Origin of the sequence: Exiguobacterium oxidotolerans JCM 12280 (genome assembly GCF_000702625.1) — a bacterium.
GTDB classification, from domain to species: domain Bacteria; phylum Bacillota; class Bacilli; order Exiguobacteriales; family Exiguobacteriaceae; genus Exiguobacterium_A; species Exiguobacterium_A oxidotolerans.
Window position 1 is genome coordinate 3,026,693 of the sequence record NZ_JNIS01000001.1, and the last position, 51,992, is coordinate 3,078,684.

Genomic DNA, 51,992 nt, shown 5'->3' on the forward strand with positions numbered 1-51,992 from the left:
CAACACACGACGGGCGCGATGGTACTCGAACGGCAAGTAGGAGCAATCGAACATCATCTGCTGGCACCGGACAGTATCGTCCCGTCGAAGCGGTTAGCGGGAGGAATGGAAGCACTCGTGACAGCCATTGCGGCCAAACTTCCGGCGGCATCACTGCGCTTACAGACACGCGTCACGAAACTTGAGCGGACGGAACAACAAGTAATCGTTACGTCAATCAAAGACGGGCGAACGACTTCAGAAACGTATGACAGTGTCGTGATTGCCCTTCCACCCCGACTTGTCGAGCGAGTCGTAATCGAACCGCCGTTTTCCGAGACGACTCGGGAAAAACTGCAAACGACCCCGACCTGGATGGCCGGACAAGCAAAAGCACTTGTCGTCTATGACACGCCGTTTTGGCGCGAAGCGGGGCAGTCCGGTTTCGGGATGAGCTGGGTCGGCGCCCTGCAGGAGATTCATGATGCGTCACCGCAGAGCGGACCGGGTGCCTTGTTCGGTTTCCTACGGTTGACGGCAGAAGAACGTCAGTCACTCGGACCGGAAGTGGTCAAAGCCCGTATCCTCGAGCAACTTATCACGATGTACGGTGAAGCAGCCCGGCATCCGCGGGAAGTGCTGTATTATGACTGGGCACAAGACCCCGATACGGCGACGCCTGCAGATGCCCGCCCGTTAACAGAATTTCCGCAGTATCGGCCAATCGCAGTTGACGCAAACTGGCAAGGACGACTTTATCTTGCCGGGACGGAAACGGATATTGCGTTTGGCGGCCATATCGAAGGGGCGCTCCGGTCGGCGAAGCGGGTCGTCGCCGAATGGACGATGCGGCATGGGTGATTGGTGACACGCACAATATTTATCATGAACGTCCTCGATGACCGGGGGCGTTTTTAACTGATTTTAAAAGTCGAAGCAGTCATTTGTTCCACCTGTGGTAACTTTCGGAGATCGGGATGGAAGAACCAAACACATGCAATCAACGAAATACCGAGTCCAGCAAACATGAAAATGAAGTGGGGTTCGACAAAGGTCGCTATATACCCACCTAGTAATGAACCGATCGGCATCGCGGCAATTCCTAAGCTATACGCGACTGAATTTACGCGCCCAAGTATTTGGTTCGGGATGATGGTTTGCGTGACACCGGCAAACAAAACATTTACGGCACCGATTGGAATCCAGGCGATACCGAATAAAATCGGTGTAGCCAGTGGACTTGAGAGCCACCCGGCAAATACCCAGCAGATGGATCCGACTAAAAAGCAAACGCTTGTGGCGATGCCGACGCGCAGTTTTCCGAGGGTCGAACCGAGGAGTGCACCGAGCAACGAACCCGCTGACATAGCGGCTAACAGAATACCGTATGTTTGTACACCGCCGATTTGATCCGCGAAGACAGGAAGGACGGCAACCGTCATCCCAATCGCAAAATTTGCGACAGACGAACCAATCAGAAAGACCCAAAGTAATGACGTGAAGACGACAGCGAAGCCGTCTTTTAAATCATCGATATAGTCGATGAAGGTAAGTTTTAAGGAGTGTTGCGTTTTTGGTGTTGGCGTTTTTACAAAATCCATGTTGAGGAATGAGAAAAACATCGCGGCGAGTGCGAATGTCACTGAATCGACGAAAAACATCGTGATGGCACCAAAGAAGGCAATTGCTAATCCTGCCAATGAATTGAAGACAAGATCAACGCCTTGATAAGCAAATGCAAAAAGTGAATTTCCTTGCAGCAGTTCTTTTTCTTTTAGAAACAAGGGGAGGGCTTTAGTTTGCGTCGGATAGGCAAATTCTTCGACACAGGCGAGGAGTGGCATGACGGATAAAATTAAAGCAATACTTAAAAAATCGAGCAGGTAAGCAAGTGGAATGAGCAAAATCAAAAACGACTGCACAGTTTGGGTGACGATTAACGTCGTTTTGATTCTCCAGCGGTCGACCAGCGGACCCGCAAGAAATTGCAGGGCTTTTGGTGATAAGATCAGAAACCCGGCGAGCCCTGTATAAAATGCACTCTGTCCAATGTCATGGACAAGCCACATCGCGGCGATGTAATAAAGACTGTCTCCGATATTCGTCACGAGTCGGCCGGCCAATAAAAACATGAAATTACGGTTTTTCAAAAGTTCAATCATGGTAAAACCTCCAGATTATTTATTATTTTGACCGGTCAATTTAATTTGACAATGAAAGATAAAGAAAAAGGCTATACGTTCAAGCCTTGTTTTCGTCATCCTCATGTTCAATCGTTTCCATGATGAGTTCATCCACTTCAAACGCCATCGTAGAAAAGAAATAAAGTTTTTGAGCGGTTTCTTCACTCGGTTTTTTTGAGAGGTGTCTAAGCTCCTCCATCAATTCAAAATATTTTTTCATCCAATCGTTAAACTGTTCCTCCGTTGCAGAGATTTGCCACATTGAACCGACGTGATTCCAGTCAGCAGGCGATTCACTGGCTCGTTGAGGGGTGAATGCATGCTCGGGCGCAGATAAAATAACTTGTTTTGTTTTTTCAGCCATCTGAAAAAGCAGTTGCCGATTGGATTCATTGACGTCTTCCATATGTGGCAAGAGCTCAAGTGATGGGGTGAACCCCCGTGCCACCGATTGATAAAACTTTTGGATGATTCCGCCTTTTTCTTCCGTTTTGACTAACGTGATCAAGTGATTCTTTTCGAGCTCCTTTAAATGATAGTGAACTTTAGGACGCGATAAGTTAAGTTTTTCAGACAACATTTGACCCGTGAGTGGTTTTTCGATCAACCGCATCATGATTTCAGCTCGGATCGGGACACTCAGCGCCTTTAATTGGCTTAAAGTGGTTAGTGTTAAAATGGATTTCATGAAAAGACTCCTTTTTATTTGACCGGTCTAATTTATTTGACAATAGAATAACATAAATTTACTTTTAACAGTTACTATTTTTTGCAAGGCATGACATTCTCTTGGATGAGGTATTGCCTGACAGATTGGAAAATCGAATGCAGGATGTGTTTTAACTAATTATTGAAAAGGTATAAGGGCACATAGAATATTTTAGTGAGACAGGTAAGGAAAGGGTGACTGTATGACGTATCAAATTTTGATTCTACTACTTATCGGCTACGTAATTTACACAATCGATTTAAAACAAAAAATGATTCCTGTTCCGATGGTGCTCGTTGTGATTGGACTGGGCCTTTCATTTATCCCGTACTTTTCTTCGCTCCATTTATCGAAGGAAATCGTATTTGAAGTGTTTTTACCAGCGCTCCTGTTTACGGCAGCGTATCAGTTTCCAATTAAACAGTTGAAAAATAATTGGGGTATCATTACGGCGTTCAGCACGATCGGGTTGATTGTGACGGCCTTATTGCTTGGTGTTTCAATTTACTGGATCTCGAATCTGTTCATTTCACTTTCGCTGACGGCTTCGCTGCTCCTTGCCGCCATCTTGATTCCGACCGATCCGGTCTCGGTAACGTCCATCATCAAAAAAAGTACAGGGGACGAACAAGTTGCCGATATCGTGGAAGGAGAATCGATGGTCAATGACGGGACGAGTATCGTTTTGTTTACGATATTATTATCGATGTTTCAAACGGGGGAACGTTTTAATTTCACGACCTTCATCGAACAATTTATGCTTGTTTCGTTTGGCGGAATTCTGATCGGTTTACTGCTCGGATGGATTTTAAGTAAAATCATTCACTTGACGAAGCAAAAAGAATATCAAGTGATGTTGAGTATCGTCATGTCGTACGGTGGATTTTATCTTGCAGAAGCGCTAGGTGTCTCAGGTGTTCTCACCACCGTCATTTTGGGGATTTTCTTGTCTTACGAAATTGAGAAAGCGGATGAGGAGAAGGGGATTAAAGCATCATTGGATGGATTTTGGAACATCATCAAACCAACATTTTTATCGATTTTGTTCTTACTCATTGGGATTCAAGCAGCTGGATACTTAGTTTTTTCACAATGGGGACTGGCGTTGATCATTTTTGGTCTCACCTTGTTGGCACGGTTCATCATGGTCGGTGGCTTCATTTATGCCGTACCGCCCTGGAAAGGTGAATTTCGCGACGACTTTTCGACGATCTCAATCATTACGGCAGCGGGGATTAAAGGTTCGATGTCTGTCGCGTTGTTACTGTGGCTCGAAAAAACGGTGTCAGCGCAATATGATGTGTTGATTTCCTTATCGTTTGCTGTAATCGTCCTGTCGTTGATTGTCCAGAGTATCGGCATTTATCCGCTGACGATTTTTTTAAGTAAACGGCATAAACGATGATTAAATAGAAAATCAAAAAGCAGACACTGTCCAAAAAGTACTTGGATCATGTCTGCTTTTTTGCGTTTACAGATACAACCCGTTCGCCTGAACATTGCAAGTGTTCATAAAGACAAGAAAAACGGATGGTCTCAAGCTGTTACAAATCGGAAATCATCAAATCTGCAATCATGTAGTTTTCTCTAACATGACCAGTCATTCAGCCGAATACAACAACCGATCCGTCTTGACATCATAAATCCGGTAAGAAATCTCAAATTCATGATCTTTTGTCGTTGTCACGTGACAGGTATACGGGACATCCGGTCCGTACGCACCGAGGTCTGCCCGATCCAAGAAACTGAAAGAGTCGCCTGTTTCATCGTAATAAAGATCAATCGTCCGCGGGCTAGATTGATCATCGTATTCCACCGTACACATTCCTTTAATTGTCGCATAGTCATGAGAAACGACATACTTGAGACTCGGAGCCGTATACCAAATTAGTCCCACACCGAATAAACACAGTAAAACGAGTCGGAAAAACAGGGAAAATTCGATACCGGTATCCTCACGAAACCAGAAATATAACAGTACACTTAGCACCACACAGACGATACCGCCCGCAAGTAAAGCATAATAAAAAATTACTTCTTCATTCATGTTCCGATTCCCTTCATAAATACAAGCCGTTCGCCTGAACGACGAATTGCGAGTGCTCGTAATGATAGGTGATGACGGAATAATCGAACGGACGACCGTTCGTCAAGTGGAAGATCGTCTCGACCGTCAATGCCGGATCACCGGCTTCAAGTTCCAAATGTTCCGCAATCGTCTCCGGCAATTTACCGACGTGCATGTACATGTCGGAAAAGCCGATGTTCAGTCCGAGTGCCGTCTCGAGGTACTCGAAGATCGATTGTTCGACGATTTCCCGGTTCAAGTAAGGCACGATTGCTTGCCGGTAATAGGATTCCTCAAGGCACATGATGTTGCCGTCGATATAGCGGATCCGTTTCACGAAATAAACCATGTCGCCTGGTGCAGTACCGAGATTTTCAGCAATCGCTTCCGGACACGCAATCAACTCAAACGACAAGACGTTCGACTGGATGTCGTGCGCGACCAGATTTTGTTTAAACCCTTGCGTCGAAAACAGTTCGATGTAGCCTTTTCGGTTCGTCTTCCGGACGAAAATCCCGCTGCCGCGGACTTGAAAGATGATCCCTTTACGCTCCAGCAATTCGAGCGCTTTTGTCATCGTCGTTTTACTGACCTCAAATTGGCGGATCAGTTGATCGAGGACCGGTAATTTATCGCCTTGCTGTAACGTGTGCTGTTCGATGTAGGCTTCGATTTCTGTCGCCGTCTGTTGATATTTCAGCATGGTTCACCCTCATTTACGTAAAAAATTGTTATATCACAACTATATCATAATGAAAGGTCAATACTTGCGAACACGTTTTATTAAATTAAATATGTATTGATTAATTGTACATGTACAATTACAATGAAAGTGCATGAAAGGGTTATCATAAAAAGGAGGTTCTTACATGAGTAAAGTGCGGGATTATGAAAAACTTGCCCGGTCGATCTTAGATGCGGTCGGAGGGGAAGACAATATCATCAGTGCAGCGCGGTGCGCGACGCGGTTACGACTCGTCTTGAAGCGGTCGGACACGGCGGCAAAGGAGCAAGTGGCAGCACTGCCGGGCGTCATCACGGTCGTCGAATCCGGAGGGCAGTTCCAGGTCGTCATCGGACAGCATGTCGGTGAGGTTTATGAAGCGTTCTCGAAACTGGTCCAGCTCGATGATGCACCTGAAGACACACAAGCGAACAAAGGTACAATCTTGAACCGGATCATCGCGACAATGTCAGCCGTCTTCGCCCCATTCGTCTATATCCTGGCAGCAGCGGGAATTCTGCAAGGTGCACTCATCCTGATTTCTTTACTGTTTAAGGACTTCGCTTCAACGGGAACCAATGAAGTGTTCAGCTTTATCTCTTGGGCACCGTTTACGTTTTTACCGATTTTCATCGCCATCACGGCAGCGAATCATTTTAAAGTCAATCCCTTCATCGCCGTCGCCTGTAGCGCGGCACTCGTCAGTCCATCGTGGGCTGATATGGCAGCGCGTGTTGTCGCCGGCGAGTCGATTTCTTTCATCGGCATCGCGTTATCCGGAACGACCTACACGTCATCGGTCTTACCACCGTTGTTTCTCGTCTGGATTTTATCGTATCTCGAACGGTTCCTGAACCGGACGATCAATGATGTCATCAAACCGCTGTTCGTCCCGTTCTTCAGTATGATCATCATGGTCCCATTGACGATTTTGCTGATTGGTCCGATTACGACACTCGGAGCAGAAGGAATTGCCAACGGGTATAACTACCTCGCCGACCACGTGCCGGCACTCGCCGGACTTTTGATTGGTGGTTTTTGGCAAGTCATCGTCATCTTCGGCGTTCACTGGGGCGTCACGCCGATGGTCCTTGCGAACTTCGAACAGTATGGACGCGACTCGTTCCAAGCCTATCAGACGATCGCCGTCATCGCTCAGGTCGGTGCTGTCCTAGGCGTCATCTTAAAAACACGCAACCAGGAAACAAAAAAAGTCGGGGTCTCGGCCGGTCTGACGGGGATTTTCGGAATCACGGAACCGGCGATTTACGGGGTGACGTTACGTTTTAAGAAACCGTTCATCTACGGTTGTATCTCGGGCGCGGTCGGAGCCGTCGTCGCCAGTTTCTTTAAACCGTATTATTTTGCCTACGCCGGTCTACCGGGACCATTAACACTCGTCAACGGCATCAGTTCCGATTACCCGTCGTCGATCATCGGTCTTTTGATTGGTGCCGCAATCGCCCTCGTCTTACCGGTCGTCTTGATCCAAGTGCTCGGGTTTGGTGAAGATACGGTGGCGACGGCAACTCCAACAGGACAAGCAGCACCGGTTGTCCATGAACAAGAAGTCAGTGTGACACTGACGAACGAAGAAACGATTGTATCGCCGTTGTCAGGTCAAGTCGTCCGCCTGACGGACGTCCCGGACGAAGTGTTTGCCTCCGGTGCGATGGGTGACGGTTTTGCAGTCGTACCGTCCACGCCGCATGTCGATGCGCCGTTTAACGGAACGGTCGTCATGGTCGCGCCGACGAAACATGCGATCGGACTCCGGTCGACGAGTGGAGTCGAAATCTTAATCCATGTCGGACTGGATACCGTCAATTTGGGCGGAACACCGTTTAACGTCCTCGTTGCTGAAGGCGACACCGTTGAAGTCGGACAACGATTGCTTGAGTTTGACGTGACGATGATTGAAGCACGTGGACTCAAAACGATTACACCGGTCATCGTCACCAATGCGTCTGCTTATGCCAAACTGATCATCGAACAGACTGAAACGATTGCGGCGAACGAACCAATCGTGACCGTCGTTAAATAAAAGGAGGAAATCAAGATGAAAACATTACCACACGACTTTTTATGGGGCGGCGCACTGGCTGCCCATCAATTTGAAGGTGGCTGGAACGCCGGCGGCAAAGGACCGAGTGTCGTCGATGTCATGACAGCAGGCGCGCATGGCGTCGCCCGCCGAATTACCGATACGATTGAAGAGGGGACGTTTTACCCGAACCATGAGGCGATCGATTTTTATCACCGCTATCAAGAAGACATTGCGCTATTCGCCGAGATGGGATTGAAGTGTCTCCGGACATCGATCGGTTGGAGCCGGATTTTCCCGAACGGGGACGAAACGGAACCGAACGAAGCGGGACTGCAGTTTTATGATGATGTCTTTGACGAATTGATTAAGCACGGCATCGAGCCGATCATCACGTTATCGCACTTTGAAATGCCGCTCCACCTCGCGCGCGAATACGGCGGGTTCCGTAACCGGAAAGTCGCCGACTTCTTCGAACGGTTTGCCGAAGTCTGCTTCACACGCTACAAAGATAAAGTCACGTACTGGATGACGTTCAATGAAATCAACAACAAGATGGATGTTGAGAATCCGTTGTTCCTTTGGACGAACTCCGGTGTCAAAGTCGAACCGGGCGAAAACGCGATGGAAGTCATGTACCAGACTGGTCACCATGAGTTGATCGCCAGTGCCCTCGCTGTCGCGAAAGGGAAAGCGATCAATCCCGACTTCCAGATCGGAGCGATGATTTCCCACGTCCCGATCTATCCGTACTCATCGCATCCGGAAGACGTCATGCTGGCGGAAAAATCGATGCGCCAACGTTACTTCTTCCCGGACGTCCAAGCCCGCGGCTATTATCCGAACTACGCCTTAAAAGAGTTCGAACGCGAAGGCTATCAGATTCCAATCCTCGCCGGCGATGACGAGATTCTGAAAAACGGAACAGTCGATTACATCGGCTTCAGCTATTACATGTCGACGACCGTCAAGCACGATGCGACGGTCAACAATACGGGTAACATCGTCAACGGCGGTCTCGCGAACGGCGTCGAGAATCCGTACATCCAGTCGAGTGACTGGGGCTGGGCGATTGATCCGGTCGGACTCCGTTACGTGCTGAACCGGTTATATGACCGCTACCAGCTCCCGCTCTTCATCGTCGAAAACGGCTTTGGGGCCGTCGATACGATTGAGGACGGCAAGATCCACGATGAAGCCCGGATTGATTATCTGAAGACGCACATCGAAGCGTTGACGGAAGCAGTCACGGAGGACGGCGTCGAACTGATGGGCTACACACCGTGGGGCATCATCGACATCGTCTCGTTCACGACGGGTGAGATGAAGAAACGCTACGGAATGATTTATGTCGACCGCGATAATGAAAGCAACGGCTCGATGGAACGGATGAAAAAAGATTCGTTCGACTGGTATAAACAGGTCATTGCGACGAATGGACAGGAGTTGTCGTACGACAAAGCGACACAACAGTAAACCGATAAGCCTCCACCTATACCGGGTGGAGGTTGTTTGTTGTCTGTCAAATCACGCTTGCTTGAAATATGAAAACAAGCGATGATGAGAATGTATATATTATCCAAAAGTGACGAGGGACGTTTAAGGGGATGAATGAATGATTGGTGTCAGTATTGCGACGATATGGGAGTTCGAAGCGACGCTCGCGTATTTCGATGTAGATGAGTCAGAATGTATTTCCTACCCATACGGCGAATATTTTTTCCGGACGATTGCCGGAAAACGTGTGTTGTTTTACAGTACCGGTGTCCGGAAAGTAAACGGGGTCGGGGCCAATCAGTACATGATGGCGCAGTTCCCGCTTACGAAAATCATCGTTGCCGGGACCTGTGCCGGCATCGACGAGTCGTTTGCCGTACTCGACATCATCGTGCCAAACCGGGCGGTCCAATATGATTGTACGGTGAAAGAAGTCGAGCCGTTGATCAAGCCGTCCTTCATCGTTGAAATCGACGTTGCGGCTTACCAGACAGATTGTCACACCGGAACGATCGGTACGGCAGACCGGGCCGTCGTGATGTGGCGTGATTATCTGGAACTGAAAGACAATGCCATCACGGTCGCCGATACAGAAGCCGGCGCAATCGCCTATATCTGCCAGAAAAACGGAATTGAATGTATCATCATTAAAGGCATCTCCGATTTTCCGACGGACGAGACAGGCATTGATCCGGTCCAGTCGAACGAAGAACAAATCAACGTCTACATAGCGAATACGCCAAAAGTGATGCACAAAATATTCAGTGACTATCTGACACGATTCATTTAGAACATCAGGAGGGGCAACGCATGAAAACATTAGTGGTTGGTTGTCTGCTGACCGTCAACGCTAAAAGCTTAATGACAAAAAAGACGCAGTCTCGGATGAAATCCCGTAACTGCGTCTTACGTATGCGTGCATCGGCTGCTAATTTTGTTCAGACTCTTGTTTTTCTGACTGAGCCGCTTTGAAGTTCCGATAAATCGTATAACCGACAGTGACAGGAAGAATGGCAATTCCATAACCAAGCGGCAAGTCTAAAAAATAATACCAGAAAATCGTAAAAACGATCATGATTAGAAGTAGGCGGATACTTGATATGTGGTATGTACTCACTTAAAACGTTCCTTTCTTTCAAAGTATTGTTATGTTTTTAGAAAGGCGTTTGGTTGATCGACATAAAGTTGGACCAGTCCGCAACTCGGACAAACGGCAGCTTTCGCTTCGGCAGATGCCTTACTGAAAAAACGACCCGGTTTTTTAATCTTTAAGCCATACATCGCACCTTTGACGTGGACTTCACAGTCTTCGACCAGTTGGGTGTCGCATTGGGTACAGATTCGGTTCATGGAACGATTCCTCCTCTCCCGGTGTGAATCTTTTTTTGTAGAAGTTCCGACTCGTTAATGGGTCATATGTTTCAAAATTTCAATTCTTGATTTGAGTCGTAATGACATGGCGCCGAATAACACTACTATCGTAGCGTTTAAAATTAAAATCGTGAACAGGATGCCGTTCATGAAGACCGACTCATCTGCGACACTTCCTAATGAGTTAACGGCGAGTCCGACGAATATAAAGAGATATAGAAAAACGAGAAAACTGAAAAGAGTCAAACGCTTTTTTAAATATGTAAGCATGGAGGGTGAATCCGTGAATAATGAAAACAGGGGAGCATTCGGTTGTTGTTCTTTCCGATAGTACGCCCAGACTTTGTTCGTATGGACAATTTCGACTCCGTTATCTTCTAAAAATGAAAAGTAGTCCGCTAAATCGTGATGTGAAGCAACAAACTCATTCCGATACACATAGTTCGTATTCGTTCCTTTTGTAAAGGTGTAAACGAAAGGAGAAAACTTAACTAAGTCCCAACCTTGTTGACTCATCGAATTGACCCATGTTTCCTCTTTTGATCGTCAATAAAAAACCTAATTTTTTTCATCAGTATCCCTCCTCTAAAAGTTGGCTTGCATGGTGTAAGACTTCTTCGAGACGTTGTTTTTCCTGGAGACAAACATGACGCCCTTCCTCTGTTAAGGAGTAGATTTTTTGACGTCCGGTCGTTTCTTCGACTTTAATCCAGCGTTTTTCAATCAAATTTTTTAAAACGCCATACATCGTCCCCGGTCCAATCGTGACGCGTCCATTCGTTAATTGCTCGATTTGCTGCATCATCGCATAACCATGCTTCGGTGTCGTTAAGCATAATAAAATATAGTAGGTGCTTTCTGTAAGTACTAATGTATCGCGGCTCAATGTATCGCCTCCCGATATATAATGTATCGAAGTCCGATATAGTTGTCAATAGAATTGGATGATTTTTGTAAAATTAAAAGCAAATAATGGTATATTTTAAAAAGGTTTACTAGAAGGACATGAATTTTTCTTGAATTATGCGGAAAGATCCTAAATTAATTGAGTTAAATAGGAGCTGAAAAAATGAAGTTTATTTTATTAGGAATGGGTATTATTTTATTCGGAATGACGATTGTGATCGCGTATAGCTCATCTGGATTAGCGGATTCATCTGGAACAACATTTGGGTTAGTCGTTTCCTCGGTGGGGGTATTAATCAGTATTCTTGGTGTTGTCGTTGACGGCAAAAGTGAAGGGGAGAAGTAAGTAAAAGGCAAGGACAGAAAATCGTCCTTGCCTCAGCGTGTAAACAAACGCTTATGAAGCGTAAACATGCGATATTGTGACGCAATTCGTTCGCTTTTCGCGGTTCTAAGCGATTCAAGACGGATTGTGCTCTAAACCTTCTGCATGACCGGATTTCTGTCACATAGTTACCTAAAAAGCGTCACGTTTCGTTGACTCCTACGGGAAAAAGTGCGTTTTTAACGCACGTTCAGAGGCAGGCAAGACCCTGCTCGTTGTCCGTGAGGATCAAGGAGCAACGGCTTGCGCCTCGCCCGAGGAAAGCAACGAAAGAAGACGCTTGATCTTTCAATAGCACGTTGTATAGAGCAAAAGGCAAGGACAGAAAATCGTCCTTGCCTTTTGCTCTATTTAAGGGAAATTCGTACAAAAACGATTACATCGACGTTGTCGAATCGAAGAACGCATAATGTCCTTGTCTAATCGTTTTTGCTTGATACATGGCGGAATCAGCAAATTTAATCAACTCGTCACCCGTCCGTGCCTGATCGGGATAGGAAGCGATACCGATACTCGGGGGACAATGGATCAATTGGTTCGCCAGCGCGTAAGGTTCACTTAATGTGGAGAAGACCTGTTTCGTCAGCTGTTCTACCTCATCGGACGACCAATTGACTAACAATAACGTGAATTCATCACCACCTAGCCGAGCGATAATCGTGAAGCGCTCTTTAAAGGCTTGAAGGCGCATGGCGACAGATACGAGGAGTTGATCACCGATGTCATGTCCGAACGTATCATTGACGTCTTTAAAATCATTCAGGTCCATGAACAAGAGTGAGGCGCATCTCGTCGAGGGTGCGCGTAACGTTTGCTCTAGCATTTCTTCGAAGGACGAGCGGTTGGCTAGTCCGGTTAACGCATCATGATACGCGAGATAATGGATCCGTTTTTCCTTCTCCTTGATTTCCGTCATGTCTTTCCCGATTCCGAACACACCGACTAGTTGTTTTTGGACGATGATCGGTACATTCGTAATGTGCATGAACGATCTTGTTCCGGAACGGCTTTCGATTTCGACCTCATAATGTCGTGCTGTGCCGGTAAAAACTTGTTTGACTTCGCGTGACACGAAGGGACGGTCGGACGGTGCGACGAATGCAAGGCTACTTTTTTGTAACAATTCCTCTTGGCTGTAACCGAGAAGCTGTGTGCAAGAGGCATTGACACTGTCGAATTGGCCATGAAGATTCGTCGAATAGACCGGATCGGGATGATTTTCGAATAAACATTTGTAGCGTTCTTCACTTTGTTCAAGTTGTTGCGACTTGATGTAATATTTTTTGAACAGCCGTTGGTTCTCGAAAATGACCGTGATTTGCCGGATGAAGACAAGGATGATCGAGATGCCGGACCCGATTGTGATGATATCGATTCCTTCCGAGTGAAGTCCCATAAAAATAAATAAAATCAAGGCACCGCCATAAGGCGTCACGATTTGAAAAATCGTCAATCGTTTGACCGATTCCAGTGACTGCTCTTCTGTCGAATTTGAACGGACTGTCAGTCGGCCAGCTATACCAATCAGTAGACCGGCAAGGATGAATAAGGGATCGATATAGCTTCCGGACGTGTAATCATTGAATGAGATTAAGTACAAGTACACCGAATCAGCAACAGTTTGAATGAATAAAGCAAAAAACAAAATGAGTAAGTAAGATGTATTCGACTGTTTTGATGTACTGAATAAAATGAAGACGATGGCAATCAAGATGCCTAAATCACCGATCGGATAAGCTAAGGAAACAATCAGTGAGAGCAACGAAACCGTATCGGACTTCAAGATGGGTGTAAGGATGAAATGCCAGGATAATGTCGTCGCGACGACCATGACGATTAGAGTATCAAAGACAAACGGAATCCGTTCTTGATTTTTTATTTGTGTCACGATCTTATATAAAAGTGCTACAAGAATCGTGAAGACTTGAATTAAGTAGAAAATATCAGAAACTCCGGGATAGCTGACACCCGTTTGTCGGATGCTTTCAAAATAAAACCAATAGATTTCAGCAATCAAGTAACTGCTATTCGCAGCTAACAGGATCCCCCAAAATATTTTCTCGTTTTTTGCGACCTGTCGGACAGCCATAAACGTCCAACAGACAGTAACCGCCATACCTAACAAAGAAAAGAGGTTACCCCCGAATTGCTGGATATAGGCTTCTTCTCTCCAGTAATAAATCCAGCTGTAGTAGCTCAATGTAAATACAAAGAGAAACAACAACGAATAGGATGGTAACTTACGATTAACCATAGACCAAACTCCTTCATGAATGAATCAGACATTAAACTACAAGTATAAAGAGAATGGTAAACAATGTCTTCTAAAAAAAACAGAATAATACAAAAAAATGAAGCGGATGGATAAAAAAATGAAAGCAGTCCGTGCATGAACTACTTTCATGTAAAATAATGCACGCCATTTAGAAGACGAATTCATTTTTTTGATAAAGAGCATCCAGCAACTCCGTGAAGTGTTGTGCATTGATTGGTTTAGAGAAGAGATACCCTTGTCCGATGGAGCAGCCATACTCTTTTAATATCGTCGACTGACTGGGTGATTCGATGCCTTCGGCGACGACATTCAGTTGCAGATTCAAACCGAGTTCGACGATGGTTTTGACCATTGGCGATCGACTGCTTCGACTTAACCGGTCGATGAAGGATTTATCAATTTTTATCGTATCGATGGGTAATTGTTCAAGGACACTTAAGGAAGAATAGCCTGTCCCAAAATCGTCAATCGAACATTTGACACCGATTTTCTTTAATTTTTTTAAGATGGAGACGCTCTCCGTAATATTTTGGACGATACTTTCCGTAATCTCGAGTTCGAGATGGTTCGGCTGCAAGTCGGTTTCCAGTAAAATTGACGACACGACTTCACAAAAATGACGATTTTGAAATTGAAGAGCCGATACGTTGACAGAAAGTAACAGGGGAGGATAACCACTCGCTTGCCACTGTTTACTTTGCGTACAAGCGGTCCGTAAAACCCACTCGCCAATCTCATTGATCAAACCCGTCTCTTCAGCAATCGGGATGAATTCAACAGGGGAGATCATACCGAGTTGTGGATGTTCCCACCTCAGTAACGCTTCCATCCCGACAATCGTCTTCGTTTGTAAATGTACTTTCGGTTGATAGTGGACGGACAATTGATTCAGTTCGATTGCTTTTTGTAATTGAACTTCGAGTTCCATTTTTCGAAGGACATCCGATTCTAGACGTTCACTGTAGATGATGAAATCGTTTTTGCCTGATGTTTTCGAATGATGGAGGGCCGTACTTGCATTTTTGAGTAAGTCTTCTGCATTTTCTCCATGCTGAGGGTAAATACTGATACCAATATTTGTTTTTACAGAAAATTCATGATCAGACATGATGAATGGGACGTGTAATTCCTGGATGATTGTACTCGTAAAATCTTGATAAGCGACCGCACAATCATTTTCTACCAAGATGACGAATTCATCGCCACCGATCCGGAACACCGGCAAACTGCCATTATGGGTCAGACTAAGCCTTGAAGCGACTTCTTTTAGGACATCGTCACCAATTCGATGACCGAGCGCGTCATTGATCATTTTAAAGCGATTTAAATTGACTAGGATTAGGGCGAAGTGGGTCATCGATTCAGTTGTCAAATAGCGGTCAACGGTATTGATGAAATTCAGACGATTCCCGAGTTGTGTCAGAGGGTCGTAATAGGCTAAATGTTGGAGTTCCGTAAAGAGCTTCTTATTTTTAACCATGACGAAGGATTGACGGGTGATGATCATCACGAAAATTAAAAACCAACCAAAACTTAACGAATTGATTCGCCAGTCGTAACTTTCAATCATCAGGATTGTCAAAACAATGATGCTTAAGTAGGGAAATAAAAATTCGCGCTGAAGGAGGGGAAGCTTTTTCTTCGGTTCATGCGACGAAATCCCTTTGCTATAGCGATAGCCCGTAAAGCCAATCAAGAGTAAGGCAGTTGTCCAAATATAGTCGACGAACCCGCCAGCCGTATACGTCTGTTGTGTAGAAAAATAAGAGAACAAGGAATCACCGACTAGTTGGAGTAATAATCCCATGACTAAGAAAAATAAGCTTCTGTTCTCTTTTTCAAAATGAAGCAAATAATACAGGGTGATGACTAAAAAAAGCAGTGCCAGGTCAATCACTAAAAAGATGACAGTATAGGTAATCGATAACGTAGTCGAAAACTTTAAGGCAATCAGCGGTGACAGCAAATAATGATAACTGATTGAAATGGAAGCAATCATATAGATGACTGTATTAAAAAAATACGATTTGTTCGAAAAGTCAACGACGTTCGTGCGGATTTTATAAATCAAGGCACTCAAGTAACAAATGTATGAGAAGACCCAGATAAAATTAGACAGAAGAGGGGTGTTGATCTCTTGATTGATCAAAGTTAAGTAAAACCAAATGGCTGTCCCGAATGTCGAGAAAAATACACCCAGTGATAAAAGGAGCCAAAATGCTTTTAATCGAGTCGCTTTTTGTTGATAAACTTGCCACAGCCAGTAGAAACTGATGATGCCAATGCTGAATTGTACACCGTTCGACAGCAGTATCCGGGTGCTAGCTGTCGAGATGAATGTGTTGCTTATCAGATAGATAGCAGACACGACGATCGTCAATAGCACAAGAATGTTTTTGAAGACCATGGTTGATTGTCCTCCTCTATGCGAGTTGTCTAAAGATAGTTTTTCCCTATATCTTTTTATCGGCAGAATGCTCTAAAAAATCGAGAGGTGGACATGATTTAAACTAGAAAACCTAGCAAAATCACTACAACCGGCAGTCATTTCGGACGAAAATCAAAAAAAGAGATGACATGGTGTCATCTCAGCTCGTAGCAAAACTTTTATGAAGATAAAAGATTTTGTTTGGGAATGCAAATCTACCCCCGTCTCGTCTACGAAGTGGAACAGCATATAGGAAAAAAGTATCCTACTTTTCACGTAACACGTGTCGGAGTTCGCTGACGCCAAGGGTCAGCATATAAAGCGAAAGTGGTATGAAGAATACTAAAAACGATAGTGTCGTTATGACATCCAATAAAAATAAACTGATCAGGATAATGGTCAAAATGGTCGTCAAGCTGACGAGCGAACTGCGGTTAGACATCGTTCTCCTCCTTTGAGTGGTTATTCTTCCGCAAACGGGCATACCGGATGATGGCCGGTACCGCGATCGAAATCGAAAAAGCGCTAACGAGCAACAAATCGGTCTGCCCGAAAAATAAATAATCGATGCCGATCAACAAAAATAATAAAATCTGGATGATCCGAAAACGGAGTTGCGTACTCCGGTGAATGATGTCCTGTTCTTTTGATGGACTGGCGTGGTGCGTATTCTGACTCAGTAATTCAAAATAAAAATAACTGAGGACGCCGAGTTGGACGACCGAAAAGAAGGTAGCGCCTGTCTGTTCGAAGAAGATACCAAACAGAGTCATTCCGAACAAAAGTAAGTAGAGTGATAATACGATTCGTTTCGTACGTGTCGTCAAAGTAAGTCCTCCTGGAAGTGAGTCGATGTTACCCTGTTCTACGGCACGGCAAGGAAAATGTTTCAAGCTATGAATGGATACCGGTCAAAAACTAAGTAACAATAAGGAGGAATCAGGATGAGTTACGGGATTTTTGGGAAATTTACGACGGCGGCGGGACAACAAGAAAAATTGGTGGAGCTGTTACTTGAAGCAGCAGCCTCGCTTGAAGACGAGCCGTCATGTCTCCATTATATTGTCAGCGTATCAGAAGAAGCGGACACGGTCATTGTCCACGAAATTTGGACGAATCAAGCGTCGCACAAGGCGTCACTCGAGCTTCAGGCGACGCGGCGCCTGATTGAGCAGGCACGCCCGCTCATCACGGGAATAGAGCGTTTGTTGACATTCGATCCGCAAGGCGGAAAAGGGTTATAAAGGGTAATTTTTGATGTTTCGGTCAAAAGTTTGTAAAAAATTAGAACTTTTTTTGCCGATTGACGTAGAGTATACATGAGGTGAAGACAATGGAAAAACGACGAAGAATTCAACGCATCCGGGAAGAAAAAGAACGGATTGCGTTCATTCGCATTATTTTTGCTGTACTGTTCGGACTGGGTGTCTTTTCATTCATTCAGTATGATACGGCGACATGGCCGAAAATCCTGGTCGGAGTCAGCTTTCTCGCACACGGATGCCTGCACTGGATTGAAGCGAAACGGGTCGGAGCATTATCAAACAGCCAACCGGCGCGCAACCTGATCCGACTCCGCTACGCGGTTGATTTTGCGTTAATCGGTCTGATTGCATTTTTCTTCCCGTTATTAATCGGGTTAGAATTGCCGCTTGTACCAAGTTTTATCGGTTACTTTATCGGCCTGCTGCTTTTTTATCTGATTGATGTGTACCTGGAGCGGAAGGTGCAGACTCTTGATCCGCTGCAACCGACAAAAAAAGAATTACGCAGTAAAATACCTGAACTGAAAGCCAGATGACTTTAAGTAGGGGATGAACAAAATGGAAAAACAAACGAAAATTCTAATCATGCAGCAGGAAAAGAAGCGAAATTTTTTGAAACGATTGGTATTGGTAGTAGTCGTCGCACTTTGTTTGTATGGCTTGGTTCAAACGGGAGCTGACGAATGGATTGTCCCACTGCTCGTCATCCTCGTCCTCATCCATGGACTGTTACTGTTCGGAAAGGCAAGGCGGATCAGTGCCCTATCAAGTATCAAAGCAACACGGCGGCTGATTCGTTTACGTTACACGGTTGAATTCTGTCTCGTTCCCATTCTTCTGCCGATTGCTCTTCTGGCACGGTTTCCTGATTACTTGAGTACACCCGTTTCGATCGTTCTTCTGCTGGCTCTGCTGTTGATTGCCTTTTTGAAGCAATACCTGGAACTGCGCATCATGCGGACCGATCCGAGTCACCCGACGGACGACGATCTACGCAAGAAACCACGGATGGCAAACTAAAACAGTACTCCCACTCGCGCACCAAGCAACGGGTAGAAGTACTGTTTTTTAGTTGAGTTCGATTTTAACGGTAGTCGGTTTTGCAAACGCGTCACTTGACGCGAAGAGAACGTATAGGTCTTTATCACGATGAACATGATAGACAAGATCTACTGTTGAGGCAAGTGGCGCAAAATATCGATAGACATCTTTCCAAGCATCTTGATTATGGTTTATCAAAATCATAAAAGGGTGTTATCGGACCATTAAAATCCATAAATATCTGAAAAATGAGGCGATTGTTTAATCTATCCATTAACTACAAGTACTCATCTTTATACTTGAAGAAATCGCCGTCTCATATCAAATGCCTGAAATATGGATTGAACTACCTCCACCTACGCTACGCTAAGAGGTGGAGGATTCCTGAGTTATCCGACCTATCGGTCGAAACGTTATCAGGCTAACCCCGTCGTCCCGACGGTTGAACGTTAATCTTGTCCGTTTCTTTTGTGCGGATGCCTACTCTGCTTGGTTTTCGCTACTTCGGTCATCTGCAAGGTGAACGTTGAAGATTTTACGTGACAGACGAACTTCCTGTCACAACCCTATATCTTCAGTTTTCAAAGAACATGACATTTTAATTCTTCCTGCTTTTGCTTGTTGTTAAACCAAAAAAATGTAGGGCAATTGATGTGTCGTAAGACACACCTTGCCCGAAGGCGATTCATCTCCCACCTACGCTAGGCTTCGCCCCAAGACGCTTAGAGGTGGGAGTATTCTCGCCTGATTTTTGATAAAGTCTTTAGATGGTGAATTGACCGAAAGGAATTTGAACACTACCCAACGGAGGTTCATATCGTTACGCAGACATGGACTTCTTTTGAGTATTTTCTATATCTTAATCTTATTGCATCTTAATCTTATTGCTTAGAAAAATAATAGAGAGTCTGAAATGCTTTAGAAATACACTGCCTCCCATTTCAATGTGATTGGGAGGGCATCGTATTTAACTACCTTCTAATTCAATTTTGACTGTTGTTGGTTTTGGGAAAGCTTCATCTGCCGCATATAGAACGAATACTTTTTGATCAATAGGTACCTGATATACTAAATCGACAAGAGACTTATACGGAGAAATATACTGATAGCCATATTTCAAAGCTTTTTCATTATGATTGACATAATCAACGCTGGAATATTCTTTACCATCCAGGGAAGTTAGTGTAAACGTTCCAGGTCGATAGTTTGAATAGGCACCTTCACTTCGAGTATCAGAGTTGTGCATGAAAACAAGAATCGTGATATACCGATAACCGGATTTTTCCTTTAGGTCTAATTTCTTTGGTGTCGGAATAAGTGGTTTAGCGTAAAACAGTTCGTATTTTGCTTTCGGATCGCCCGGGTACGTTTGGATGACACCTCTCTTCATAAGTTTTTTGAGCGCTGTCTCCTGATTGACTGTATTCGAGTCATTCGATGATTTTTTTTCAGAAGATAAATCCTTTAATTTTTGTCCATTAGTTTGCTGTTTTAACGGAGCACTTTGTTGTGGAGCCGTCGATGATTCAGTCGAGGCAAATAGAAATAAGCTCGCGACGCCGACACATAATGAGGTGGCAATCGATCCGAGTGCCCACTTGAAACGACGTTCTGTCGCTTGTGTGTTTTCGACGATACTGCCGAGTGCTGCATTAGGAGTGATCCGGACGGCGCGTTGTGCAGGGAGCAAGGCGCCTAAAACACCTGTGATCACCGGAATGAAGAGCATGATGCTGAGAAAGCCAAGCTCTTGTACTGGAAATTGACCATAAACAAATCCAATCATCCCAAGCGCAGTTAGAAGACCGATCACACCAGCACAAAGTCCTGTGATCATACCCTCGCTTAATACGAGCAAGCGGACTTGTCCGTCGCGCCAGCCGGTTGCTTTGAGTACAGCAAGCTGACTCTTTCGTTCATTGACGTTCTGCCACATAATTTCCGTTGTCGTCAGAATGGCGATTAATAATGAGACCCCCATTGCGACATAGTGCATTGTTCCGACTTCAAGCGCGACATATTCTCCAAGCCAAGTCGCATAAAGCACCCCTTTCAAGCGGAAGGTGATGAAGAGGAAAAAGATGAACAGACTCGTCGGTAAAGCAATCGCAACAACGGATAACAATGTCCGTTGCCAGTAGGTGACGTTTTGGTTGATGCTCATGCCCAAAACACTCCGTGCCCGGACGAAACGGCGTCCTTTTGATACTTCGCCAGAGCGCATGCTTTCATACGGTTTGATGCGACGGATTAACGACATCGGCACGAGCGTTCCACCCCAATAAATGAGTAACCCAGCTAAGCCGATCAAGAGAATTCGACTCATCGCAATCGGATTGTCCGTCGTGATCCAGAAGGAACCGAGGATCGTCCACGAAATCAGTGCTACGAGCGTACCCAACATCGTCGCCTCAAGGAATAGCAGTTTCGAGATACGTCTCTATTTTGACTCTTTCTGATGTGGTAAGATGAACATAGCTCATAACGAATCCTCCGTTGAATGTGGTGTGGTAGCTTTATTCTACACGAGGTCGTTATGGGTTTTTTGTGTTTTCAGTTAGGTGTTGCACTTAATATTACAATTCGTCAAAAATAAAAAAATAAAAATAGCATTAATAAATCTACAGAATGGGCTATCCTAAATTTATGAGGCAATATAGAACACATGTTCTTTATGATTCCAAGTGTTAATCAGTAAAAAACTATATGTATATTGCGATTGATCAATTAAATAAACAATTCTGAGAGACTTCTTTTTTACAAGGTGATTTTTACAGTGTAGAGAAAACCAGTGAATCCTGTTTTTACGTTCATGACGAAGGTATTTTCAGTTTTCGGTACGACATAGATGACATCGATTTTTGAGTGTAAGGGAGCGTAATAACCTAAGCTTTCTGAATAGGCTTTTTTGTTCAGGTTGATCGTTTCTTCTGGTGTGTAGCTTTTCTTTTGACTATCCATTAATGGGAAAGAAGATGGTTTATAGTCAATATAAGAGTCAGCTGAATCTTCACCCTTTACTTGCATCTCAAGTCTGACGGAGACAGCTTGTTTATTTTTGGGAAGATCCTTGAGTTGGACACGTTTCGCCGAACTGACCATAAACCCACGTTCTTTCATTAAGTTTTTATCACCAGGATAAGTCTGAAGACGGCCTTTGTCCATCAATTCTTCGATGGCATCCTTATTTATTTTCTTCGACTGTTTCTTTTGAACCGGCTCACTCGGTAAATCTTGCAACTTTTGTCCGGTCGTTACGACAGTTGGTTCAGTTTTTGGTTGAACTGTCGTCGTTGTCGTCTCTTCTGCTGCAAAGAAGAATAAACTTGCTGCACCTGCGACCAATACCGTACCGATTGAACCAAGGGCGATTTTGAATTGACGTTCGGTCGCTTTTGTATTCGTTGCGACACTCCCGATCGCAGCGTTTGGTGTGATCCGGACAGCCCGTTGAGCGGGCAAGAGAGCGCCAAGAACACCCGTCACCATCGGAATCAACAACATAATGCTCAAGAAAACGAGTTCGCCTGTTGGAAATTGATTGTAGACGAAGCCGATCATCGCAAGGGCGATCAGTAAGCCGATGATTCCAGCGAAAAGTCCCGTCATCAGTCCTTCGCTTAAGACGAGCGTCCGGATTTGACCGTTTCGCCATCCAGTCGCCTTTAAGACGGCGAGCTGACTCTTCCGTTCGTTGGCGTTTTGCCACATGATCTCGGTCGTCGTGAGGATGGCGATGAGTAAAGCGACGCCCATCGCAACATAATGCATCGTACCGACTTCGAGCGCGACATATTCACCGAGCCATGTCGCATAAAGAACACCTTTTAGTCGGAAGGTGATGAACAGGAAGAAAATGAACAAACTCGTCGGCAAGGCGATGGCAATCGTCGAGAGGATCGTCCGTTGCCAGTAGGTTGCGAGTTGATTGATGCTCATTCCAAGGACACTTTGTGCTCGAACGAACCGACGACCTTTGGAGACTTCACCGGAGCGCATACTCTCGAACGGTTGAATTCGACGGATGAGCGTCATCGGGACGAGCGTACCACCCCAATAAATCAACAGACCAGCGAGTCCGATTAAGATGATCCGTGATAAGGCAATTGGATGATCCGCCGTCAGCCAGAACGAACCGAGGATCGTCCAGGAAATCAAGGCAACGAGTGTCCCGAGTAGAGTCGCTTCAAGGAATAATAATTTTGAGAGCTGACGCGGACGCCAACCGAGCGACAGTAAAATCGCGAATTCTTTCTTGCGGGCATAGAGCAAGATGATATTTGAACTAAAGACATAAACGAGCGCAACAGCGATGACACTGGCGATGATGCCGCTCATGCCGACCTTCGCTTCTTGGAAGATCGCCATCGATGAACCGAGTTTGATCCACGGTTGTTGGACCCATCCGAGTGCCGATTCTCCCTTTAATCCAGGCAAGTAGGTTAAGGCGAGCTGCGGCGAGGAGCCGAGTGTGACATCGGTGATCAGACCGGTCTTGTCCTCGATCTCTTGAGCGACAGCTTTCAACTTCTTCTCACTCGTCGCATTCATTGCCTCGACACCTTTGACGTTGACACGGATAGCAGAAATGGCTTTGTCACCGCGTAACTTAAAGGCGGCATCAAGTGTCGTCAGCATCGATGGTGGTTTCGTCAAGAAGTCATACGGGTCGTTCGTCGGTTTGACGTCGCGAACCGGATTGACGGGTTTCTCGTTCTTATCCATGACCCACTGGGCTTTCGCCGGGAAGTAGGTCTCTATCGGCAGTTCCGTCAACGGGTCCTTCGAGATGTTCAATTTTTTCGGATCGAAGACACCGATGAAGTTCACACGCATCTTGGGAACGGCATCCATGTTGATGGAGGTATCGCCAAAGGATCGTGCTTTTCGATACATCGATCGTTTTGAGATCAGGACGTTTTTCGAGATCTCTTGAGGTGTTACTTGATAAGTGAATGGCCAGCGTTTCGCAAAAGGACTAGCAATCGTTTGATATTCGACAGATGATGGCTTTAGAGATAACCATTCAAAGCTTCCCGGGGGTCTCTCGGGAAATTTATCCTGCAAAATATTCTGCACAAGTTGCTTAGTAGCTTGTTGAGTTGACACGTGATATTCCTTCGAATCATCTACCGGAAGTGTCTTGAGATAGGATTCACCACCTTTTTTCATGACGCCTCGTACCGTATCGACCATCGAGTCGTTGACGATTGGCACATCGACTTTCTCGTAACGTAGAGTCCGTGTCGCATCGACATATTCCTGACTATTCAGAATCAATGGGATACTCCATACGTCATTTCCATAATCGTTTACGACATCGTCTTTCGTGAAATAACGGCTATGGGTGGCTTTCTTAGTCGCCTTGTCAAGTCCGACAAGCTTGGCTTCTGCTTCCGGATCGATTCCGGCAAGCATCGTTGAACTCCCATAACCGATGACCGGATGTTCTCCTAATGCTTGTGGACTGATATCACGGTTCAATCCATCACTCTCTGGAGGAGACCAGCCTGCACCGACAAAAGAAGTTGTCGTCTCCTTTTCTTTCTTTAAACCGGTATCTTGCGTGTCTTGAATCGTAATCTTATAAATGCCTTGATCTTTAAAATCGTATGTCTCTGATTCAGCATAGGTATTATAGTTTCCAATCATCGCAATCGGTGCAGCGACTTCGACGTCCGCAATCTGTTTGATCGTCTCGTATTGCTTGCGGGTGATGCCTCCGTCGAGTCCACTCATGTAGTTCGGTTCAAGCAGATTCAAATCTTCCGTCACGCTCCGACTGCCTTCTGGTCGAACGACGATATCGTACGACGATCCCCAGCGTTTTTGCAGTTCATCGACGACCGTTCCGTTGTTGGCTTGTGTCGTACCGATTAAATAACTGAGTCCGGTACTGACGATCAGGACGCCGACGAGGAGCAGAATGAACCGCTCCTTGTTGCGCCACCAAGAGTTCCAAATGAATTTAAGCATCGGCAAAACCTCGATTCCTTTCAATGATTGGATGGTCCATAGAAAGCTCCTCCTATTGATTAGATTATTGTTTCATGAGGTCGATTTTAACGGTCGTTGGTTTTGGAAAAGCTGGATCAGAAGCGAACAGGACGAACCGTTTTTCTTCGAGTGGCACTTGATAGACTAACTCTACGCGTGATTTATAGGGTGCGAAATATTGAAAGCCATTCTTCCAGGCCTTCTCATTCCGATTCACATAATCAACCGGTTCATAATCCGTGCCATTTAAATCCGTCAAAGCATACCGATTGGGACGATACGTCGTGAATCCGCCCATATCATCCCCTGTATCTTGCATGACGATGGGAACCGTTAAGAAACGATAGCCGGAACGTTGCTTCAGATTCAGTTCTTTTGGTGTGTCAATCAACGCCTCGACATGGAAAGAATCAAACTGATGTTTTGGATTCCCGGGAGATGTCTGAGTGACACCACGCATCATCAATGTTTTGAGTTTTTCTGCGTCGTCTTTAGAAAGGGTAGCAGCTGACGTACTTGCTTCTTCGATATCTTCTAGCGTGATTTTGACGGTCGTCGTTCGTTCGACGGCCTCATCATTTGCAAGTAAGACGAACACTTTTTGATCAACCGGTACTTGGTAAACGAGATCAACCCATGATTTTTTCGAATTGATGTATTGGAATGCATTTTTCCATGCTGTTTCATCGTGATTGACATAATCGACAGGAGTATACTCTTTTCCGTCAAGAGCGATTAACGGGAAGGTTTGCGGTCGATACGACGAAAACGAACCAGCAGCTAATTCATCCTGGTTATGAAGGAAAACTGGAATCGTCACGAAACGATACCCTGATTTCTCTTTAAGCTTTAATTCTTTCGGTGTTGAGACGAGTTTTTTGACGGAGAAGTCATAATTCTTTGCCGCGGGGTCACCCGGGTATGTCTGAATAGCGCCTGCGTTCATTAGTTGTTCTAGTGCCGTATTGTCTTCAGAGGTATGTTTCTTATCAGTAGGATCTTGAGTGAGATTTTTTAATTTTTGTCCGGTCGTTTGTACTTTTGGTGTCGTCATCTCTTTTTGAGCTGTTCTCGTTTCAGGTTCAGCGAGGAGGAATAAACTCGTCGTCCCGATGACGAGGGTAGCAGCGATGCTACCGAGTGCCCATTTGAAGCGACGCTCGGTCAATTGTTGATTATCGTTCACACCACCAATGGCTGCGTTTGGTGTGATCCGTACAGCGCGCTGGGCAGGGAGCAAGGCACCGAAGACGCCTGTCGCCACTGGAATCAGGAGCATAAGGCTCAAGAAACCGAGCTCACTAGTCGGGAACTGATTATAGACGAAACCAATCATCATCAAAGCGACAAGTAGACCAAGGATTCCAGCGAAGAGTCCAGTCATGAGTCCTTCACTGAGGACGAGTAGACGGATTTGACCGTTTCGCCAACCGGTTGCTTTGAGGACAGCAAGCTGGTTCTTTCGTTCATTAACGTTTTGCCACATGATCTCGGTTGTCGTCAGGATCGCAATCAGTAGGGCGACGCCCATTGCGACATAATGCATCGTACCGACTTCGAGCGCGACATATTCACCGAGCCAGGTTGCGTATAAGACTCCTTTTAGTCGGAAAGTGATGAACAAGAAGAAGATGAACAAGCTCGTCGGTAAGGCGATTGCGATGATGGACAGAAGCGTCCGTTGCCAGTAGGTCGCAAGTTGATTGATGCTCATTCCGACGACACTTTGCGCCCGGACGAAACGCCGTCCCTTTGAAACTTCGCCGGAGCGCATGCTTTCAAACGGTTGAATCCGACGGATGAGTAACGTCGGAACAATCGTACCGCCCCAATAAATCAATAGTCCGGATAGCCCAATCAAGATGATGCGTCCAAGAGCAATCGAGTGATCCGCTGTTATCCAAAATGATCCGAGAATCGCCCAAGCGATGAGTGCGACTAGTGTACCGAGAAGTGTCGCCTCAAGGAAGAGGAGTTTAGACAGCTGACGTGATCGCCAGCCGAGCGATAGCAGGATCGCGAATTCTTTTTTGCGGGCATAGAGTAAAATGATGTTCGAGCTGAAGACATAGACGAGCGCGACAGCAATGACGCTCGCGATGATGCCACTCATCCCGACTTTTGCCTCTTGAAAAATCGCAATCGACGAGCCGAGCTTGATCCACGGTTGTTGAACCCAGCCGAGCGCTGATTCTCCTTTTAGACCTGGTAAATAAGTCAAGGCGAGTTGAGGGGAGGAACCGAGTGTGACGTCCGTGATCAAACCAGTTTTATCCTCGATTTCCTGAGCGACAGCTTGCAACTTTTTCTCACTTGTCGCATTCATCGTCTCGACCCCTTTGACGTTGACACGAATCGCAGAAATCGCTTTATCCCCGCGGAGCTTAAAGGCAGCATCGAGTGTCGTCAGCATCGATGGTGGTTTCGTCAGGAAGTCATAGGCATCGTTGGCGGGTTTAACGTCACGGACGGGATTGACTGGACGATCGTTTTGATCCATGACCCATTGCGCCTTTGCCGGGAAGTAGGTCTCCATCGGAAGTTCGGTTAAGGGGTCTTTTGAAACATCGAGTTTCCCTGGGTTAAAGACGCCGATGAAGTTGAGATGGACTTGTTTCCAGCCTTTAAAGCCACCTTCGAATTCACGTGCTTCACGGTACATACTTCGCTTGAAGAGTAATGATTCCTTGGCAACCTCTTTTGGTTGGACCTGATAGGTAAATGGCCAACGGGAGCCGAACGGACTTTTAATCGTTTTGTATTCAACCGGTGAGGGCTTTAATGAAATGGAGGACAGTGAATTACTATTGTTCGTATCGCCAGTTGGCAAGGTGTTTTTAAGGATACCGTCCACAAGCTTTTTTTGGACGTCTTGAGTCGTAATCGTGTAGGAAATAGGATCCTCTACTGGTAGCTTACTGAGGTATGCTTTCCCACCTTTTTCTTCAATCTTCTGGACCATATCGCCAATTCCGGTTGAAGAGAAAGGAACGTCTACTTTTTCGTATGTATAGGTGCGGGTCGCATCGACGTATTCACGAGAATTCAATAAAATCGGGATTTGTGTCGCTTGGTCTCCGTACGAAGCGGGAAGATCGGTTTCGGTGAAGAAACGGCTGTATGTTCCGGTTGTAGTCGCTTTTTTCAAACCGACGAGCTGATCTTCGGCTGTAGGATCGATTCCAGCAATCATGACTTGTGAGCCATAGTCATAAAGGGGTTGTTCGCCGAGTTGTAAAGGGGAGACGCCTGCGCGCGTTGCATCACCCATTGGTTCCCAGCCGGCAGCGAGAAACGTTGACATGGTATAAGATTCTTTTTGGAGCCCTGTGTTTTGAGAGTCCTTGATTTTCAAACGATAAATCCCTTCTTCATTGACCGTGTGTGTTCCGACGCTACTCGACGTCGATGTATAGCCAATCATCGCAATCGGTGCAGCGACCTCGACGTCCGTAATTTTTTTGATTGTCTCGTATTGTTTGCGCGTGATCCCACCGTCGAGTCCACTCATATAATTCGGCTCGAGCAGGTTCAAATCTTCGGTCACGCTCCGACTGCCCTCCGGACGTACGACGATATCGTACGACGATCCCCAACGTTTTTGGAGTTCATCGACGACGGTCCCATTGTTGGCTTGGGTCGTCCCAATCAGATAGCTCAGTCCAGTACTGACGATCAGGACACCGACGAGAAGCAAAATGAATCGCTCTTTGTTGCGCCACCAAGAGTTCCAGATGAACTTAAGCATAGGCAGGGACCTCCGATGGATCGACGACCCGACCATCTTTCATCGTGATCGTCCGGTTCGCGCGTGCTGCGAGTTCGGGATCATGCGTGACGAAGAAGACGCCACAGGCATTCTCGTGGTTCAGTTTCGTCAAGAGACCGAAGATGACCTCCCCGGTCGCTGTATCGAGGTTCCCGGTCGGTTCATCCGCGAGCAACCATTTCGGGCGATGGATGAGTGCGCGCGCGACGGCGACGCGTTGCTGTTGTCCACCAGAGAGTTGGGAAGGGAGAGAATGGATCTTGTCTGCGAGTCCGACTTCCTCTAGGAGTTCGAGAGCGCGCTTTTCCTTATCGTAGTCGACTTTACGTCCGAAGAGCGGCGCGAGTACATTTTCGAGTGCCGTCAGCGTCGGGATGAGATGGAACTGTTGGAAGATGAAACCGATGTTCTCGAACCGGAAGTCTGAGAGCTGCTTCGCATTCAACTTGGAGATATCTTTCCCGTCGAATAACAATTCTCCTGAAGTCGGGGTATCGAGCGTCCCGAGAATGCTAAGCAACGTCGACTTTCCGGAACCGGAAGGTCCGATGATCGAGATGAAGTCTCCTTCAGCGAAGTCGAGTTGGATATCCTGTAATGCGAACGTCTCGTTTTCACCTGTCTGGAATGACTTGGTGATATTTTTACACGTGAACGAATAGGGCATGTGTCATACCTCCTGTAGATTTTTTAATTCCATATGTAAGTAATAAAAACCATTATTTTCTTATTATAATCATAAAATAGTGGTGATAGACCATTAAAAACCAGAAATATCTGAAAAATTAGTCAATTTTTATTCTAGTTGTTTAAGCTTCATCGATGTCGGACCAATCATTCCGAAAGTCGCATTTTTGAAAAGTGTGATCGATTTCTCAACGAATCGTCGAATATAACTGTTGTTATTCTGATTTTCCGACACAATTTTCAAGTTTTCCATTAGTAACAAAATTCATACTTAACAATTAGTTGATTCAATAGAATCGTACGTAGTGAGTTCTGACGTCAACGCACGAAATAAAGCGATCTCTAGTAATGTTTTTATTTGACAGTGTTTAGAGGTTGAATCGGTAAATAATAAATTTCATTATGAAAATATAGGGAATAATGAGTGTGTTTCTGTCTATAAAAGTAAAATTATTGTGAGAATCAGAGGAGATGATTAGGGGAAATGAAAACTAATATTTTAGAAAGTGTTTTTGCGGCATTGTTTTTTCTTATTTTTCTAATGTTTTTTGAGGGAGTACCGAAGTCCACTGATACATGGATCGAGTATGGAAATTGTCGTTTGCATACATTATTATAATTTTTGATGATCTTAAAAATAAAAATCCAGCAGATATAAATTCTGCTGGATGAAAGGCAATTGGCTATTCTGATTCTTAAATCTACCTCGTTAATTTGAAATCTTATTCACATCAATTTTGACCGTAATCTTTTTACCGACAGCATCGCCATCGGCCAATAAAACATAACTAGTTTTTTGATTTGGTACTTTGTAGACAAGGTCAACTTTAGAGCGATAAGGCGGATAGTACTGATATCCTGAAGACCATGCTTTTTCATCGTGATTGACGTAATCAATCGGTTCATATTTATTACCTTGGGCATCACTCATTACAAATAAGTTTGGTCGATAAGTAGCGTAGCCAATATCACCCTCTGAAGTGGCATCATGAAGAATGACCGGTACCGTCACGTATTGTTCATCCTCTAGTGTCGGTAAATTGAGCGACGCGGGAGGTGTCTGAATTAAACGGTTTACATGGAAAGTACTTTTTTTGGTGACAGGATCACCAGGATAGGTTTTCACTAAGCCTTGTTCCATCAACTTATCAATAGACGTCGCAGATGACTTAGTAGTTGCTTTTTCAGGTGACTTTGAATCGTCTTTCATATCGCGTAACTTACTTCCCGTCGTTTGGATGGTCGGAGCCTTTGACGTGACCGGAGTCGTCGATTTGTCAGCGTCCTCAGACGACGCGAAGAAGAATAGGGTGACGACGGAAGCGAGTAATACGCCACCCGTCGTTCCAAGGGCGATTTTAAAGCGACGCTCTGTCGCTTTAGAGTTGATGACGACACTCCCGATGGCAGCATTTGGTGTAATTCGTACGGCGCGTTGTGCAGGAAGCAGTGCACCGAGGACACCGGTCAGCATCGGTATCAGCAACATCGTACTTAAGAAGCCGAGTTCGCTGACTGGAAACTGATTGTAGACGAAACCAATCATCCCAAGAGCGACCAATAGACCAAGTATGCCGGCAAAGAGTCCAGTCATCATTCCTTCGATTAGGACGAGAGAACGAATGTAGCCATCTCGCCAACCGGTTGCTTTTAAGACGGCAAGTTGTGTTTTTCGTTCATTGACGTTCTGCCACATGATTTCCGTCGTCGTTAAAATAGCAATCATGAGTGCGACGCCCATCGCGACATAATGCATCGTTCCGACTTCGAGGGCAACGAATTCACCGAGCCATGTCGCATACAAGACACCTTTTAAACGGAACGTGACAAATAGGAAGAAAATGAACAAGCTTGTGGGTAAGGCAATCGCAACAATCGAAAGAACGGTGCGTTGCCAATAGGTCGCGAGCTGGTTGATGCTCATGCCGACGATACCCCGAGCACGGACAATGCGGCGTCCTTTTGAGACTTCGCCTGACTTCATGCTCTCATAAGGACGAATCTTCCGAATGAGCGCCATTGGAACAAGTGTGCCGCCCCAGTAGATGAGAAGACCAACGAGACCAATCAGGATGATGCGTCCTATTGAAGTCGCGTGGCTCGTCGTCAGCCAGAATGAGCCAAGGATCGCCCAAGAAATTAAGGTAACGAAGCTTCCTAAGAGGGTCGCTTCAAGGAACAATAACTTTGAGAGTTGACGTGGGCGCCAACCGAGAGAGAGCAAAATTGCGAATTCTTTTTTCCGCGCAAACAATAAAATGATGTTCGAACTAAAGACATACACCAAGGCAACCGCGATGACGCTTAAGATGACTCCAATCATTCCAACCTTGGCTTCTTGGAAAATAGCCATCGAGGAGCCAAGCTTGATCCACGGCTGTTGCACCCAGCCGAGTGCGACTTCTCCTTTTAGACCAGGTAAGTAGGTCAAAGCGAGTTGCGGCGAGGAACCGAGCGTCACGTCTGTGATCAGTCCTGTCTTATCTTCGATTTCTTGCGCGACCGCTTGGAGTTTCTTTTCGCTCGCTGCATTCATCGTCTCGACACCTTTGACGTTGACGCGAATGACAGAGATTGCTTTTTTGCCTCGTAACTTGAAGGCAGCATCCAGTGTTGTCAGCATCGAAGGTGGTTTTGTCAGGAAGTCATAGGCATCATTCGTCGGTTTGACATCACGTGGTGGATTAACTGGACGATCTTTCTTGTCCATGACCCACTGCGCTTTTGCGGGGAAATAGGTCTCCATCGGTAGTTCTGTTAATGGATCCTTTGAAATGTTCAGTTTTTTTGGATCAAAGACGCCAATGTAATTGAAACGCATTTTAGGCATGTTGTTAATGTCCGTTCCAAATAGACGTGCTTCGCGGTACATCGTCCGTTTAGCTAGTAAGCTATCTTTCGTGACTTCATGCGGTTTGACCTGGTAGCTGAATGGCCACCGGGACGGATAAGGGCTAGCTACACTCTGATAAGAAATCGGTGATGGTTTGAGTGCTAGCCAATTAAAGCTTCCGGGTGGCTCTTCCGGAACAGTGTGTTTTAGAATGTCATTTACTAATGTCTTCTGCGTATCCGAAGTTGTGACTTTGTATGTTTTTTTATCCGATAAAGGTAACGTATTCAGGTATTTGAAGCCACCTTTTTGAATAACTTGTTCCATCGTCATATTGATCGAATCGTCCTGTAATGGAAGATCGACTTTTTCATATTTATATGTTCGGAAGGCATCAACGTACTCGCGCTGATTTAATAAGATGGGGATTTGATAGACATCACTTCCCATGTCGACGGGACTGTCATCTGTTTTAAAATAGCGGCTGTGTGTAGCTGATTTAGTCGATTGGTCCAGTCCGACCATTTTCGCCTCGGCTTCCGGATCAATCCCAGCGAGCATCGTCGCACTACCATAAGCGAATAATGGTTGTTCTCCGAGTTCTAATAAAGAAACGCCTTTCACACGTGTCCCGCTTGGGGGTTCCCAACCGGCAGCAAGGAAGGAAGTCGTCGTATCTTTTTCCATCTTCAGACCGGTATTTTGGGAATCGGTAATCGTTAGTTTATAGATTCCTGGATCGGTGATGGTGTGGGTACCGACATTCGCATCAATGTAACTATTTCCAATCATCGCAATTGGTGCTGCGACTTCGACGTCCGTAATTTTTTTGATCGTCTCATATTGTTTACGCGTGATGCCGCCGTCAAGACCGCTTGTATAGTTTGGTTCGAGTAACTTCAAATCTTCCGTCACGCTCCGGCTACCTTCCGGACGAACGACAATATCGTACGATGAGCCCCATCGTTTTTGGAGTTCATCAACTACGGTCCCATTGTTCGCTTGCGTCGTCCCAATCAGATAGCTCAGTCCAGTACTGACAATCAGGACACCGACAAGAAGTAAGATAAATCGCTCCTTATTTCGCCACCAAGAGTTCCAGATGAACTTAAGCATAAGCATTACCTTTAACTACTCTTCCTTCTTTCATTTCAATGACTTTATTTGCACGTTTAGCTAAGATAGGGTCATTCGTCACAAATAAAACTCCACATTCATCTTCTTTGTCGTAGTTGACCTTTCTTCCGAATAAAGGAGATAAGACATTTTCTAAGACAGTAAGTGTAGGGATTAGATGGAATTTCTGAAAGATAAATCCTATATTTTCGAATCTAAAATCGGATAATTGACGTGCATTTAAGTTCGAAATCGTTAAACCATTAAAGTAAAGTCCACCAGATGTTGGAGTATCTAATGTTCCAATAATACTAAGTAATGTAGACTTCCCTGATCCAGACGGACCAATTATTGAAATGAAATCCTCCTGAGAAAAAGTTAAATTAATATTTGATAAAGCAGCTGTCGAAATTTCTCCAGTATCGAATGATTTGTTTAGTTCTTTACATGTAAATGAATAATTCATATAAACACTCCTTAAATGAAAATTTGCAAAATACCCATTATTTAGATAGTTCGACAAAATTCAATTAAACCATTTTTTTGAATTTAAAAAGGGATTAAAAGGAGTTTGATGGTATTATTTAGTTGTTCCGTAAGGGGGACCATGATGCTCGGTACATCACAATCATCTGACGCAATCTATAGGCTGTATGGTTCAATCGGAAGAACTCGTGAACTGCATCTGGATAAGGTGATGACTATTAAGTCGATTTCACAAGAAATCGTCATGAGTGAAATGAAATCGCAGAAGGTGCAGGGAGTCTAATTAGAAGACTAGTGTAGTCCCGGAATTTATTGTTTTTATTATCTTTGTATGTATCTTACTCATTTATTTAAAGGCTAGAAAAAAGCAACACTAACTGTTTTTTATAAATAGATTGTTTAATAACTTATATGAGAAAGTTTAGATTTTAAAATAACCCATAATTAAGTACAAAAAGAAATTCTCCCATTTCAAATAATGAGAGAATTTCTTTTTCATAATGTAATTTTGACAGTATAGCCATGCGCAGTGAAAGCCCCATTGACATTCATCACAAAAGTTTTTTCTGTTTTTGGTACGAAATAGATGACATCGATTTTAGAACGATACGGCGCATAATATCCTAAGCTTTCTACATAAGCTTTTTTATTATGATTGATAGTTTTCTCAGGCGTATAGTTTTTATTGTTTGCATCGATCAGAGGGAATGTGGATGGTGCATAGTTGAAATAGGAATCTGCTGTCGCTTCGCCCTTAACTTGCAACTCCAATGTGACAGAAACTGCTTGTTTAGATTCAGGAACGTTCGGTAAGTTGATACGTTTGGCTGATCGGACCCAAAAACCTTCTCGCTTCTCTACCTCCGGATCACCTGGATAAGTCTTGATTCCTCCTTTATCCATCAATTCATCGATGAAGTCTTTATTTTTCTTAGATGTTTCAGTTTGCTTCGTTGGTCTATTTTGTTGATCTGTTAGTTTCGTTCCCGTCGTTACGACATTAGGAGCATCCGAAGGCTTAGTAGTAGAAGTAGTTGCTTCATCTGCTGCAAAAAAGAACAATGCGCTAACACCTACAACTAAGACTGTACCAATCGAACCAAGTGCAATTTTGAATTGTCGCTCAGTTGCTTTTTGATTCGATACGACACTTCCTATTGCTGCATTTGGTGAAATCCTTACTGCACGTTGGGCAGGTAGTAACGCTCCGAGTATACCGGTTATGACCGGAATAAGGAGCATAATACTTAAGAAACCGAGTTCGCCCATCGGGAATTGATTATAGACGAACCCGATTAATCCTAGTGCGATAAGTAATCCGAGAATACCGGCTAGAAGTCCAGTCATCATGCCCTCGCTGAGTACAAGGAGGCGGACTTGACCATCTCGCCAACCAGTCGCCTTCAGAACAGCAAGCTGACTTTTTCGTTCATTTACGTTTTGCCACATGATTTCCGTCGTCGTCAGAATCGCAATGAGTAGCGCGACTCCCATTGCGACGTAATGCATGGTCCCTACTTCAAGGGCAACGAACTCACCAAGCCACGTCGCATAGAGCACACCTTTTAGACGGAACGTGATAAACAAGAAGAAGATGAACAGACTCGTCGGCAAAGCGATTGCGATGACGGATAATAAAGTTCGTTGCCAATAAGTAGCGAGTTGATTGATGCTCATTCCAAGTACGCTGCGTGCCCGGACGAAACGACGTCCTTTCGAGACCTCGCCAGACCGCATGCTTTCATAAGGCTTGATACGCTTAATCAGGGTCATCGGAACGAGAGTACCTCCCCAATAAATAAGCAAACCTGAAAGACCGATGAGCAGGATTCGAACAAAAGCGACAGGATTATTTGTTGTCATCCAAAATGAACCCAGAATCGTCCAAGCGATTAATGCTACTAATGTCCCTAGAATGGTAGCTTCTAAAAACAGTAACTTTGATAATTGTCTCGGTCTCCATCCCAGTGATAATAGAATTGCGAATTCTTTTTTTCGGGCATATAACAAGATGATATTCGAACTGAAAACGTAAACAAGAGCGACAGCGATAACGCTCGCAATTATTCCACTCATGCCGACTTTAGCCTCTTGGAAGATGGCGATCGAGGACCCGAGTTTGATCCACGGTTGCTGGACCCATCCTAAAGCCGATTCTTTCGATAACCCTGGTAAGTATGTGAGCGCATATTGTGGAGAAGATCCAAGTGTTATATCAGTGATTAGTCCTGTTTTATCTTCGATTTCTTTAGCGACAGATTTTAGTTTTTTCTCACTTGTAGCATTCATTGTTTCGACACCTTTGACATTGACACGAATTGCAGAAATTGCTTTTTTTCCACGAATCTTGAAAGCAGCATCAAGTGTCGTTAAGACTGCAGGTGGCTTTGTCAAAAAATCGTATGCATCACTTGTCGGACGGACATCACGAGGTGGATTGACCGGTTGGTCGGTTGCATCCATGACCCATTGAGCTTTTGCAGGGAAATACGTTTCCATAGGAAGTTCTGTTAATGGATCTTTTGAAAGATTCAACTTCTTCGGATCAAACACACCAATGTAATTTAAATCAAGTTTCTTCCAATCGTCACTTGTCGTACCGAATTCTCGTGCTTCACGATACATAGCACGTTTTGCAAAGAGGGAATCGTCTGATATTTTCTGAGGCTCAATCTGGTAGGAGAATGGCCAACGAGAAGGAAAGGGACTCTTTACAGGCTGATATTTTACAGGAGACGGCTTGAGAGACATCCAGTAAAACTGAGACACTTTATGCAAAGATTGTGTACCGTCGAGGATCTCTTTAACAAGTTTTTCACGGACTTGTTGCGACGTAACTTTATATTGAACGGGTTTCGTTGTCTCGAGCGTATCTAAATATTTTTGTCCGCCTTTCGTTTCAATTTGCTGGACAGTGGCATTAATCGAGTCTTCGACAAGAGGTTGTTGTACAGATTCATACGTATAGGTGCGATAGCTAGTTGCGAAATCTTTTCGACTGAGAAGGACAGGGATTTTAGTAATGTCTGTGCCGTTATCAGTCACTTCATCATCGCCTTTGAAATAGCGACTATTCTTTGTAGATACGATGGATTGATCGAGGCCGACGAGTTTGGCTTCCGCTTCAGGATCGACACCAGCGAGCATCTCATTCAGACCAAGGGGAAGCAAAGGTGACTTTCCGACGGAGCCTGGTGAAACGCCTGTTTTAGTCGCGTTGTCCATTGGGACCCATCCTACTGCTTGGTAGAACCCTCCTGTAAAGTCTTCTGTTTTTAATCCGGTATTCTGGGAGTCCGTCATGGTCACCTTGTAAATACCTTCCTTATCATATGTATGGGTACCATAGTCGGTTGAGGTCAGAACATTTCCAATCATCGCAATCGGTGCTGCGACCTCGACATCAGCAATCTGCTTGATCGTCTCGTATTGTTTGCGGGTGATCCCGCCGTCGAGTCCGCTCATATAATTCGGCTCGAGCAGGTTCAATTCTTCCGTGACGCTACGACTACCTTCTGGTCGAACCACGATATCGTAGGATGAATTCCAACGCTTTTGTAATTCATCGACGATAGTTCCATTATTTGCTTGTGTCGTCCCAATCAGATAGCTCAGTCCGGTACTGACGATCAGAACGCCGACGAGAAGCAAAATGAATCGCTCTTTGTTGCGCCACCAAGAGTTCCAGATGAACTTAAGCATAGGTAGGAACCTCCGATGGATCGACGACCCGACCATCTTTCATCGTGATCGTCCGGTTCGCGCGTGCTGCGAGTTCGGGATCATGCGTGACGAAGAAGACGCCACAGGCATTCTCGCGGTTCAGCTTCGTCAAGAGACTGAAGATGACCTCCCCGGTCGCTGTATCGAGGTTCCCGGTCGGTTCATCCGCGAGCAACCATTTCGGGCGATGGATGAGTGCGCGCGCGACGGCGACGCGTTGCTGTTGTCCACCAGAGAGTTGGGAAGGGAGAGAATGGATCTTGTCTGCGAGTCCGACTTCCTCGAGGAGTTCGAGAGCGCGCTTTTCCTTATCGTAGTCGACTTTACGTCCGAAGAGCGGCGCGAGTACATTTTCGAGTGCCGTCAGCGTCGGGATGAGATGGAACTGTTGGAAGATGAAACCGATGTTCTCGAACCGGAAGTCTGAGAGCTGCTTCGCATTCAACTTGGAGATATCTTTCCCGTCGAATAACAATTCTCCTGAAGTCGGGGTATCGAGCGTCCCGAGAATGCTAAGCAACGTCGACTTTCCGGAACCGGAAGGTCCGATGATCGAGATGAAGTCTCCTTCAGCGAAGTCGAGTTGGATATCCTGTAATGCGAACGTCTCGTTTTCACCTGTCTGGAACGACTTGGTGATATTTTTACACGTGAACGAATAGGGCATGTATCATACCTCCTGTAGATTTTTTAATTCCATATGTAAGTAATAAAAACCATTATTTTCTTATTATAATCATAAAATAGTGGTGATAGACCATTAAAAACCAGAAATAACTGAAAAATAAGTCAATTCTTTAATCTATCAGTTTGTTACAAATAATTAGCCGTTAGAATTAGAAATTGATGCAGACAGTAATAAGTTTAGATTTTACAAAATCATTTTTTGTATTAAAACTTATTCATTAATTTTTATTTTTGTAGTCGACTACAAAGAATGCTATATTTATTGATGAAAGAAGGTGCTAGTATGAGTTCAAATCAAATCCTCATTCAAAACATTAAAGCTTGGTTAGAAGATAATCAGAAGTCGCATCAATGGTTAGCGCAAGAGATCGGTGTCAGTAAGGCGATGATTGGACACATGTTGAACGAAAGTCGTGTCATCCAACCACAACGTATTGTCGATATCGCTAACGCACTCGGGGTATCTGTAAAGGATTTGACGTCAGATGCTTCTATGAAAGAAGAACGTATGACAGTCGAGTTACGCGGTACGTTATCGAATCGACGTTCTAAAATGGAATTAGAGCGTCTGAAATTTGCTATAGAGGACTATATCGGACTCAAAGGGAGTCGGTTATGAAACCATCGATCAAGATCACCGAAGAAATTGCTGAATCGTTTGCGGCTAGCTTTTTAGAAAAGGTTGTTGATAGTCCAATTTTCATTGGTTCCTACATTGAGCAAGTATTGGCTCAAGAGACGAATCTCATTTTTCAATACGTCGAGGATGAGGCGTATTTTGGTGCTGCGATCAAACATATGTCTGGGGAAGAGTTCATCGCCTTGAACTCGTATCAATCGTTGCGGATGCGCTATTTCACTGCTGCTCACGAACTTTGGCACTTGTCTGAAGTGAGCAAGTATCAAGTAAATGGATTTGATCATGAGCGGGCAGCTGATCGATTTGCAGCAGCACTCATGCTCCCTAAAAGTACGACGAAAGAGGTATGGGAAAAACTCAAAGCATCGTATGAAACGAAGCTTTCGATTATTCATCTTGCTGACATCGCCCAAGTACCTTATGTTTCAGTAGTTCGGCGCCTACGAGAGCTCGGATATCGTTTCTCTGACTTAAGTGAACGGGAGGAAGAATGGGTAAAAGAACGGAGCCGATTAGGTGTTTCCCCAAGTCCGCTTGATCAACGACAGCGGTTCGAATCGTTTTCCGCTTATGAGAACGAGGTTGTCAGAGCAGTAGAAGAGGAACGTGTTACTCGCTTAAGTGCAGCAAACAAACTTTCTGTTTATCAACCCACACTGGCAAAAGCGTTACAAGAAGAGATGATGCAAGCATTACAAAAGGATTCGGCGGATGATTAAAGAACCTGTATTCATTGATGCGAACATCATCATCCATGCAGCTAGTTTTCGACAAGCTGATGTTTTTGATTGGTTGAATCGTTTGTATGGACGCATCATCATTCATATTGAAGTATTAGAAGAATTAAAAATTTCTTCATTGAGAGAAAAAGTAGAGGTGTTGATAGCAGAAGGTAAATGGACTCTATTCAATCCGGAATCCGAAGTATCGATTGAGACTGATGCACTGTATGAGCTCTACCTTATATACTTACAGGAAGTTCGAGTGGCGTTTGAACAACTCGACGAAAAGAAAATACGAGAAGGACGTCCACTCAAACACACGAGCGATCTAGGAGAAATTCATAGTCTTGCAGCAGCGCGACTACTTAGCGCTGAACTAATTTGTAGTGATGATGCGGATATCCGTGAAGTAATCACAGATACTGATCTACGTGTCATTAACTACGAGGACGAAGAAGTACTAATTCGTCAACATACACTGATTGATTTTTGCATGCATTTACAAAGACACGATATCGTGAAACGGAGTATGGTTCGAAAATTTTTCAAGTCCATTCGTCCTCATGATGTACAACGTTTCGATAAACAGATGGATAGAATGTGAAGCGAAAGTCATTCATAAGAAAAGATGTATACGTTTCGATGTCGAAATGGGTACATCTTTCTCTGTTTTTATCAAAAATTAGGCGAGAATACTCCAGTTGGACAGATCGTTTGACTCTTATTCATTTTAGAAATCATGAGCTGATTATATACATTACCAGTGGTGGGTCACTCTAGTCATGTACGTCAAACAACGGTTCTCAATAAATTACCTAATAAAAACTGTGTATTTATTTCGACATCGAAATGTATACACAGTTTTTATTTTTCTTATTTACATCTAATGACTATTTAAAAACACATTGATAAAAAGACGAGTTTGTAGATTTTCAAACTGCAATCATTCAACTCAATATACTCTTGTGAAAGAATAGTCATTTTTGTATACAAAACGGTCATTAAAAAAACATAAATCTAATAGAACTCACTTTTTTACTAGATTTATGTTTTTAATGAATTACAACGTATTTATTGAGTTTTCTGATCAAGTTCTATTTTTACAGTCGTAGCTTTAGGGAATGCGTCGTCTGCTGCATAAAGAACAAACACCTTCTGGTCGACCGGGACTTGATAGACCAAATCGACAGTTGACTTATGTGGAGGGAAGTACTGATAACTATTTCTGAACGCCTTCTCATTATGATTGACATAATCAACGGTTTTGTATTCTTTGCCGTCTAGCGACGTTAGAATATACGTTCCAGGGCGATAAATACCATAAGCGCCTTTTACTCTATCGTCAGGATCATGTATAAAGACAGGAATCGTGACATAGCGATAGCCGGCCTTTTCTTTTAGGTTTAATTCTTTTGGTGTCGGAATGAGAGATTTGACGTAAAACAGCTGAGATGTTGCTTCTGGATCACCTGGATACGTTTGGATGACCCCTTTCTTCATCAGTTTTTTAAGCGCTTTTTGATCGTCTGTTTTCTTGTCAGATGACGATTTCGATTCCGAAGCTAAATTCTTTAACTTTTGTCCGCTCGTCTGTTGCTGATGCGCACTCTGTGGTGTAGTCGTTGTCGAGGATTCCGTTGAGGCGAACAAGAACAGACTCGCAACCCCGACACATAAGGAAGCAGCGATCGATCCGAGTGCCCATTTGAAACGTCGTTCTGTCGCCTGTGTATTCTCGACGATGCTACCGAGTGCGGCATTCGGTGTAATGCGGACGGCACGCTCGGCAGGAAGTAAGGCACCTAACACGCCCGTGATCACTGGAATCAAGAGCATGACGCTAAGGAAACCAAGCTCTTGAACCGGGAATTGTCCGTAAACGAAACCAATCATTCCAAGTGCAGTCAAAAGACCAATCACACCAGCACAGAGTCCCGTCATCATCCCTTCACTTAGTACGAGTAAACGAACTTGTCTGTCTTGCCAGCCGGTTGCTTTGAGGACGGCAAGCTGACTCTTCCGTTCATTGACGTTTTGCCACATGATTTCGGTCGTCGTTAGAATAGCGATTAATAGAGCGACGCCCATCGCGACGTAATGCATCGTCCCGACTTCGAGCGCGACATATTCGCCGAGCCACGTTGCGTACAAGACGCCTTTTAAGCGGAACGTGATGAAGAGAAAGAAGATGAACAGACTCGTCGGTAAGGCAATCGCGACGACGGAGAGCAATGTTCGTTGCCAGTAGGTGACAAGCTGATTGGTACTCATTCCAAGCACGCTACGCGCGCGGACGAAACGACGACCTTTTGAGACTTCACCAGAACGCATGCTTTCATACGGTTTGATGCGACGAATCAACGCCATTGGTACGAGCGTTCCACCCCAGTAAATGAGTAAACCAGCAAGACCAATCAATAGAATCCGACCGATTGCAATCGGATTGTCCGTCGTGACCCAGAAGGAACCGAGAATCGTCCAAGCAATCAAGACGACGAGTGTACCAAGTATTGTTGCTTCTAAGAACAGCAGTTTCGAAAGCTGACGCGGGCGCCAACCGAGCGATAGTAAAATCGCGAACTCTTTTTTTCGGGCATAGAGCAAGATGATATTCGAGCTAAAGACATAGACGAGTGCAACGGCGATGACACTAGCGATGATGCCGCTCATCCCAACTTTTGCTTCTTGGAAAATAGCAATCGAGGACCCGAGCTTGATCCACGGTTGTTGGACCCAGCCGAGTGCTGATTCGTCTTTTAGACCCGGTAAATAGGTCAAAGCGAGCTGCGGAGAGGAACCAAGTGTCACGTCCGTGATCAGTCCAGTCTTCTGTTCGATTTCCGTTGCGACTTGCTGGAGCTTCTTCTCGCTAGCAGCGTTCATCGTCTCGACGCCTTTGACGTTGACGCGGATGGCAGAGATTGCTTTATCACCGCGAATCTTGAACGCGGCATCGAGCGTCGTCAGCATCGATGGTGGTTTCGTCAGGAAATCGTAGGGATCATTTGTTGGTTTGACGTCTCGGACTGGATTGACAGGACGTTCATTCTTGTCCATGACCCATTGAGCTTTCGACGGGAAGTATGTCTCCATCGGCAGTTCCGTCAACGGATCTTTCGAGATATTCAATTTTTTCGGATCGAAGACCCCGATATAGTTCAGGTTGACTTTGGGCCAGTCCGCGCTATCTTTTCCGAACATCCTCGCTTCCCGATACATACTGCGTTTAGCTAGTAAGGAATCTTGGTTGACTTGTTTCGGTTGGACTTGATAGGTGAACGGCCAACGTGAAGCATAAGGACTTTTGATCGAACGATAGTCGATCGGGGACGGTTTTAAAGCAATCCACGTGAAGGAGTTGCTGTTCGTCTCTTCAGCAGTCGGTAACGTGTGTTTTAAGATGTCATTGACGAGCTTCTTCTGGACATCTTGTGTCGTGATCGTATAACGTTTAGCACCGCTAGCAGGTAAGGACTGTAAATATTTTTCCCCACCTTTTTGTTCGACATGTTTCACCATATCGTTGATGGATGTTTCTTTCGACGGCAGCTCGACTTTTTCGTACGTGTAGATGCGTGTGGCATCGACGTATTCACGATTATTCAACAAGATTGGGATTTGGACACCGTCTTCACCAAACGAAGTGACCTGATCATCTTTTGAAAAATAGTCACTATAAGTTCCTTTTGTCGTCGCTTGATCCAAACCGACGAGTGCGGCTTCCGCCTCGGGATCAACACCTGCAATCATGACTTGGCTCCCATACTCAAAAAGAGGCTGCTTTCCAAGGGGGAGGGGCGACACACCTGATTTTTTTGCATCCCCTGTAGGTTCCCATCCCGCTGCTAAGAAGGTGACCCCACTCGATGATTCGTTTTGTAACCCAGTGTCTTGCGTATCTTTGATCGTCAGTTTGTAAATGCCTTCTTGATCGATGGTATGCGTACCGATACTCGAAAGCGTTTGGTTATACCCGATCATCGCGATCGGGGCGGCGACCTCGACGTCAGCAATTTTTTTAATTGTTTCATATTGTTTGCGCGTGATCCCACCATCAAGCCCGCTCATATAGTTTGGTTCGAGTAAATTTAGGTTTTCTGTCAGACTCCTACTACCCTCAGGTCGAACTACGATATCGTATGATGATCCCCAACGTTTTTGTAGCTCGTCGACGACTGTCCCGTTATTAGCTTGTGTCGTACCTATTAGATAGCTGAGTCCGGTACTGACGATCAGGACGCCGACGAGCAGCAGGATGAATCGCTCTTTGTTGCGCCACCAAGAGTTCCAGATGAACTTAAGCATAGGCAGGAACCTCTGATGGATCGACGACCCGACCATCTTTCATCGTGATCGTCCGGTTCGCGCGTGCCGCGAGTTCAGGATCATGCGTGACGAAGAAGACACCACAGGCATTCTCGCGGTTCAGTTTCGTCAAGAGACCGAAGATGACCTCCCCGGTCGCTGTATCGAGGTTCCCGGTCGGTTCATCCGCGAGCAACCATTTCGGGCGGTGGACGAGTGCGCGCGCGACGGCGACACGTTGCTGTTGTCCACCAGAGAGTTGGGAAGGAAGAGAATGAATTTTATCTGCTAGTCCGACTTCTTCGAGGAGTTCGAGAGCGCGCTTTTCCTTATTGTAGTCGACTTTACGTCCGAAGAGCGGCGCGAGTACATTTTCGAGTGCTGTCAGCGTCGGGATGAGATGGAACTGTTGGAAGATGAAACCGATGTTCTCGAACCGGAAGTCTGAGAGCTGCTTCGCATTCAACTTGGAGATATCTTTCCCGTCGAATAACAATTCTCCTGAAGTCGGGGTGTCGAGCGTCCCAAGAATACTGAGTAGCGTGGACTTACCAGAACCGGAAGGTCCGATGATCGAGATGAAGTCTCCTTCAGCGAAGTCGAGTTGGATATCCTGTAATGCAAACGTCTCGTTTTCACCTGTCTGGAACGACTTGGTGATATTTTTACACGTGAACGAATAAGCCATACATGATACCTCCTGAAGATATAGTTTTAAAAATCCCACATAAAAGAAGTAAAAACCATTAATCACCTAATTATAAACGTAATTAAAATCACATTCTAGTTAAAAAAACCATAATTTTCTGAAAAATAAGTCGATTTTTCCAACTATTGAAATTGTTTTGGTAAAAAATCAATTCTACTTTTCAAGTAACGAATATCTTCGTTCGTGCTTATTTATGAAGGTGATTCTCCTGCTTTATTTGAGGATAATTCCCTTGAAAATTAGATTGAATATACTGTTTATTATTACCAAATGCAAATCAACTTCGTGTAAGATGGGAATGAGAAAGTGAAATACAAAAGTTGGGGGGATGTAGAGTAAATGAATATCTTATGGGATTTTGATGGAACCATCGTTGATACATACCCAATGTATGTACAATGCTTTAAAAAAATTATGGGTGAAGAAATTTCTTCAGATGATATTTTTTATCAAATGAAAATATCTTATGCAGATGCCAAAAAAGCTTTTAGTGTTACAGATGAGCAAGATGCTAAGATTCGATTACTTCGGAAACAAGCAATCCTCGATCAAGTGAAACCATTTATTGGAATTGAACGCGTTCTTAACTTTGCAAACAAAAATGTCATTGTGACCCATAAAAGTAGGCAATCGTTACTTGATTTGCTACACTTCCATGGGATTGCACATTATTTCATAGAAATCATTGCTGGTGACGATGGATTTCCCAGGAAGCCTGACGTAACAGCTTATCAATACTTACATAGAAAATATGGAATTGATTTAGCAATCGGTGATCGTGCGCTCGATTTAAAACCTGCCCGACAGCTAGGCATCATGACCTGCAGTTTTCAAAATCAAGAAATTAACGCTGATATATATCTAACAAGTTATGAAAATTTTTTTGAAGTGATTGAGCAAACAAAGTTCGGTATAAATATAATAAATGAATAGCTTTAACTACGAATGCTATATTAGGATTAGTAATTAAAAGCACGTTTTTGATATTGATTCAAACTAGAAACGAGGGATACTTGATGACAACTGAACAATTTTACAAAACGTTACCAACACTTGAAACGGACCGTTTGCTGTTACGTCCGATGCGCCAGGAGGACTTGGACGATTTGTTCGCCTATACCCAGGACGAGGAGACGGCGCGTTACGTGACGTGGAACGCAAATCAGACGGTGGACCAGGCAGAGCAATTCCTGACGCACGTCCTATCGAACTATGAACAGGGGAAACAGGCACCGTGGGCAATTGAATGGAAGGCGACGGGACAGATGATTGGCACGATTGATTTCATTCATCTGTTGCTGGATGCAAACAAACAGGCCGAACTTGGGTACGCCTTATCACGGCAATTCTGGGGCAAAGGCATCGTCACGGAAGCTACGGAACGGGTGTTGGCATTCGGTTTTGAGGAATTGGAGCTGGAGCGGATTCAGGCACGGTGTATGGAGCCGAACATCGGTTCAGCACGGGTGATGGAAAAGGTCGGGATGACGTACGAAGGCACGTTACGCCGCTTGATTTTCATCAAAGGGACGTTTCACGATGTCAAGATGTACTCCATTTTACGGGATGAGTACGTGACGCAACGTCAAGCGGAACAGAACGAAAAACAACATCAATGAGCAAATGAAGCCCCCGACCATATTGAGCAGTCGGGGGCTTTTGATTATGTTCTGTTTTCAATCAACGAATCGATGACGGTAACCGTGTTCGTGACCGTATCGAGAATCCGCGTCCGCAAATCATCCTTTGACAGGAAAATCGCTTCGCCGGTCGCGTCAAACGCAAATGCTGTCGGAATCGAAAAGCCGCAGTTGCGGTAAGACCCGTCGGCATGACTCGTCCCGATGACGATAGCGGATTGCTGACGGCTGATACGGGCTGCTTCGCCTGACCACTCGGCATATTGTTCCGGACTGAACATCCCGACACCGATCGGATTGAAAATCACTTCAACGGTATCGTTCTTCAGCCCATCGAGTCCTAAGAAGATTTCGCGGCAGAGCAGGTAACCGTACTGTTGTCCATCATCGTCGACGGTCGACGGTTGATAGAGCGGACCAGCTTCCGGTGTCTTCGCACGGTCGAGAAGGATTTCCCCATGTTCGTTAATGATCAATGCCCGGTCCAACCGGTCGGCGTCCCGGTACCCGGTGACGATCATCGTCGTATACTGTTTTGCAAGTTGACAGAGCGTCACGAGATTGGTCTGCCGGCAGTAGCCTTCCGGGTACAACACGATGTCGATGTCGGGATAGGCGGCAAGCTCTCGCCGTAATTGCTGTAAGTCAGTTTCTTGTTTCGGTTGTCCAATCAAAATGTGCATGTAGCATTCACTCCGTTCGTATCATGGTCTAAAAAAACTATGTAGCTGACTTGATTTTAGCATAATTTGTAATTTCAAAAGGAGAACGTCACGCCGTCTGGTTTAGGAAATGTGTTTCGTCGGCAAATCTTCTTTAAAAAATAGTTGTTTACCCGGCAAGAGGACAGCGATACTTTGAAGCAGACTCAGCGCGACTAATACACTGGCCGCCGTCAACACGGTGAAGCGGAGCGGGAACAGGTCACCGGTAAAACCAATTAATAAAATCAGCACAATGTGGAGTACACTTTGCCCGAGTCCATAAAGACTCGTTACCCGACCCATCAATTCATCCGGCACATTGTTTTGATAAAACGTCACGAAGCCGGTCCCGGAAAAGGCATTAAAAAAGCCGAGCAAGATGAATCCGGTCGCGACGAGTAAAAAAGAAGTGGCCGTCGCATAGATCAAGTAGCCGAGTGCGACGAACGAATAACCGCTGACGAGTAACGTTTTGAGCGACAGGTGACGCGAGAATCGGGCGACGGTCAGTCCGCCGAGCACGGAACCGATCCCCGTTATGCTGATCAACAGTCCATAATCGGTTGCCGACAGTCCGACGACGGTCTGCAGAAAAACGACTTCCTGGGCGTCCATCGCCAGCGCAAGGCTCATCGTCAACAATCCGAAAACGTAAAACATGCTGATAAACCGGTTCGACCGACTGAATCGGGCGACGGTGCGCCAGTCCGCTGCAACGTCGGTGAATCGTAATTTCTCGACAGTGGGCGGACGGGGAACGGAGGGCAGGAAAGCCAGTAAAACCCCGGAAACGATAAATGAGCCGGCATTGATCCAAATCGCGACATCGGCTGTCGCGACGAGTAACAGCAGACCGGCTAACGCCGGACCGATCAAAAAGGCACTCGACGTGATCAGACCCCGGTAGGCATTAAACGTTTTCCGACCAGTATCCGGTACGAGTTGTGTCAGGTAGGTCGTCGCAGCAGGCTCAAAAAACGCTTTGACAAGGGCGAGGGCGAACAGCGTCAGATAAATCAACGGCAGTGTCGACAGGAACGGAATCAGCGCGACGAGCAACGCCCGGATGAAGTCCGTCCCGATCAACCACCTGCGTACATCGACCCAGTCAATCAGGCTGCCGGCCCAAAATTTCGTGAACAGGGCAGCAAACGGACCGATGATCCAGAGTCCGGCGACAGCGGTGGCGGAGCCGGTCAGTTGATAGAGGTAGACATTGATTGCGACAAGGTAAATAAAGTCACCGAATTGCGAAATGCCGAATGAAGCCAGGAGCGTCGTAGCACGAGACAAGGGGAATCCACCCGCTTTCTGTATACATATATTACCAATAGTATATCGGATGATTCCAGGGTTCGCAATGCCTGAATCGTGCAGGTTTTTTGTACCGATCTGTCGTATTACTTAAGTAACAAATAAGCTCGAGGAGGGGTACGATGAGAGCCGTCATTTGTACTGCATATGGTCCGCCGGATGTACTGAAGCTGCGAGAAGTGAAACAGCCTGTCCCAAAAGCATCTGAGTTGCTGATAAAAGTCCATGCCTCCGCCGTGCATTCAGGTGATCGTCGTCTGCGGGCACTCGATGTACCGGCAGCAGGGAAACTTCCGATGCGTGTCGTCATCGGGTTTAAAGCACCGAGACAGCCAATTTTAGGAGTTGTCTTAGCCGGCGAAGTCGTCGCGACAGGCAATCGTGTCCAGGATTTTAAAGTCGGCGACCGTGTCTATGCCCTGACCGGGATGCGCTTTGGTGGTTACGCTGAGTATGCCTGTATCAAGGAAACCAGCTGTGTCGGGCAGATGCCGCGCAGTGCAAGCTTCACGGAAGCAGCCAGTCTTCCGTTTGGCGGAACGACCGTCCTCCACTTTTTCCGGAAGCTGAACCTTAAGCAGGCGAAAACGATCTTGATTTACGGAGCCTCGGGCGCCGTCGGTTCGCTTGCCGTCCAAATCGCCAAACAATACGGACTTCATGTGACGGCGGTCTGCAGCGGACGGAATGTTGAGTTGGTGAAAGGTCTTGGCGCAGATGTTGTCGTCGACTATACGGCAGAAGGATATGATGCACACCTGACGACGTATGGCGCAGTATTTGACGCGTCCGGAAAGATTGACAAACGAACGGCACGTAAGCACGTCGGAGCGAAAGGGGCGTTTCGTTCAGTCGCCGGACAAGGCGTCGCGCGGGCGCTGAAAAAAGATTTGATTTTACTGAATGAGTGGTTTGAAGCGGGTGAGATGAAAGCGGTCATCGATACGGTATATTCGCTCGAAGAGATCGTCGCTGCCCACCGTTACGTCGATTCCGGGCGGAAATACGGCAATGTCATCGTGTCGGTCGTGGAGGATTCCGGTAAAACGGATTAGATGCCACATTGTCATGACGGACACCGTCGGACTGACGCAAAAAACAAAGTAGAACAAAAAACACCTTTGCCTGCAGCGTTTCAAAGGTGTTTTTTGTCTGCGTGGAACGTCACTTCAAGACATCATACGTCGCCATGATGAACTGACCGGACGGACGACAGCCGGTCAGCCGGAACCGTGTCTCAAGCGTCCCTTCCGGAAACAGTGGAATCCCGCTGCCGAGGACGACAGGCGCGATCGCCAGTTCGAGCTGATCAATCAATTGTAACCGTAAGGCTTCTTGAATCAACTCGCCGCCGCCGACGAGCCAAATCTTGCCGTTGATGGTCGGACTAATCCGGTCAATCAACACATCGAGTGGCTCATTCGTGTAGGTCGCGTATTCGGACTGTTGATCGTTCTGCCGGGTCAACACGTAGTTCTCGAGTCCACTGTACGGATAGTCCTCACTGAGGACCAAGACTTCGTCAAAGGTTTTTCGACCCATGATGACGGCATCGACGTCTGCCATGAACGCTGCGTACCCATTATCACCGTCCCCTTCGACAGCGAACAGCCAATCGAGCGAATCATTTGATCGGGCAATCTTTCCATCGAGACTACAAGCGATATATAAAACGATTTTAGTCATCAATAACTCCTCCTTTTGTTCGATCTATCTCTAGTCTACGGTATAATCATGACAAAAGATGTCGTAATTCGAGAGGGGATTTTGTATGAAAGGTCGTCATTTGAAACTGATGCGTCTGCTCAATCGGCAAGAGCTGTTGACGGCGCGGGAACTCGCGGAAGCCTGCGGCGTCTCGTTACGGACGATTCAACGGGATGTACTGGAGCTTGAAGCAAACGGCTATCCGATTTACAGCGAACGTGGACCGGCCGGCGGCTACCGGGTCTTACCAAATCGTCTGTTGCCCCCACTTGCCTTACGGGAACAGGAAGCGATCACTTTATTTTTAATGCTCGACTGGGTCGGTCAAATTCCCGATCTGCCGTTTGGTCCGTTACGGGGGGATCTTGCTGAATGGTATCTCCATGAACTGCCGCCGGATCTTGAAGCAAAGATGGACCGCCTGAAGGGACGGGTCCGTTTTGCCCGACCTGATACCCCACCATCCCCGTTGACGCGAGATGTGTTGCGATTGTTGGAAGCGGAAGTCAAAGGGGAAATCACTTACCGGACGACAAACGGACGACGGGCGATTTTGATTGATCCGATCGGTTTAACGTTTGACCGCAATCGCTGGTATCTGCTCGCCGAGACAGAACGGGGACTGCGGCAGTACCGGGTCGATCGAATCGATCAGGTCGTACAGACGACCATCCCGTCCGGATTGATGACGTTCGAGGAGGCAGAACGTCAGGGGAAGTCAGGTGAGCAGGTGACGGTCCGACTGGAAGTTTCGTCACTCGGGGAACGGTTGCTTGAAGGGATTTTACCGCTGAACGCACAACGGACGTGGTCCGTTCCGGTGGCGGAGTTACCGTTTCTCGGACGCCAGTTGTTTGGACTGGGCGAAAACGTTCAGGTCCTTGAACCGTCATCACTAAAGGAAGATATCCTGAAGCAGGCAAGAGCGTTGCTCGCGTCCTATGATGTCTGAAAAAGGGGTGATTCTCCTATGCCAGTAAGAAATTATGGTACGATAAAACTAGAGAAAAGTGAAAGAATGGAAGTGATTTTCTATGGAAACGTTATCATTGATTTTATTGTTACTGGCCTTAATTTTGTTGACGAACGTCATCGGACATTACATCCGTTTTATTCCGACGGCCCTGATTCAAATCATCGTCGGGACGCTCGTTGCCTTATCAATTAAGGAGCTATCGATTGAAGTCGAATCGGAATGGTTTTTACTGTTGTTCATCGCTCCTTTACTGTACAACGACAGCTCGCATTTTCCGCGGGAACAACTGTGGAAGATGCGCGGGGCGATCCTCGGCAACGCCATCGTGCTCGTCTTATTGACGACCGTGATCGGCGGATACTTCATCCACTGGATGTTGCCGGTCATTCCGCTCGCTGCCGCCTTTGCGTTAGCCGCGATTTTATCGCCGACTGACCCGGTCGCGGTCAACGGGATCGCAAAACGCGTCCGGCTTCCGGAACCGATTTTAAATCTTGTCCGGGGAGAATCGTTGATTAACGATGCGTCGGGACTCGTCGCCTTTAGTTATGCCGTCACCGCCGTCATGACAGGCTATTTCTCTTTACGTGAAGCTTCGTTTGAATTCGTTTATATGTTTGCTGTCGGTGCCGTCGTCGGCCTTGTCATCATCGTCGTGATGAACTGGCTGAAGATCCGGCTCCGCCGGGCGGGAATCGATGACGTCGTCTTTTATGCACTTTTGCAAATCTTGACACCGTTCATCATCTTCTTCATCTCAGAGGAATTGCTTCATGCGTCGGGCGTCATTGCTGTCGTCGCCGGTGGTTTACTCCATGCCTTGATTAAGGAACGGACGGAAACGTTCTTTGCACAGGAACAAGTCTTGACAGATAACATTTGGACGATGATTGCCTACATCTTGAACGGGGTCATTTTCTTATTGCTTGGTTTGACATTGCCCGGAGCGACGCAGGCCATCTTCATTGATGACGCCATCAACAACTGGCGGTTACTCGGGTACGTCAGCTTAATCGGTCTTGTCATCCTCGGGATCCGCTTAGTCTGGACACTGTTCTTTAATTGGTTTGATCATCGCTTTCTTCGTAAGGATGAGCAGCGG

The 51,992-nt window shown here is 45.6% G+C and carries 41 protein-coding genes and 1 pseudogene (1 of these 42 cut by a window edge); 17 read left to right on the forward strand and 25 right to left on the reverse strand.

The window, feature by feature from the left end; genetic code table 11:
* Positions 1–840 carry the 3' portion of a flavin monoamine oxidase family protein gene (locus tag P403_RS0115595; protein WP_029333618.1) on the forward strand. Its footprint begins 249 nt before the window's first position, so only the last 840 of its 1,089 coding nucleotides appear in the window; its start codon lies beyond the left edge, outside the window; its stop codon occupies positions 838–840.
* A 53-nt stretch (positions 841–893) separates the two neighbouring features.
* Here P403_RS0115595 and P403_RS0115600 read toward each other — a convergent pair whose 3' ends face one another.
* Complete coding sequence (locus P403_RS0115600) at positions 894–2,138, reverse strand: MFS transporter (protein WP_029333619.1); 1,245 nt, start codon at positions 2,136–2,138, stop codon at positions 894–896.
* A gap of 82 nt (positions 2,139–2,220) precedes the next feature.
* Positions 2,221–2,850 (reverse strand): ArsR/SmtB family transcription factor, encoded by a 630-nt coding sequence (locus tag P403_RS0115605; RefSeq protein ID WP_029333620.1) that lies wholly within the window; start codon positions 2,848–2,850, stop codon positions 2,221–2,223.
* A 223-nt stretch (positions 2,851–3,073) separates the two neighbouring features.
* Here P403_RS0115605 and P403_RS0115610 point away from each other — a divergent pair, with 223 nt between their 5' ends.
* The gene (locus tag P403_RS0115610) at positions 3,074–4,276 is read left to right on the forward strand and encodes a cation:proton antiporter (RefSeq protein ID WP_029333621.1); all 1,203 of its coding nucleotides are present in this window, start codon (positions 3,074–3,076) and stop codon (positions 4,274–4,276) included.
* Between the two features lie 195 nt (positions 4,277–4,471).
* Here P403_RS0115610 and P403_RS16340 read toward each other — a convergent pair whose 3' ends face one another.
* Both P403_RS16340 and P403_RS0115625 read right to left on the reverse strand, forming a co-directional pair.
* Complete coding sequence (locus P403_RS16340; RefSeq protein ID WP_051667442.1) at positions 4,472–4,918, reverse strand: hypothetical protein; 447 nt, start codon at positions 4,916–4,918, stop codon at positions 4,472–4,474.
* 13 nt (positions 4,919–4,931) lie between these two features.
* Positions 4,932–5,642 carry a GntR family transcriptional regulator gene (locus P403_RS0115625; protein ID WP_029333623.1) on the reverse strand — a complete coding sequence of 237 codons (711 nt, stop codon included), beginning with the start codon at positions 5,640–5,642 and terminating at the stop codon, positions 4,932–4,934.
* Between the two features lie 166 nt (positions 5,643–5,808).
* Here P403_RS0115625 and P403_RS0115630 point away from each other — a divergent pair, with 166 nt between their 5' ends.
* The 3 genes from P403_RS0115630 (at position 5,809) to P403_RS0115640 (ending at position 9,994) form a co-directional block, all read left to right on the forward strand.
* On the forward strand, positions 5,809–7,707 hold the full coding sequence (locus P403_RS0115630; RefSeq protein WP_029333624.1) for a beta-glucoside-specific PTS transporter subunit IIABC: 1,899 nt from the start codon (positions 5,809–5,811) through the stop codon (positions 7,705–7,707).
* 15 nt (positions 7,708–7,722) lie between these two features.
* Complete coding sequence (gene bglA / locus P403_RS0115635; protein WP_029333625.1) at positions 7,723–9,183, forward strand: 6-phospho-beta-glucosidase BglA; 1,461 nt, start codon at positions 7,723–7,725, stop codon at positions 9,181–9,183.
* Between the two features lie 139 nt (positions 9,184–9,322).
* Positions 9,323–9,994: a 5'-methylthioadenosine/S-adenosylhomocysteine nucleosidase family protein gene (locus tag P403_RS0115640; RefSeq protein WP_029333626.1), complete on the forward strand. Its 672-nt coding sequence runs from the start codon at positions 9,323–9,325 to the stop codon at positions 9,992–9,994.
* 138 nt (positions 9,995–10,132) lie between these two features.
* On the opposite strand, the gene P403_RS0115645 is transcribed toward P403_RS0115640, so the two are convergent.
* The 4 genes and pseudogenes from P403_RS0115645 to P403_RS0115660 form a co-directional block, all read right to left on the reverse strand.
* On the reverse strand, positions 10,133–10,321 hold the full coding sequence (locus P403_RS0115645; RefSeq protein WP_029333627.1) for a hypothetical protein: 189 nt from the start codon (positions 10,319–10,321) through the stop codon (positions 10,133–10,135).
* A gap of 29 nt (positions 10,322–10,350) precedes the next feature.
* Positions 10,351–10,554 carry a hypothetical protein gene (locus P403_RS0115650; protein ID WP_029333628.1) on the reverse strand — a complete coding sequence of 68 codons (204 nt, stop codon included), beginning with the start codon at positions 10,552–10,554 and terminating at the stop codon, positions 10,351–10,353.
* Positions 10,555–10,608: 54 nt separating this feature from the next.
* A pseudogene (locus tag P403_RS16195) lies at positions 10,609–11,103 on the reverse strand (DUF2812 domain-containing protein); the annotation flags it as partial.
* Positions 11,104–11,146: 43 nt separating this feature from the next.
* Positions 11,147–11,461: a PadR family transcriptional regulator gene (locus P403_RS0115660; protein WP_029333629.1), complete on the reverse strand. Its 315-nt coding sequence runs from the start codon at positions 11,459–11,461 to the stop codon at positions 11,147–11,149.
* Positions 11,462–11,644: 183 nt separating this feature from the next.
* Here P403_RS0115660 and P403_RS0115665 point away from each other — a divergent pair, with 183 nt between their 5' ends.
* Entirely contained in the window at positions 11,645–11,827 is a 183-nt protein-coding gene (locus P403_RS0115665; protein WP_029333630.1) for a hypothetical protein, read from the forward strand.
* Positions 11,828–12,242: 415 nt separating this feature from the next.
* On the opposite strand, the gene P403_RS0115670 is transcribed toward P403_RS0115665, so the two are convergent.
* From P403_RS0115670 to P403_RS0115685, 4 genes are all read right to left on the reverse strand, one after another.
* Entirely contained in the window at positions 12,243–14,120 is a 1,878-nt protein-coding gene (locus P403_RS0115670; protein ID WP_051667446.1) for a diguanylate cyclase domain-containing protein, read from the reverse strand.
* A gap of 169 nt (positions 14,121–14,289) precedes the next feature.
* On the reverse strand, positions 14,290–16,548 hold the full coding sequence (locus tag P403_RS0115675) for a putative bifunctional diguanylate cyclase/phosphodiesterase (RefSeq protein WP_051667448.1): 2,259 nt from the start codon (positions 16,546–16,548) through the stop codon (positions 14,290–14,292).
* A 286-nt stretch (positions 16,549–16,834) separates the two neighbouring features.
* Positions 16,835–17,011 (reverse strand): hypothetical protein, encoded by a 177-nt coding sequence (locus P403_RS16620; RefSeq protein ID WP_159173648.1) that lies wholly within the window; start codon positions 17,009–17,011, stop codon positions 16,835–16,837.
* Positions 17,004–17,396 carry a hypothetical protein gene (locus P403_RS0115685; RefSeq protein WP_029333633.1) on the reverse strand — a complete coding sequence of 131 codons (393 nt, stop codon included), beginning with the start codon at positions 17,394–17,396 and terminating at the stop codon, positions 17,004–17,006. The genes P403_RS16620 and P403_RS0115685 overlap by 8 nt, the downstream gene beginning before the upstream one ends.
* 117 nt (positions 17,397–17,513) lie before the next feature.
* Here P403_RS0115685 and P403_RS0115690 point away from each other — a divergent pair, with 117 nt between their 5' ends.
* The 3 genes from P403_RS0115690 to P403_RS0115700 all read left to right on the forward strand — a co-directional run bounded on the left by P403_RS0115690 (position 17,514) and on the right by P403_RS0115700 (position 18,854).
* Complete coding sequence (locus P403_RS0115690; protein WP_051667450.1) at positions 17,514–17,813, forward strand: putative quinol monooxygenase; 300 nt, start codon at positions 17,514–17,516, stop codon at positions 17,811–17,813.
* Positions 17,814–17,902: 89 nt separating this feature from the next.
* A complete protein-coding gene (locus P403_RS0115695; protein ID WP_029333635.1) occupies positions 17,903–18,370 on the forward strand; it encodes a hypothetical protein in 468 nt (155 codons plus the stop codon).
* 22 nt (positions 18,371–18,392) lie between these two features.
* The gene (locus tag P403_RS0115700) at positions 18,393–18,854 is read left to right on the forward strand and encodes a hypothetical protein (RefSeq protein ID WP_029333636.1); all 462 of its coding nucleotides are present in this window, start codon (positions 18,393–18,395) and stop codon (positions 18,852–18,854) included.
* A 988-nt stretch (positions 18,855–19,842) separates the two neighbouring features.
* Here P403_RS0115700 and P403_RS0115705 read toward each other — a convergent pair.
* The 8 genes from P403_RS0115705 to P403_RS0115750 form a co-directional block, all read right to left on the reverse strand.
* Positions 19,843–21,276 carry an ABC transporter permease gene (locus tag P403_RS0115705; protein WP_200872401.1) on the reverse strand — a complete coding sequence of 478 codons (1,434 nt, stop codon included), beginning with the start codon at positions 21,274–21,276 and terminating at the stop codon, positions 19,843–19,845.
* 356 nt (positions 21,277–21,632) lie between these two features.
* The gene (locus tag P403_RS0115710; protein ID WP_029333638.1) at positions 21,633–24,851 is read right to left on the reverse strand and encodes an ABC transporter permease; all 3,219 of its coding nucleotides are present in this window, start codon (positions 24,849–24,851) and stop codon (positions 21,633–21,635) included.
* Positions 24,852–24,915: 64 nt separating this feature from the next.
* Complete coding sequence (locus P403_RS0115715; RefSeq protein ID WP_029333639.1) at positions 24,916–28,620, reverse strand: ABC transporter permease; 3,705 nt, start codon at positions 28,618–28,620, stop codon at positions 24,916–24,918.
* Positions 28,613–29,308 carry an ABC transporter ATP-binding protein gene (locus P403_RS0115720; RefSeq protein ID WP_029333640.1) on the reverse strand — a complete coding sequence of 232 codons (696 nt, stop codon included), beginning with the start codon at positions 29,306–29,308 and terminating at the stop codon, positions 28,613–28,615. Before P403_RS0115720 ends, P403_RS0115715 begins: the two co-directional genes overlap by 8 nt.
* Before the next feature lie 729 nt (positions 29,309–30,037).
* Positions 30,038–33,283: an ABC transporter permease gene (locus P403_RS0115730; RefSeq protein ID WP_235195237.1), complete on the reverse strand. Its 3,246-nt coding sequence runs from the start codon at positions 33,281–33,283 to the stop codon at positions 30,038–30,040.
* Positions 33,270–33,743 (reverse strand): ABC transporter ATP-binding protein, encoded by a 474-nt coding sequence (locus P403_RS0115735; RefSeq protein WP_029333642.1) that lies wholly within the window; start codon positions 33,741–33,743, stop codon positions 33,270–33,272. Before P403_RS0115735 ends, P403_RS0115730 begins: the two co-directional genes overlap by 14 nt.
* 515 nt (positions 33,744–34,258) lie before the next feature.
* Complete coding sequence (locus tag P403_RS0115745; RefSeq protein ID WP_029333643.1) at positions 34,259–37,465, reverse strand: FtsX-like permease family protein; 3,207 nt, start codon at positions 37,463–37,465, stop codon at positions 34,259–34,261.
* Positions 37,458–38,153, reverse strand: coding sequence for an ABC transporter ATP-binding protein (locus P403_RS0115750; protein ID WP_029333644.1), 696 nt, complete (start codon positions 38,151–38,153; stop codon positions 37,458–37,460). The genes P403_RS0115745 and P403_RS0115750 overlap by 8 nt, the downstream gene beginning before the upstream one ends.
* Positions 38,154–38,456: 303 nt before the next feature.
* On the opposite strand from P403_RS0115750, the gene P403_RS0115755 reads away from it, so the two are divergent.
* From P403_RS0115755 to P403_RS0115765, 3 genes are read left to right on the forward strand one after another with little or no spacing between them, the layout of a single operon-like run.
* Complete coding sequence (locus P403_RS0115755; protein ID WP_029333645.1) at positions 38,457–38,792, forward strand: helix-turn-helix domain-containing protein; 336 nt, start codon at positions 38,457–38,459, stop codon at positions 38,790–38,792.
* Positions 38,789–39,532, forward strand: coding sequence for an ImmA/IrrE family metallo-endopeptidase (locus tag P403_RS0115760; protein ID WP_051667454.1), 744 nt, complete (start codon positions 38,789–38,791; stop codon positions 39,530–39,532). Before P403_RS0115755 ends, P403_RS0115760 begins: the two co-directional genes overlap by 4 nt.
* On the forward strand, positions 39,525–40,139 hold the full coding sequence (locus tag P403_RS0115765) for a PIN domain-containing protein (protein ID WP_029333647.1): 615 nt from the start codon (positions 39,525–39,527) through the stop codon (positions 40,137–40,139). The genes P403_RS0115760 and P403_RS0115765 overlap by 8 nt, the downstream gene beginning before the upstream one ends.
* A gap of 467 nt (positions 40,140–40,606) precedes the next feature.
* Here the strand turns inward: P403_RS0115765 and P403_RS0115770 are convergent, their stop codons facing one another.
* On the reverse strand, positions 40,607–43,840 hold the full coding sequence (locus P403_RS0115770) for an ABC transporter permease (RefSeq protein WP_034801334.1): 3,234 nt from the start codon (positions 43,838–43,840) through the stop codon (positions 40,607–40,609).
* Complete coding sequence (locus P403_RS0115775) at positions 43,833–44,528, reverse strand: ABC transporter ATP-binding protein (RefSeq protein WP_029333649.1); 696 nt, start codon at positions 44,526–44,528, stop codon at positions 43,833–43,835. Before P403_RS0115775 ends, P403_RS0115770 begins: the two co-directional genes overlap by 8 nt.
* Positions 44,529–44,888: 360 nt before the next feature.
* On the opposite strand from P403_RS0115775, the gene P403_RS0115780 reads away from it, so the two are divergent.
* Together P403_RS0115780 and P403_RS0115785 are read left to right on the forward strand one after the other, a co-directional pair.
* Entirely contained in the window at positions 44,889–45,482 is a 594-nt protein-coding gene (locus P403_RS0115780; protein WP_029333650.1) for an HAD-IA family hydrolase, read from the forward strand.
* Between the two features lie 83 nt (positions 45,483–45,565).
* On the forward strand, positions 45,566–46,168 hold the full coding sequence (locus tag P403_RS0115785; protein ID WP_034801337.1) for a GNAT family N-acetyltransferase: 603 nt from the start codon (positions 45,566–45,568) through the stop codon (positions 46,166–46,168).
* Positions 46,169–46,212: 44 nt separating this feature from the next.
* On the opposite strand, the gene P403_RS0115790 is transcribed toward P403_RS0115785, so the two are convergent.
* Positions 46,213–46,872, reverse strand: a complete 660-nt coding sequence (locus tag P403_RS0115790; RefSeq protein WP_029333652.1) for a hypothetical protein — start codon at positions 46,870–46,872, stop codon at positions 46,213–46,215.
* A 102-nt stretch (positions 46,873–46,974) separates the two neighbouring features.
* Positions 46,975–48,186: an MFS transporter gene (locus P403_RS0115795; RefSeq protein ID WP_029333653.1), complete on the reverse strand. Its 1,212-nt coding sequence runs from the start codon at positions 48,184–48,186 to the stop codon at positions 46,975–46,977.
* A 143-nt stretch (positions 48,187–48,329) separates the two neighbouring features.
* On the opposite strand from P403_RS0115795, the gene P403_RS0115800 reads away from it, so the two are divergent.
* Positions 48,330–49,262, forward strand: a complete 933-nt coding sequence (locus P403_RS0115800) for an NAD(P)-dependent alcohol dehydrogenase (RefSeq protein ID WP_029333654.1) — start codon at positions 48,330–48,332, stop codon at positions 49,260–49,262.
* 109 nt (positions 49,263–49,371) lie between these two features.
* Here the strand turns inward: P403_RS0115800 and P403_RS0115805 are convergent, their stop codons facing one another.
* Positions 49,372–49,893: a dihydrofolate reductase family protein gene (locus P403_RS0115805; protein ID WP_029333655.1), complete on the reverse strand. Its 522-nt coding sequence runs from the start codon at positions 49,891–49,893 to the stop codon at positions 49,372–49,374.
* Positions 49,894–49,978: 85 nt separating this feature from the next.
* Between P403_RS0115805 and P403_RS0115810 the strand changes: the two genes are divergently transcribed.
* Positions 49,979–50,866: a helix-turn-helix transcriptional regulator gene (locus P403_RS0115810; RefSeq protein WP_029333656.1), complete on the forward strand. Its 888-nt coding sequence runs from the start codon at positions 49,979–49,981 to the stop codon at positions 50,864–50,866.
* An 82-nt stretch (positions 50,867–50,948) separates the two neighbouring features.
* On the forward strand, positions 50,949–51,992 hold a 1,044-nt coding region (locus P403_RS0115815; RefSeq protein ID WP_029333657.1), incomplete at its 3' end, for a cation:proton antiporter.

What these genes read in the sequence shown, in the direction of transcription:
- P403_RS0115605 (WP_029333620.1), bottom strand. Translation starts at nt 2,850, where the DNA reads ATGAAATCCATTTTAACACTAACCACTTTAAGCCAATTAAAGGCGCTG.
- P403_RS0115610 (WP_029333621.1), top strand. Translation starts at nt 3,074, where the DNA reads ATGACGTATCAAATTTTGATTCTACTACTTATCGGCTACGTAATTTAC.
- P403_RS16340 (WP_051667442.1), bottom strand. Translation starts at nt 4,918, where the DNA reads ATGAATGAAGAAGTAATTTTTTATTATGCTTTACTTGCGGGCGGTATC.
- P403_RS0115625 (WP_029333623.1), bottom strand. Translation starts at nt 5,642, where the DNA reads ATGCTGAAATATCAACAGACGGCGACAGAAATCGAAGCCTACATCGAA.
- P403_RS0115630 (WP_029333624.1), top strand. Translation starts at nt 5,809, where the DNA reads ATGAGTAAAGTGCGGGATTATGAAAAACTTGCCCGGTCGATCTTAGAT.
- bglA (WP_029333625.1), top strand. Translation starts at nt 7,723, where the DNA reads ATGAAAACATTACCACACGACTTTTTATGGGGCGGCGCACTGGCTGCC.
- P403_RS0115640 (WP_029333626.1), top strand. Translation starts at nt 9,323, where the DNA reads ATGATTGGTGTCAGTATTGCGACGATATGGGAGTTCGAAGCGACGCTC.
- P403_RS0115650 (WP_029333628.1), bottom strand. Translation starts at nt 10,554, where the DNA reads ATGAACCGAATCTGTACCCAATGCGACACCCAACTGGTCGAAGACTGT.
- P403_RS0115665 (WP_029333630.1), top strand. Translation starts at nt 11,645, where the DNA reads ATGAAGTTTATTTTATTAGGAATGGGTATTATTTTATTCGGAATGACG.
- P403_RS0115670 (WP_051667446.1), bottom strand. Translation starts at nt 14,120, where the DNA reads ATGGTTAATCGTAAGTTACCATCCTATTCGTTGTTGTTTCTCTTTGTA.
- P403_RS0115675 (WP_051667448.1), bottom strand. Translation starts at nt 16,548, where the DNA reads ATGGTCTTCAAAAACATTCTTGTGCTATTGACGATCGTCGTGTCTGCT.
- P403_RS16620 (WP_159173648.1), bottom strand. Translation starts at nt 17,011, where the DNA reads ATGTCTAACCGCAGTTCGCTCGTCAGCTTGACGACCATTTTGACCATT.
- P403_RS0115690 (WP_051667450.1), top strand. Translation starts at nt 17,514, where the DNA reads ATGAGTTACGGGATTTTTGGGAAATTTACGACGGCGGCGGGACAACAA.
- P403_RS0115695 (WP_029333635.1), top strand. Translation starts at nt 17,903, where the DNA reads ATGGAAAAACGACGAAGAATTCAACGCATCCGGGAAGAAAAAGAACGG.
- P403_RS0115700 (WP_029333636.1), top strand. Translation starts at nt 18,393, where the DNA reads ATGGAAAAACAAACGAAAATTCTAATCATGCAGCAGGAAAAGAAGCGA.
- P403_RS0115710 (WP_029333638.1), bottom strand. Translation starts at nt 24,851, where the DNA reads ATGCTTAAATTCATTTGGAACTCTTGGTGGCGCAACAAGGAGCGGTTC.
- P403_RS0115715 (WP_029333639.1), bottom strand. Translation starts at nt 28,620, where the DNA reads ATGCTTAAGTTCATCTGGAACTCTTGGTGGCGCAACAAAGAGCGATTC.
- P403_RS0115720 (WP_029333640.1), bottom strand. Translation starts at nt 29,308, where the DNA reads ATGCCCTATTCGTTCACGTGTAAAAATATCACCAAGTCATTCCAGACA.
- P403_RS0115730 (WP_235195237.1), bottom strand. Translation starts at nt 33,283, where the DNA reads ATGCTTATGCTTAAGTTCATCTGGAACTCTTGGTGGCGAAATAAGGAG.
- P403_RS0115735 (WP_029333642.1), bottom strand. Translation starts at nt 33,743, where the DNA reads ATGAATTATTCATTTACATGTAAAGAACTAAACAAATCATTCGATACT.
- P403_RS0115745 (WP_029333643.1), bottom strand. Translation starts at nt 37,465, where the DNA reads ATGCTTAAGTTCATCTGGAACTCTTGGTGGCGCAACAAAGAGCGATTC.
- P403_RS0115750 (WP_029333644.1), bottom strand. Translation starts at nt 38,153, where the DNA reads ATGCCCTATTCGTTCACGTGTAAAAATATCACCAAGTCGTTCCAGACA.
- P403_RS0115755 (WP_029333645.1), top strand. Translation starts at nt 38,457, where the DNA reads ATGAGTTCAAATCAAATCCTCATTCAAAACATTAAAGCTTGGTTAGAA.
- P403_RS0115760 (WP_051667454.1), top strand. Translation starts at nt 38,789, where the DNA reads ATGAAACCATCGATCAAGATCACCGAAGAAATTGCTGAATCGTTTGCG.
- P403_RS0115765 (WP_029333647.1), top strand. Translation starts at nt 39,525, where the DNA reads ATGATTAAAGAACCTGTATTCATTGATGCGAACATCATCATCCATGCA.
- P403_RS0115770 (WP_034801334.1), bottom strand. Translation starts at nt 43,840, where the DNA reads ATGCTTAAGTTCATCTGGAACTCTTGGTGGCGCAACAAAGAGCGATTC.
- P403_RS0115775 (WP_029333649.1), bottom strand. Translation starts at nt 44,528, where the DNA reads ATGGCTTATTCGTTCACGTGTAAAAATATCACCAAGTCGTTCCAGACA.
- P403_RS0115780 (WP_029333650.1), top strand. Translation starts at nt 44,889, where the DNA reads ATGAATATCTTATGGGATTTTGATGGAACCATCGTTGATACATACCCA.
- P403_RS0115785 (WP_034801337.1), top strand. Translation starts at nt 45,566, where the DNA reads ATGACAACTGAACAATTTTACAAAACGTTACCAACACTTGAAACGGAC.
- P403_RS0115790 (WP_029333652.1), bottom strand. Translation starts at nt 46,872, where the DNA reads ATGCACATTTTGATTGGACAACCGAAACAAGAAACTGACTTACAGCAA.
- P403_RS0115800 (WP_029333654.1), top strand. Translation starts at nt 48,330, where the DNA reads ATGAGAGCCGTCATTTGTACTGCATATGGTCCGCCGGATGTACTGAAG.
- P403_RS0115805 (WP_029333655.1), bottom strand. Translation starts at nt 49,893, where the DNA reads ATGACTAAAATCGTTTTATATATCGCTTGTAGTCTCGATGGAAAGATT.
- P403_RS0115810 (WP_029333656.1), top strand. Translation starts at nt 49,979, where the DNA reads ATGAAAGGTCGTCATTTGAAACTGATGCGTCTGCTCAATCGGCAAGAG.